Here is a 57,671-nt window from a genome sequence, read left to right on the forward strand (position 1 = left end):
GCAGAAGCTGACGCCCTCGGAAGTGGCGGTAGCAAAAGACCGGTTGTTACGCTATCAACAGGCCTGGGAACTGATTCGCCAGAGACATCGGGCACTTTAATCCCCGCTGGCCGACCGGTTTTTCAGCCAGGCACTGACCCGGCTGGCAACCCGCATCGCATCTTCAGCCCGGAGTGGTCGATTGAGGGCCACGGGCTGACGGTCGTAACCGGCCACGTCCGCGCGAGCAAACGCCGCCGCCCGCGCCTGGCCCTCTGCGCCGGAAGGCCCAGCGGAATCATGCAGATCCAGCACCGGCCATCCCTGTCCTCCGTTTCGCTCCTTCAACAACGAGGGCAAGGTAACGGCCTGCCGGGCCGGAAACCGGGGGGCCAGCCAGACCACCGCAGACACGGCAGCGGCGTCCGCCGCCCAGTCCGTGACATAGTCGGCAGACCAGCCAATGCCCAGCACGCCCACACGTTCATAGCCACGCTGCTGCAATACCGCTACCCCGGCGGACAGAATTGTACGAACCGAATTTCGAAAATCTGCGGTCAGGTCATCAAGAGGCGGTTCCTCAGCCACATCAATCATGACCGAATCCGGTGTATTCCCGCCCTGATCCGGGTTCTGTCCGGCGTCATCATCCAGGCCAGGCGCCATGACATCCATGCGATGTCGGCGTATCGCCTCCGGCGGCAGCCCGAGGCCAACCGTCATCACCGCAAGACCCCGCTCCGCCAGCGCCACCCGCAACGATCCCAGCACACCCTCGTCGGCCGTCTGGCCTTCGTCGGCCAGTATCAGCAAAGCCCCGGTTGCCGGCGTAACGTATTCGGGCAGGAACAACCCCAACGCCCGGCCTTCGTCGTCCAGATCGAGCCAGACAGCCTGCTCCGGGTAACGCCGTACCAGCGCCCATTCGCCCAAACCCGTTGAAAAGCCGGATCTTGACGCTGGATTAGCCTTGGTCGCGGGTTCCGCTTCCTCACCCCCCTTCGCCTCATCCTGGGCCACAGCGGCGTTCAGCCAGCCGCTGATCAAGAACAGACAAAGTAATCTGATTGCTTTCAACACCATGAGCCAATGCACCTATCCCGCTGCGAAAATCACCGGCAAACTGATAGACTAGCAGGGTTGCCCAGAGGCCGATAATTCACTACCCCGAGAGAGCCCCGATGAATTCATATCTGATTGCCCCATCCATCCTCTCCGCCGATTTCGCCCGTCTGGGAGAAGAAGTCGATAACGTTCTGGCTGCTGGTGCCGACGTGGTGCACTTCGATGTGATGGACAATCATTATGTCCCCAATCTCACCATCGGGCCCATGGTGTGCGAGGCCCTGCGCAAGCACGGCGTTACCGCCCCCATCGACGTGCACCTGATGGTGTCTCCGGTGGATGACCTGATCCGCATGTTTATTGACGCCGGCGCCAGCTACATCACCTTCCACCCGGAGGCCAGCAACCACATCGACCGTTCCCTGCAACTGATCCGCGACGGCGGCTGCAAGGCCGGGCTGGTGTTTAACCCCGCCACCCCGCTGAGCTACATGGACTACGTCATGGACAAGCTCGACATGGTGCTGCTGATGTCAGTGAACCCGGGCTTCGGTGGCCAGAAGTTTATCCCCGGCACCCTCGACAAGCTCAAGGAAGCCCGCAAGAAGATTGATGCCAGCAACTACAACATTCGCCTGGAAATCGATGGTGGCGTGAAAACCGACAACATCCGGGAAATTGCCGAGGCCGGCGCCGACACCTTCGTGGCCGGCTCTGCCATATTCAACACTCCCGATTACAAGGCCACCATCGACGCCATGCGAGAGGAACTTGAGCAGGCCCGCAAGGTGATCGGCGGATGAGCCTGAAAGGCCTGTTCAACGCCCGCTGGCCGGGAGTCGCCCTGTTTGATCTGGACGGCACGCTGGTAGACAGCGCACCGGATCTGGCCGCCGCCGTGGATCAGATGCTGGAGCACCTGGGGCGTAGCCCGGCAGGCCTGGACAAGGTGCGCACCTGGGTTGGCAACGGCGCCCAGGTTCTGGTGCGCCGGGCCCTGGCCGGAAAAACCGATTGGGAACCCGCCACCGCTAAAGATGAGGCGCTGTTCAACGACGCCCTGACCATTTTCTATCATGCCTACGGCCAGCTGAATGGCCGGCATTCCGAGGTATTTCCCGGCGTCCATGACTGCCTGGACCACCTGAGGCAACTGGGCTGCCGGATGGCCGTGGTCACTAACAAACCTGACCAGTTTGTTCAGCCCCTGCTGGAAAAAACCGGTCTGGATCAGTGGTTCGACCTCTCGGTCGGTGGCGATACCCTGCCAGTGAAAAAACCGGACCCGGCGCCCTTGCTGCACGCCATGGAAAAACTGGGCGGCACACGGGGCACCACGGTGATGATCGGGGACTCCAAAGCTGACGTCAATGCAGCCCTGGCAGCAGGCATCCCCTGCGTCGCCGTCAGGTATGGCTATAACTTTGGCGGCTCCGTTGACAGTCTCGGTGCAGATGCTGTTGTTGATTCGCTGGCCGAGCTTTTGTAATCTCGCAAGGACGTTTTATTTTGAACACATCAATTCGGGAGATTCCTGCCGTGCAGGGACTGAATCTGACTGCAGCGCGAGGCATCCTGACAACCCGCGCAACACGATGGTGGCGATGGCGCACCGGCTGAGCAAGCCCCGGGGCTGATGGCGCATGCCTGCTTGCCCGCACCACCGGTCACAGCGGTGTAACACCGTTCTGACAAAACGCAGATCAGATTTCAGGAAACCGAACCATGACACCCGAGCAATTCCACGAGCTCGCTGAAGCCGGCTATAACCGTATCCCTGTGTACCGCGAAGTTCTGGCGGATCTCGACACTCCCCTCAGCACCTATCTGAAACTGGCCAGCGGGCCATACTCCTACCTGTTCGAATCGGTACAGGGTGGCGAGAAATGGGGCCGATATTCAATCATTGGCTTACCCAGCCAGGAAGTGCTGAAAGTCTTCGACCACCGCATCGAAGTCAGCCGCAACGGCGAAGTGGTCGAACATGCAGAGGTCGATGACCCTCTGGCTTTCGTGGACGACTACCAGAAGCGCTTTAACGCCCCGGACCTGCCCGAACTGCCCCGGTTCAACGGTGGCCTGGTGGGCTATTTCGGCTACGACACCGTGCGCTACATCGAAAAGCGCCTGCGCCACAGCTGCCCGCCCGACCAGATCGGCACGCCGGATATTCTGTTGATGGTGTCCAATGAAATCGTGGTGTTCGACAACCTGCGCGGCAAGTTGCATCTGATTGTGCACGTGGACCCGTCTATTGAAGGCGCCTACGAAGCGGCACAACGCCGCATCGACGAGCTGGAAAGCCAACTGCACCGCCAGACCGCCAACGCCCCCCGCACACCGGAACATCTACGCGGCAAGGTGGTGGACGAGAGCGACTTTATTTCCGGCTTTACCCAGGACAGATTCGAAGCGGCGGTGGACAAGATCAAAGGCTACGTGCTGGATGGCGATGTCATGCAAACCGTCATTTCCCAGCGCATGTCGATTCCTTTCGAGGCACCACCCCTGAACCTCTACCGTTCGCTGCGCGTGCTCAACCCGTCACCGTATATGTACTTCCTGGATCTGGAAGACTTCCACATTGTCGGCTCATCTCCGGAAATCCTGGCGCGTGTGGAAGATGAGGAAGTCACCGTCCGGCCCATCGCCGGCACCCGCAAGCGTGGCGCCACCGATGCCGAGGACAAAGCCCTGGAAAAGGAACTCTTGGCCGACCCGAAAGAGATCGCCGAGCACCTGATGTTGATCGACCTGGGCCGCAACGACGCCGGCCGGGTGTCGGAAACCGGCACAGTGAAGCTGACCGACAAGATGATCGTGGAGCGCTATTCCCACGTGATGCACATTGTCTCTAACGTGACCGGTCGACTGAAAGAAAACACCAGCTGCCTGGACGTGCTGCGCGCCACCCTGCCCGCAGGCACCCTCAGCGGCGCGCCGAAAATCCGCGCCATGGAGATTATCGACGAGCTGGAACCGGTAAAGCGCGGCGTATACGGCGGTGCGGTCGGTTACCTGTCGTTCAACGGCAACATGGACACCGCCATCGCCATCCGCACCGCGGTCATCAAGGACAACACCCTGCACATCCAGGCCGGCGCCGGCGTGGTGGCAGACTCCATTCCCCGCCTCGAATGGAAAGAAACCATGAACAAGGGCCGCGCCATTTTCCGTGCCGTGGCCATGACCTACAACGACTACGACCATTGAGGCGGAGGAACAGATTATGTTGCTGATGATCGATAACTACGATTCCTTCACCTACAACGTGGTGCAGTACCTGGCTGAGCTGGGTGCCGACGTACAGGTATACCGGAACGACGAAATCACCATTGAACAAATCGAAGCTCTGAACCCCGAGCGACTGGTGATTTCCCCGGGCCCCTGCACGCCGAACGAGGCGGGGATCTCCATGGACGCCATTCGTCATTTCGCCGGAAAACTGCCTATCCTGGGTATCTGCCTGGGCCACCAGTCCATCGGCCAGGTATACGGCGGCGACGTCATCCGGGCAGGCAAGGTAATGCATGGCAAAGTGTCAGCGGTGTACCACAAGGATGCAGGTGTGTTTCGCGGCCTGAACAATCCCTTGCAGGCTACCCGTTACCACAGCCTGGTGATCGACAAGAACACTCTGCCCGATTGCCTGGAAGTGACCGCCTGGACCCGCAACGACGACGGCTCCGTTGAAGAAATCATGGGCGTACGCCACAAGACCCTGCCCATCGAAGGCGTGCAGTTCCACCCCGAGTCGATCATGACCGAACAGGGCCATGAACTGCTGCGCAACTTCCTGAGAACATAACAAGAGGCCGACGACCCCATGGACATGAAACAAGCACTGAACCGCATTGCCTCCAACCTGGACCTGTCCCGGGACGAAATGAAGGATGTGATGCGTATTGTGATGAACGGCGAAGCCACCGACGCCCAGATCGGCGCCTTCCTGATGGGCCTGCGCCTGAAGAGCGAAACCATCGACGAAATCACCGGCGCCACCGAAGTGATGCGTGAATTGGCCACCAAGGTCAGCATCAACGCCAGCCCGCTGGTGGATATCGTCGGCACCGGTGGCGATGGTGCCAATCTGTTCAACGTCTCCTCTGCCTCTTCCTTTGTGGTGGCCGCAGCCGGCGGCTTCGTCGCCAAGCACGGCAACCGGGGCGTATCGTCCAAGAGCGGCAGCGCCGACCTGATCGAAAAGGCCGGCATCAACCTGGACATGAAGCCGGAGGAAGTGGCCCGTTGCGTCGAACAGATCGGCGTCGGTTTCATGTTTGCGCCGGCCCACCACGGCGCCATGAAACACGCCATCGGCCCGCGCCGGGAGCTGGGTTGCCGGACGATCTTTAATATTCTTGGCCCGATGACCAATCCGGCCGGCGTCACTCGCCAGCTGATCGGCGTGTTCACCAGGGAACTGTGCCGCCCGATGGCAGAAGTCATGCAGCGCCTGGGCGCAAAACACATCATGGTGGTCTGCTCGAAGGATGGCCTGGATGAAATCAGTCTGGCCACGGTCACCCATGTTGCCGAACTGAAGGATGGCGAAATCACCGAATACGACCTGACGCCGGAAGACCTGGGCATCAAGAGCCAGTCGCTGGTGGGCCTGACGGTGGATTCCTCCGACGAATCCCTGAAGCTGATCAAGGCCGCTTTCGGTCGCAACCACGACGAGACCACCGAAAAAGCCCGCGACATGATCGCGCTGAACGCCGGCGCGGCCATTTATGTCGCCGGCCTGGCCAAGACCGCCAAAGAAGGCGTCGACATGGCACTGGATGCCATGGGTTCCGGTTTAGCGGCTGGCAAGATGTCGGAGCTGGCTGATTTTTCTCAGTGTTTCTAATTCCGGCCTATTTTTGATGGAGCCGGACGAGCTGGTGAGGGAGCCTTTCCAAAACACGCCCACGAGTACGTCCCTGTAGGGCTTGACTTCAGCCATCCATGGCTGAAGACAGTTTTGGAAAGGCTCCCTCACCAGCTCTCGCAAACTTTATACGGGCCAGCTATGACTGACAGACATTTGGATAAGACTCCCACCATCCTGCGTAAAATCGTTGATCGGAAATGGGGGGAAATTGATGAACGTAAGCCCAAGGTTTCGATTGCAGACCTGAAAGCCATGGCCGGCGATCAAGCTCCAGCGCGTGGATTCGCCAATGCCCTGCGCACCCGCATCGAAGCTCAGCGGCCAGCGGTCATCGCCGAGATCAAGAAGGCTTCACCCAGCAAAGGCATCCTGCGAGATCCCTTTGAACCGGAACGCATCGCCGAAAGCTACGAACAAGGCGGTGCGGCTTGCTTGTCAGTGCTCACCGACCAAGATTTCTTCCAGGGCCACGAAGACTACCTGAAAGCCGCCCGCGCGGCCTGCAGCCTGCCGGTGATCCGCAAGGACTTCATGGTGGCGCCCTATCAGGTGTATGAAAGCCGGGCCATTGGCGCCGACTGCATTCTGCTGATTGCCGCCTGCCTGACCAAAGACCAGATGCAGGAACTGGAGGGCATCGCCCACGAGATTGGCCTGGATGTGCTGGTGGAGGTGCATGATGGCGAGGAATTGGACGATGCGCTTACCCTGAGCACGCCGCTGGTAGGCATCAACAACCGCAATCTGCACAACTTTGAGGTGTCGCTGGACACCACCTTTGAACTGCACCACCGGATTGCCGAAAACCGACTGACCATTACCGAGAGCGGGATCATGACCCGTTCAGATGTTGAGGCCATGACCAGCCGGGGCATTTACGGGTTTCTGGTGGGTGAGTCGTTCATGCGCGCGCCAGATCCGGGTGAGAAACTGCAGGAGCTGTTCGGCTGATTCACAGGGTAAACGGGTGAGGCAAGTATGGACGCAGAGACCGGCAAGGATTCCGACAACCCGATACTGACCGGCCCCTTCTGGCCGGTTTTCTTCCGCTATGCCCTACCCTCAGTGGCGGGGTTGCTGGCACTGACCACCGCCAACATCGTTGACGGCATTTTCATTGGCAACTTCGCCGGCGCAGATGCCCTGGCGGCTCTGAACCTGCTGATTCCCTGGTTTACCCTGCTATTCGGCATGGCGCTCGCCCTGGCCATTGGTGGTACCGTTCGGGCTGGCCGCTATCTGGGCGAAGGCAGGACCGACGCCGCATCTGCCATCTTCAGCAAGTGCCTGATGGCTACTCTGGCCCTGGCTCTGACCGGAGCACTGGCGGGGCTGTTGTTCCATGATTCGATCTATCGTGTGCTCGGCGCCTCCCCGGACATTTACCCGCTGATGTCCGAGTATTTTCTGGTGATCATCTGGGTGCTGGTGGCCCAGTTGGTCACCATGGTGTTGTATTACTTCGTGCGAGTAGACGGCTTCCCTGGGCTGGCAACCACGGCTCTGGTAACAGGAGCCGCCGCCAATATCCTGCTGGACGCCCTGCTGGTGGGCTACCTGGATTACGGTTTGCGCGGCGCAGCCATCGCCACCGGCCTGGCCCAGGTGCTGCAGTTCGCGGTTCTGGCCTGTTACTTTCTCAAGCCGGAACGCAAGCTTCACTTCCAGCTTCAGCAAAAACACTGGCAGGAGATTCCCCAGGCGTTCGCCAATGGCGTTTCGGAGTGGATCAACGAACTCTCCGTGGGGCTGGTTATGCTGTTGATCAACTGGCTGTTGATGACCACTCAGGGCGTGGCGGGGGTAGCCGCCTTTACCGTGGTGAACTATCTGATCTTCCTGAGCCTGATGGTGTTCTATGGCATTTCAGACGCCATGCACGTGCTGATCAGCCACAACCTCGGGGCCGGCAATGCCGAACGTATCCGGCGCTTCATGGGCTGCGGGGCCACCGTCATTCTGAGCCTGGCACTGACGCTGGTGGTCACGGTGTGGCTGTTTGGAAATCAGGTGGTCCGCCTGTTTCTGGACACCACGGCAGACCCGGCCACCGCGGCCCTGGCAGACCGTTTTCTGACCATCCTGTGGCCGCTGTTTCTGGTCAACGGCATCAACGTGTTGCTGTCGGTCTACCTGACGGCCATGCACAAAGCCCTGCCTTCAGCCCTTGTCGCCTTTTCCAGAAGCCTGGTGCTGCCCGCACTGCTGCTGGTTGGCATTGCCCGCTTTGCGCCGGAATGGCCGCTACTGCTGGCACTGCCACTGGCGGAATGGCTCACCTTCGGCCTCGCAATAGCCCTGTTTTTACGCTTCCGGCCGCAGCGGGTGATCACCGTTCCCGGCTAATTGTAAAAAATGTAAAACCATTTCACCTGCAACAGATTCTCATTTAGATTTACTCCAAATTCAGGAATTTGGAGCGTCGACATGGGACCGTCTGCCCGGGCAATTGCCGAACAGGCAAGTTTTCAGGCTTTCCTGCATGGTTACCTTCAGGAAGTTGATCCCGGCGACTGGCAGTCCGCCAGCCAGCGCACCCAGGATCCGACAGGCCGGTTCTCGGGGCCTTGGGTATGCGAACTGACTCTGAACAGCCAGCGCTCCCGCCTGGCCATCGATATTGTCTACCGCTCCGCTCTGGGCCGACACCGCTACGGCAAGGTACGACAGTGGCTCAGCGGTCGTCATTGCTGGGCCGACATCGACCCTTTTCAGGCAATGTGTCTCTTGGCCCGTGAACTCTATGCGTTATCCGGCGGCATGGTGCCCGAACTCCGAAAACTCCGGGAACTGGAGTTCCTGCATCGGCTCACCGACAGCTACGGCGTCATGACCCGTTACGTCGAACACAGGCGCAACGATTCACGCCTTCTGGCCAACCGGTTTATCGATTCAGAGCAGTCTCTGTTGTTCGGACACACCGCCCATCCCACTCCCAAGAGCCGCCAGGGGATGTCGGAATGGCAGCAGCATGCCTACGCGCCGGAGCTGACCGGGCGCTTTCAGCTGCACTACTTTCTGGTTCATCGGGATTGCGTCCTGGAGGATTCTGATGGTCCTTTACCAGCCAGTGCCATGGCCGAATCTCTGTTGCAGGACAGTCAAGCCTCCCTGAACCTGCCGGACAACCATGCCCTGATCCCGGCCCATCCTCTGCAGGCTCAGTGGTTGATGACGCAGCCCGGGGTGCTGGACGCCATCGCCCAGGGGTTGATTCACCCCCTGGGTGCGCTTGGTCCGGAGTTTTCTGCGACGTCATCGGTACGCACTGTTTACTGCGAGCAAGCTGAATGGATGCTGAAGTTCTCCATTCCAGTCAAGGTGACCAACTCGCTGCGGGTCAACAAGGCCCACGAGCTGAAAGCGGGGGTGGTTATGTCCCGGCTGCTCCGGCAAACCGGTTTTGGTGAGGCCGAGCCCGGCTTCCGGATCCTTAAGGACCCGGCCTATCTGACCGTTATGCTACCCGGGCTGACCGAAAGCGGCTTTGAAGTGATTTTCCGGAACAACCCTTTCCCGCCGGGGCAGGACCAGGGGGTGATCAGCATTGCCGCCCTGACCCAGGATCCCCTGCCGGGCCGGAATTCCCGGTTACTGGATCTGATCGAGGGCCTGGCCTTGAACGAGAACCGCAGCCTGGCAGCCGTCAGCCGGGACTGGTTCCAGCAGTATCTATCATGCGCGATTGGCCCGGCACTGCGGCTTTATGATGAGCACGGCATTGCCCTGGAAGCCCATCAGCAGAACAGTCTGCTGGATGTCAGCGGGGGCTATCCACGCTGTTACTACTACCGGGACAATCAGGGTTACTACCTCTCGGAGAGCTTGCGCGGGCCACTCTCAGAGCAATGCACCGACCTGAAAGAAACCCCGGAGTTGTTCTACCGGGACGCCATGATCCGCGACAGGTTCTGCTACTACCTGATCGTAAATCAGCTGTTTTCGGTAATTGCCCGCTTTGGCATTGACGACCTGATACCGGAAACCCTGTTGATCCAGCAATTCCGACATTTTCTACATGCCGAGCACAGCCGGCTTGATGGCCCGGCACAGGCGCTCGTCAAGTCGTTACTGGAAGACAGCCGTCTACCCTACAAAGGCAATCTGCTGACCCGGGTCAACGATGTTGACGAGCTGAATGCAGAGCTGGAGATGGCAGTCTACACCAGTATTGCCAATCCACTCCGCGGCGATACCCGGGCAACACCGAAAGGCAGCACCGCCGCCCTGGCAGTCGAGGTAAGCCATGGTGTTGCCTGAACCGAGAGCCTTATCCAAAGCCCCCATGGCAGGACTGCAACCGGTGACCGCCCTGAGCGAGTTACCGGCCCAACGGGTGCTGCGGCAGCTGCTTGAAGCCCTGATGTTTGAAGGCCTGATTGCGTACCATCCGGGCGATCGCAACCGCACCGGATGGCAATGGCTGAGCTTCCAGGCTGGCAATCTGCACGGACGTTGCCGAGCCCGCATTCGGGGCTTTGGCCGACTGAGACTGGACACCAGTTCCCTGACCTTGGAGCGGAACCAGAAACCGGTGTCGCTCTCGGTGACCACGCTGGTTGCACAGCTTCCGGCAACGAACTCACACCAGCAATCTCTGTTAACGGAGCTGCTGGCCACGATCAGCAACAGTGAACGGCTGGACGCCCTGCGCAAGGCTCGTCATTCCGGAGACCGCCGGAACCTGCATGGCGAAGCTCTGGACAGCGCCCTGCACGAAGGCCACCCCTACCATCCCTGTTTCAAGAGCCGACTCGGATTCCAGGGCGATGATCTGGTGCACTATAGCCCGGAAACCAGCACCGGATTCAGGCTTCATTGGGTGGCAATTCCCCGACACAATCTGGATTCCCAGTTACCGTCTTCAGACATGGCTTTCTGGCAATCAGAACTGGGCCAGGAACAGGCTTATCTGCTACGGGCAGCATTCCACCGGGCGGGCGTTGACTGGCAACAATATGGCGCGCTGCCAACCCACCCATGGCACTGGCAGAAACTCAGCCAGGGTCCCGAGTCCGCCCGGCTTGAGGCACTGGGCATCAAATGCCTGGGGCCTCTGGGAGACCGTTACCATCCAGGACAGTCGCTCAGGTCTCTATTCAATGCCAGCCGGCCAGCGAAAGCCTGCGTCAAACTGCCTTTGGGCATTCACAATACCTCGTCACGCCGGCATCTGGAGCCCCATTCCGTGCCATCGGCTCCTGTCATCAGCCGTTGGCTCGAGTCCATTGTCGCCGGCGATCCACTGTTTGATACCAACTACCCGCTACGTCTGCTGCCCGAATATGCCAGCCTGGGCGTTGCCGCGCGCGAAGAGCAGGGAGCAAATAATTCGGAGCTTGCGGGGGAGCTGGCCGCCATCTGGCGCGCCAGCATCGGCTCCCGGCTTCATGAGGGTGAGCAGGCCATTCCCTTAAACGCCCTGTTCCAGTGGCAACCTGACGACATGCCCTTTATTCACCCCTGGGTGGAGCATTATGGTCTGGTCCCCTGGCTGGAGGCCACGCTCAAGGCTGTCATTCTGCCAGTCTGGCATATGCTCGCTGCCCACGGCGTCGGTCTTGAGGCTCATGCCCAGAACAGCCTTCTGGTGGCGCGCAGCGGCTGGCCCAGAGCACTGATGCTTCGGGATTTCCACGACAGCGTCGAGTACGCCCGGGACTATCTGCCCCAGACTACCCCCGAACCGAACTTCGGCCCCCGGCAGGCATTCTACGATCAGGCACCGGACAACCAGTATTACCGCATGAGCAACCCGGAGGCCCTGCGCGAGCTGGTGATGGATACCCTGTTTATCTTCAATCTCAGTGAGCTCGCGCTGGTCCTGGAAGAGGCCTACGGATTTAACGAGGCGCGGTTCTGGGATCGGGTCCGGACAATCCTGACCAACTACGCACGACAACACCCGGAGCAGAGGTCCCGCCTGGATCGCCTGGGATGGGATCAACCACACCCGCTCACCGAGTCGCTGCTGCGCAGCAAACTTCAGCCAGACAGCGAGCAGCCTCGCCACCGGGTGCCAAATCCCCTGGCCCCGGGCCCCAACGACACCCTGATGCCCTTCATTGATCACCATCACAAGAGGTTACCGTGACTGCACCTTTGTTCTATGTCGACAACATGCCTTACACGCAACCGGACTGCGACCAGATAGTCCAGTGCCTGGAGGAGCGCCCTGAATTTCAGGAGCCGGCCGGTTGCCGATTTGCGGTCTGCCTGCAGGACACCGCCCACTGGCTGGCCCTGTGCCTCTGGCTGAAACCCCTTGGCGCCAGTGTGCTGCCCATTCATTCCGGCACCCCCTATGCTGCGGCCCGAACCCTGGCCGAGAGCACGGGCTGCACCTACCTGCTGTTTGGCGAGCAACTCCAGGAAGTCACGCCCGAAGTCATTCGCGGGAAAGCGAAGACGACCTGCGCCGAAGGCGGAGAGCTGATTCAGCTCAGCTCCGGCACCACGGGCAACCCCAAAACCATCACACGGCCCTGGCACGACATAGAACGGGAGCTGGCCGCCTATGTTGCCCAGTTCACTGAGGCCCAGACCTTGACACCGGTGGTAGCCTGCCCGGTGACGCACTCCTATGGTCTGATCTGTGGTGTGCTGGCAGCCCTGCAACGGGGCATCGCCCCCCAGGTGGTCACCAACCTCAATCCACGCTCTATTCTTGCGCGGCTGCGCGCAGTACCCGAGCATCTGCTCTATGCCTCCCCGACCCTGGTCAGCTTGCTGATACGAATGCTGCCTGAAAAGCAGAGACTGCACAGCGTCATGCTGTCCGGGGCGCCCCTGCCCGCCCCCGTACTGGACCAGCTTCGAAACCGCTGCCTGCGCGTTTGCCAGCAATATGGCTGTTCAGAAGCCGGCTGCGTTGCGCTGAGCCCGGACGTGACCGAGCCTGGCCAACTCGGCCTGCCGTTACCGCATGTGTCAGTGCAGGCCGGGGGCTCCCCTGGGCAACCGGATGAAATCCTGATCACGGTTAAGGCCACCGGGCAGCGCATTCACAGCAGGGATCTGGGCTATTTCGACCAGCAGGGCCAGCTGCATTTCCTGGCCCGCTCCGATGACACCATCAACGTCGCCGGCATCAACGTCTATCCGGGGGCCGTAGAAGACGTGTTCCTTGGCTATCCCGGGATTCGAGAGGCGGTGGCCTTCAAGCAACCGGATGCCTTTGCCGGTGAGCGGGTTTGCCTGCGCTTTGTAGCAGACTCAGAAATAGACACCGACCAACTGCGGCAATGGAGCCGGGGCCAACTGTCACCGCACCAGGTGCCGTCACTGATCGAACAGGTGGAAAGCATCTGCCGGCTCCCGAACGGCAAGGTCAGTCGCCGGCTGTTAACTGAATCCCTCAACCCCAAAGACCTGCGGGAGGTGCCGGCATGAGTTCAGCCGCTGCCACCCGAGACGCCATTGAAACGGTGATTCGAAGCCATCTGCCCAACGCCCGGCTTTCGGCGTTCTCAGCGACTGCCCGCCTCAACGCCGATCTGGCAATTGACTCGATTATGCTGTTGCAACTAATCGTACACCTGGAACTGGAGCACGGCCTGCATATACCCGAAGAAGCGCTGCTGACCCATCAGCTCGAGACCGTTGAGGACCTGGAAGCGCTATTGGTCGCCGCAGGCAACCCGGAGGTTTCCCTGTGATCAAAGTGCACTGTTTTGTCAGCTGTGTCTGCGAGATCATCAAACGCACCCCCGGTGTGGACCACCGCCCCTTCTACTTTGGCGTGTGGGATGCGGACTTCTCGGTCAGTGAAGAGCAGGTTCTGTCCTACCACTCGCCCCATACCCGCCACGACCAGTTCCGGGAGTGGTACCGGCTACTGTACGGCGTCACCATTGAATCCTGGTATAACCACCAGCAATCGAAAGAGGCCAACATCGACCGGCTGATTGAACTGGTGGAAACGCGCCCTTCCGATCGTCAGGTCATGGTCATGCTGGACCTTTACCGACTTCCAGAACGGGAAAACAAATTCCACCAGAACCCGTTTCCCCACTACGTGATGTTGGAAGCCACGGAAGATCCGGAGCAGTGGTTCATGTCGGACCCGGATTTTCGCTGGGAGGGTGTGCTGCCCAAAGACCGGATTCTGGAATCGGTTCGCTCCCCGGCCGCTGCCGGTGGCTTCTGTTTCGATGGCCTGGACATCCGGCATACGCCCGCGGAGACAGTAGCCGCGTATTTCGCCCAGTGCATGAAAGCGGAGACCAATCCGTTTACCGATGCCTTGCGGCAGATTCTGCACGCCCATATCGGTCCTGATGCCAGGCAACCACTGGCAAACCTGCCCCGGGCATTCCGGGAGATTCCAGTGATGGCGATTCGCAAGTACGCCTACGAGCACGCCTTTGCCTGGCTGCTGGAGGATCAGGGCCGCACCGCCGAGGGCGATCCGTGGTTCGAAGCGCTGTGCGAGGACATTGACCGGCTGGTGAAAACCTACACCCAGATCCAGTACCGGGCGCTGAAACTGGTGATGTCCGGTAACGCTGCCCTGCTGTCCGGGGTCGAGCAGTTGCTGGACGAGCAGGATCAGCGAGAGTTCGCCATCAAGGACAGCCTGCAGGGCCTGTTTGCAGAATGGCAGCAGCAACACCCCGACCTCACGGTCAACATTCGCACGTCCGCCCTGGAGGTATCACCATGATTCGCTTCCACCTGTGCACCATCTCGTTCCGCCACCAGTTGGTGTCGTTACCGGAACTCGCTACCTGGGCTGGCGCCACCGGCTTTGACGGTATTGAACTCTGGGGCGTGCATGCCTGGCACCTGTTACAGCAGCCCGGACTGGATGGCCGCTGGCTGCAAAGCCAGGGACTGGCCATTCCCATGGTCAGCGACTACCTGCCGCTAGACGGTAGCGAGCAGGAGGCTATCCACTACACCCGCGAACTCTGCCGGCTGGCCCGACACTGGCAGGCCCCCAAACTGCGAACGTTTGCCGGCCATCAGGGCAGCGCCGAGCTCGACCAGAGACAGCGCCAGGCCCAGACCCGACGTCTGCAGACGCTGACCCGTTGCGTCGCAGATGAAGGCCTGACCCTGGTGGTGGAAACACACCCCGGCACCCTGGCCGATACGGTCGACTCCACGCTGACGTTGCTAACCGACGTGGATCACCCGGCCCTGGGTATCAACTTCGACGTCTTGCATGTCTGGGAAGCCGGAGCAGACCCAAAGCTGGCGCTGCAACAAATGGCGCCCTGGGTCAGACATTTTCACTTCAAGAATATCCGTCATCGGGATCAGCTCGGCGTATTTGCTCCGGCTAATGTCTACTCACCGGCCGGTTCCCGGCAGGGAATGGTGCCTGTGCTGGACGGTGCCTGTGACTACCGGCCGCTACTGGACACCCTGGCCGGCTGGCAACAGTCGCAAACCCATCCGGCCCCACTGGACATTTCCCTGGAGTGGTTCGGCCCGGACAGCTACCGGGTGCTATGCAGCGATCTTCACCAGTTGCGGCAAAACGTTCGCCAGAACCACGCGCAATCTCAGGCGCTGGCCGTCTGCCAGTGAACCTTATCCACCTCATCGCCGGCAAAGCGGATGAGGTGGGAAGCCACCACCTGGCCCAACTCCTCCAGCTCCGTTCCGGTGGGTGACTGGCAGCGCATCAGCAGCTCCCGGTTTGCGGCTTCGAGCCGGCATTCACCGATGGAGAAAGCCAGCCTGCCGTCGGTTGCGGTCCACTCAGCCTCAATCTTGTGGCGAAAGTGTTTGCAAAGGCGATTGATCAGGCGACCGGGATCGGTGGTGGCGACTCGGGCATTCATGGTTGGCATGGCAGACTCCTTACCTCAGTGGGTCAGTTAACACTGGCAGATAACGGACGATCCGCCAGCACAATGGGGTGCCCCCGGGAGCATTGTTCAATGCGGGCCTCGATACCATAGGTTCGGGCCAACAGTTCTGGCGTCAGCACCTGTGCCGGCGTGCCGAGCACAGCCTGGCCGCCGGGAGACAACACCAGAACCTGGTCGCAATAGCGCAGGGCCAGATTGAGATCATGGCTGGCCACCAGGGCAATCGAGCCGGTCCGGCTGGTGGCGTCACGCACCGCGTTGAGCACGTTGAGCTGCCAGTGCAGATCCAGAGCGCTGGTGGGCTCATCCAGCAGCATCAATGGCGTCTGACGTACCAGTACCTGAGCCAGCCCCACCATCTGGCGCTGACCACCAGACATTTCCGATAGCCGCCGAAGCGCCAGTTGCCGGATACCCAGGGTGTCGAAAACCTCTTCAATCGCCAGCTCGGTCTCTTCCCGGGACCAGTCACCGCGGGCGGAGCGACAGGCGCTGAATACGGTCTCATAGGCCACCAACGGAATGGCCTGGGGCAGTGGTTGCGGCAGGTAACCGACACGACGAATACGATGGTGGGCCGTCATCGCCGCAAGGTTTTCCCCGGCAAAGGTCATGGTGCCGGCAATCGGCAGCAGGCCAGCAATGGATTTCAGCAGCGTGGACTTGCCCACGGCGTTAGGGCCAACCACGGCGACCAGTGCGCCCGCGGGTATCTCCGGCAGAGTAAGCCCTGTGAACACGGATCGATTCCGGTAACCGGCGGTGACGGATTGCAGCTTCAGGGTCACAATGCGGCCCTCCTGCTACGGCCGATGATCAGGGTGATGAACAGCGGGATACCCACCAGGGCGGTCACAATCCCCACCGGTAATACCACTCCCGGTACCAGTAACTTGCTGGCGATAGATGACAACGACAGCAGGACGGCCCCGGCCAGGGCGCTGCCCGGCAACAGAAAGCGATGATCTTCACCCAGCATCAAACGAGCGATGTGGGGCGCCACCAGGCCAATAAACCCGATTTCGCCAACGAAACACATGGCCGCCGCGGTCAACAGGCTCACCCGCATCAGCACCACCAGGCGCATGCGCTCCACGCGGATACCCAGACTTCGGGCCTGCTCCTCACCACTGCGCAACAGGGTCATGGCCCAGGCATTACGAAGGGAAAACGGCAGGCACAGCGCAAGCACCAAGGCGACAATGGCCACTTTGTCCAGACTGGCCCGAGCCAGGCTACCCATGGTCCAGAACACAATCTGCTGAACCGACTCGGCATCGGCCATGAACTGGATCAGGCCCACCACTGCGTTGATGCCGAATAACAGGGCAATACCAAACAGCACCACCGCATGCACCGAGGCCCCCAGGGTGCGTGACAGTACCAGAATCAGCAGCGAGGCAGCTGCGGCAAATACAAACGCGGAAAGAGGCAACAATACATGGGCCGCCACCCCCAATACCGAGATATTGAAAGCAATCACCAGCGACGCCCCCAGGGTGGCAGCCGCACCGACGCCCAGGGTAAACGGGCTGGCCAGCGGATTATTCAATACCGTCTGCATCTCCGCCCCGGCAAGGCCAAGGCAAGCGCCGACCACCACCGCCATCAACGCGTAGGGCAGCCGGATATCTTCAATGATTACGCGGGTGCCGGCATCGATACCCTCAGGGTTGAGTAGTCCTCTGAACACATCCAGCAATCCCAACATCGACGGCCCGCTGGCAATATCCACCAGCAGTGCTGTCATCGCCGCGAGGGTCAACCCTCCCAGGCATAACACCCGGCGCCAGACAAAACGCCGATAGTCATCGGCCAGCGAGGACGCCCTGGTGTCAGACGATTTCAGTCCCGCATCTTGCCTATACTGCACGGGCGTCATTTCTGCGCCTCCCCGGCTGTCACCCAATAGACTCCGTCAAGCGGCACTGGCTGGAATCGCCGGTAGAATTCCGCCAGGGTCGCACCTGGATCCAGCTCACCAAACGCTGCCGGATGGAACCACCGGGCCAGAGCCTGGACCGCCACCACGTTCATGGGCGTGTTGTAGAAGTGGTGCCAGATAGCCATGGCCCGCCCCTCTCGAATGGGTTTTACCGCTCGCAGCCCCGGACGATCAGTGGCCCGGAGAAGGGATGCCCTGGCCGTCTGCTCATCAATACCGGCCCCTAGCATCACGTAAGCATGGTCGGTTTCGGACGCCTGATAGCGTCGGGAGCCAATAGCAGTGGCTACGTAACGCCGGGGTGGCTCACTGATCAGATATTCCAGATTGAGCACACCACTGACCCCGGGAACCCGGCCTTGCGCCACATTCTTACCGCCAGCAGCCTCGATGAAGTGCCCCATCATCCCCGCCACCATGGTCTCACAGCAGTTGTCATGCCGACCCAGACGACTGTGCAGGAACACGCTGGGCCAGTCGCTTCGCGGAATCTCGGCCACCACGCCGGTGACCCGGGCAAGCTGTTGCTGGTAGAACCGGTTGAAGACCTCGGCCTCATCCTGACGCCCGAGAACTTCGCCCAGAACAGCCATGCTCCTGGGTGTATTGACCAGAGGATCCTGCCGAAAATCGATAAACACCACTGCCACGCCCGCTCGCTGAAGGCTATCAATCAGTGCCCGGTTATGGGCGCCGGGACCGTGGCCCTCGAGACTGAAGATGGCCAGGTCAGCCCCCATGGCAAGCACACTTTCCAGACTGAAACTGTCAGCCGAGGTGTGCCCCACCCGGGGAATATCCGCCAGTGACGGGAAAGCTTTCAGATACTGCGCATAGCCGCCCGGATCCGTCATTTCGAAATCCGGTAACAGCCCCGCAAGACGGTCGGGCAGGTGCTCTCCCTCCAGTATGGCAAGCGCGGGAATGTAGCGACTCTCTCCCAGGATCACTCGCTCGACACGGTCCGGCAGCTTTACCGTCCGCCCTGCCAGATCGGTAACCGTGTCCGCCGCCAGGGAGAGCTCAGCCAGTAAACAGAAAACGCCGCCCATCAGGGCGGCTATGATTTGGTAACGCAACATCACGGGCCTCAGAACCGCATGGCCAGGCCAACACGGATGTCCCGCCCCGGCTCCGGCATGCCAACGATTCCCTCATAGTCCTCAATATGCTGGTAATCGGCATTGCTGGCATGAGCCAGGTACTGCTTGTCGCCGACGTTCTTGATGGTCAGACTCAGGCGCAGATCCTCATTGCCGGTGGGTAACCAGTGCAGAAACAGGTCGTGCACACCGTATCCGGGCTTGTCGATGGTGCCAACAGAGGTGTCCAGATTATCGATACCCTCAACAAACCGGCCCTGCCAGCCAAACTCCAGGTTTCGATCCCAGCGGTACGCCAGGTCGGCAATCCAGGTATCTCCCATGGTGTTACCCAGCAGATTGTGCTCGTACACCGTCAACGGCTGGCCATCCACTTCGGCATCGTTACTGTGGAAGCTCAGTCCGGCGGAAAGTGCCTGCCATTGGTAACCGGCCGAGATCAGGTAGCCGTCAGACTCGAGATCACCGATGTTCTTGTAGATGGATTCCCGGAACGGCAGCAACGGATCAGCAATGGCGTCCTTGATTTCAGAACGGTACACCTCGGCCGACAGCCGGAAAGTCTCGTAGCGGTAATCGAAACCGACCTCGGTATTCCGGGCTTTTTCGCCTTCCAGATCCGGATCGTTTTCAGAACCTTCCAGCTTGAAGGCGTCCTGAGTGGTTGGCCCCCGGAAGGCTTCGGCATAACCAGCTTTCAGGGTGAGACCGTCCACCACCTCCCAGGCCAGGTTGGCATTCGGGCTGACCTCGTCTTCACTGAAGCGCTGATCATCATTGTCCTTGAGCCGGTAGTCGTCATAACGGGCGCCGGCACTGAACAGCAGACGGCTGGTGAGCCATAGATCGCCCTGCAGGTAAACGCCCAGCACTTCACCGGTCTGTTGCTCGGCCCGCTTGTCCTCCTGATACCCCGCGTTCACCTTGTCCTCACGATAATCAACACCGTAGGTCAGGCTGTGCTCGCCAAAACGACTGGTATTACGAAGGTCGCCGCCGATGTTCCGGCTAAACCCGAAGTAACGGCCCCAGCGATCCTCAACGTTCTGTTCGATGTCAGACTCGGTGTGGTATACGGTTGCCTCAAGATCCACCAGGGCATTGCCTGCAGGAGCGTATCCGTAGTTGAGGGTAGTGGTGTCCCGTCGGCCATCCAGTTCGTAAAGGCGATTGAAACTACTGACAACCCATTGTGGACGCTGGGGCCGTTCCCCCTCATCGGTACGTACTTCATGACTGAGCTTGATAGTCTGATCGGCCGGCAACTGGCCCACCAGTTTCGCAAACCCCAGCTGCTGACGGGCATCACTGCCGGCAATACGGTCGCCACTGCCATCCTTGAACGGCTCGTGGTCACTCTGGCTGACAGACACCAGAGTGCTCCAGTTATCACTCAGCCGACCAAAGGCCGTGCCACTGGCCTTGTAGCCATCGGTGTTGGAGAAAGAGCCGAATTTAACCACGGCCCCGGCGCTTTCGCCTGGCCGCAACAAATCGTCCGGATCCTTGGTAACAAAGCGGATTGATCCGCCCAGGGCGCCTGCTCCTTCGGTGGCCCGGCCAGCCCCGGCATTGACTGCAACCTGCTTGAGCAACTCCGGCTCCACCGACAGTCGACCGGAGTGATGGAACAGTGCCCCAGCCTGGGTGGCACCATCCACGGATACGTTCAAGAGCGGGTCTTCAAAGCCTCGGACATAAACTTTCTGGGCGATGCTGTTGGACCCACCAACGCTCACGTCTGGCTGGCCCGCAAAGACGTCTTCCAGATCGTCCGCCTGGAAACGCTCTATGGTCTCTGCATCGATCACAGTATCGGCGTCCGCCTCACGGTCTGCGGTTACCTGAATAGGATCCAGGGAAACCGGCTGTGCATGAGCCAGAGGTGCTGCCATCAGCGCCAGCCAGAGGGTGTTGCGACGAAAGCGCCGGGGTTGTTTCATCGGTGAGGAATTTGCCATCACGACCGCACTCCATTATGCAAATGATTCGTATTTGGAGTGCATTCTCGATAACTTGTGTCGCGAAGTGAACCAGTTTTACATTTGTTACATCCGGACTGCAGGCAACCACAAATGCATCGCCAGACCACCGTTCCCCGCGAGATTACAGGCCCGGATTCGCCCCCCTATGGCATCCAGATGCCGGCTTGCCAGCGCTAACCCCAGGCCATGGCCAGACGGCACACTTTCCCGGATCCGTGTGGCACGGAAAAACGGCCGGAAGATCGCCTCCAGTTGCTCGGCCGGAACACCCGGCCCGTCGTCCTCCACCGACAGCCGGTACCCACCGGCTTCCTCCTGCAGCCGTATCATTACCGTGCCACCGGCCGGCGTATACTTGCAGGCATTACGGACCACATTTTCAATGGCCTGTGCCAACGCCCGATGACTGGTACCCCGAATCTCCGCCTGTTCCGGAAGCTCGGTCCTGATATTATGCTCCGGGTACTCGTAGCGGGCGTCTTCCGCAATGGTATCCACCAGATCGGTCAGATCCAGATCCTCCTGGTTGAGCTCCGGCTGCTCGTTCTCCAGCCAGGCCAGGGTCAGGGTGTCCTCCACCAGGGCGCGCATCAGATCGCACTCCCGCCGTATCCGGGGCAGGAAATGCTGGGTATCGATCCCTTCCTCTACGCAACTGATGGCCATATCAATCCGGGTCAGGGGCGTTCGCAGCTCATGGGAGAGATCGGAGATCAACCGGCGCTGGGACTGGATCAGATCGCCGATCCGCTCAGCCATCTGGTCAAAGGTCTCTGCCAGCGCCGTCAGTTCGTCATTTCTGTTACCTAGCAGAGCCCTGGCTCTGGCGCCCAGATTACCCTCACTGAACTGACGGGTTGCCAGTTCCAGCTGGCGAACGGGATTCATCAGGTGCCGGTAAATCACCAGACACAATGCCAGCAGCACCGTCAGTGGCAGGGCAGCTTTCAGGAATAGCCGCGCCTCCGGCAGGTAAGCGCCCGGCCGCATACGCTGAGGCAGGGTAATCAGGAAATGGGTATGGCCATCGGCGAAGGTAAGATCCATGATCGGGTTTTCGGTGAAATACAGATGGATCTTCCATTCCACGTTGCGTCCAAGCCGAAAACCCTCCTGAAACTGTGATGACAGTTCACTGCCAGCCAGCGGCTGTATCTCGGACCGAACCACCGCCGCCCAGGTGTTTTCGTCCTGTTGCAGTTGCTCCAGCCAACGGGCAAGGGCCTGTTCGTCGCCGGCCAGGTACAGACGCTCTGCTGTGTGCCCCCAGTCTTTCAGGGTCTCCTGATGCTTGCGGGCAATAAAACTCATCTGCTGTTCAGTAGTGGCCCCCAGAAAGGAGATTACCCAGAACAACACCAGCGTTCCCAGCGCCAGGGTGCCTGACAGCTTCCACCACAAACGACGATTCACTGGAAGCAATACCCCTTGCCGTGCACTGTCTGCAGTCGGTCACCGGCAACGCCGGCCTCCACCAACTTGCGACGCACCCGGCTCAGGTGCATGTCCAGGCTCCGATCGTAGCGACTGAACTCTTTCTCCAGCACCACCTGGTAGAGATAGGGTTTGCTCAACGCTTCGCTCTGATGCAACACCAGAGTCCAGAGCAGGCGAAACTGGATGGGAGTCAGCGAGACCGGATTACCCTGAAAGCTGACGGTCATGGCATGACGATCAAGCTTTAACTCACCGGCAGCCAGTGTGGCAGGGTCTGCGCGCTGATCGGTTTCGCCCAGGGTGCGTCGCAGCAACGCCTCAATTCGCAACAGCAATTCGGTGAAACTGAAAGGTTTTGGCACATAGTCATCAGCCCCCTGCTGATACCCCATAATGCGCTCTTGCTCGGCACCACAGGCGGTCAGCATCATGACCGGGGTCTGGCGGGTTTTACGGAGCTTCTCCAGGAATTCGAAGCCGTTCATGCGCGGCAGCAGCACATCCAGAAGAATCAGATCCAGCCGCTGCCCCATAGCGGTGATCAGTGCCTGATCGCCCTCGTAGCTCTGCACCACCTGGTAGCCTCGGGACGCCAGCAATCCGGACAGCTGATCACTGAGGGACTGATCGTCTTCGACAATCAGGATTTTCGGATTTCGGTCGGCCAGTGTCGCCATGGTTTGCCACCCATTGCCAAATGATAATGCATATCATATGCAACGGATGACGGTAGCTCAAGTGCAGGATTCACTCAGCGGGTGCGGCAAGCGCCTCCTGCAGCAAAGCCAACAGGTGAGCGGGCATGCCCTCGGCCAGCTTCAGAGCGGCACTGTGGCCACGGGGTGTCATTTTTCCCCAGGTCCGGCGCACAATGCGCAGCCATTTTTCTTTGTCGTAATCCGGGTTGTCTTCAAAGAATTGCGCAAAATAGCGCTCCAGAAACACCATACACGCCACATCTTCCAGCAACTGGGTGTCTTCGTCTTCCCGCAGTTTACGCTTGGTCAGAATGGTTTCGACCCGTTCGCACTCCGCTTTCGGGTAACCGCAAGCCGCCATGATCTCCGCTGCCCGGCGACCATGCATGCGGCCGCAGGCCTGACGCCATTGATAGTAATTCTTGCGGCCCTCACCATAGTCACTGCGGGGCATGGTCCAGCGCTCGATATGTTGGGCCCGACAGGCGATCTGCATGCGCTCGGAAGGTTCCGGCTCCAGTTCAAACAGCCAGCGGGTCATGTGCAGGCTGTAGGCGTATTCCCTGGGAAGGGATTCACCGCCTATTTCCTCACGGTTGGGATCCTGCTGGTTTGCCTGGTCGATGGCATTAATCGCACATTCCAGATTGGCACTGTTGCTCATCATTCAATCCTTCAAGTCGCACGGCTCGCTCCTGGCGCCCCCGTGTGAACAGGGCGCGCCGTTCCATCAGGCGATACTATCAGCCGGCCGGACTTCAGGTCACCGGCAAACTTCAGACCTGCGCCGAAGGCCGCGCCTTGATCCGGTCGAACCAGGCCTGCAGGTGTTCCTGTTCCGGCTTGATACGGATATTGACCACCCGGGCAAAGGCCACAGTGGTGAAAGCGTTGATGTCGGCGGCGGTAAACCGGTCACAGCACAGGTATTCCTTGCCCTCGAGCTGCTTGTTCAGGAAATGCATGAATTTCTCGACGCCCTGGCCGCACTCCTCCCCCCACTCCTTGATGGGGTTCATCCGGTCCTTGAAATAGCCGGTGGTGTGCTGAAAGCACATGCCGGTGGGCATCATGAAATAGAATTCGATCCAGCGCAGCCACTGCTCCACCAGGGCTTTCTCCAGCGGTGATTCACCCAACAGACTGGGCGTGTCCGGATAGCTTTCCTCAAAATAGCGGCAGATGGCCATGGTTTCGGCAATGGAGGTGCCGTCATCCAGTTCCAGCACCGGCACTTTCTTCATCGGATTGCGGGCAACAAAGTCCGGGCTCAGGTTCTCCCCTTTTTCAATATCCACCTGCACCAGTTCAACCTGGTCCAGCAAGCCTTTCTCGGCCAGGAACATGCGCACTCGGCGTGGGTTGGGGGCGGTTCGGGTTTCGAAGAGTTGCATCTTGTTATTGGCTCCGTTCACTCGTTGAATTGACGCCAATGAGCGTGACCGCAAAAAACAGTTGCGTCAAGCAACCGCTATTGACCAGGCAACCAATGTTCCATCTGCTGGATGATCCATCCGGGTTCATCCAGCGGCAAGTCGTGCCCGGCATCCGGATGCAGCCGAAGCGTCCAGCACCAGCGCCGTTCCAGTTCGGCGCTGCAATGCCAGTGCACAATACGGTCACCCTTGCTCGCCAGCAGCAGGGCGTCTGCCATGGGCCGCTGCGGCAAGGGCTGAAACCGGGCTGCCGCCCGCAACTGATTGAACGCCGTACGATAGTTGACAGGACGCTGGCGCTGGATGCTGTACCAGGCTTTGCACAAAGACAGTGGAATCTCTCGATTGGACGTCAGGCGCAGAATATCCCGCTCCCGGTGAAACAGCTCTCGACGGGCCAGTAGCTGAGTCACGCGCGGCCAGGCCAGCGGGCGCAAGCGTTTCCAGAACGGGCTGAAACCGGAACTGGTGTTGACCAGAACCAGGTGCTGCAGCTCCCCGGGTTCGGCATGCTGGGCCCAGTCAAGGGCCACCATACCGCCCATGGACAGCGCCAACAGGCTGAACGGCCTGGGTATATGATTGACCTGCTCACAGACGCGCCTGCGAATCTCAGGGATAGTGTCAGGAGAATCCTCGCGGAACAGTGTGCCGGTGCCCGGCAGATCAATGGTGTGGAACCGGTGTTCCGGAAAGGCCGAACGAAGCTGTGCCGGGAAGTCGCCCCAGTGGCCCTGCTCCCGGGTAAGGCCTCTCAGAAGGATCCAGTGCATGTCATCGGCTATCCCTGTACCAGTGCATAATGGCAGCTTCCCTCAGCATGGACTCTTCATCCGCCCCCGGCAACCAGTTCTCATGACTGGCAGCGGCGTTCAACAGGAAATCAATCCACGGCATGTGACTGCGCAACACCCTTTGGTGTCGGTGCGGAACCAGTGGGTTGAAGAAGCCTTCCAGCCGAAACAGCTGACGCGGGCGTTTACGAATCCAGCGCCAGGATCCCATTTCCAGGGTGAGCGGCAGAAAAACACCGTCGCTGGTTCGGTTAACCTGTTTGTAAAAGTAGTCCCATAGATCACCATGGGTCAGATAGTGGGCAGATTGCGGCTCAAACCGGTACGTGTGATTGGGGTAAGCCTGTTCCCAGATCAGTTTGAGCGCCATGACCGAGCCAATGCGGCGCATGGGCCGGCGGCGATAGGCGTAGGGAAACCAGATCTGATCCTGCCAGCCAAACCCGGAGTGGCAATCCAGCGCCAGACTGAATGGACGACCCGGGAGCAGTTCCCGGATCACCGACTCGAGGGCCAGGTTCTCGGCTTCCATCCCCTGTTCGGGATCACCGGTATACCAGGGCAAGCGTGGTGAAAGCCGCTGCCCTCCCAACAGGAAGGCACTGCGATCCTGGGCCGTGATCGGCGCATTACGCATCAGATCAACCCCGTTCGGATTGCTGCGCTGGTTCAGGTACATGCCGCCCGGGTTCAGCATGGGCAGAAGCGTGATGTGCACCCGCTCCAGAAGCGCCTGTACGCTGTCATCCCAGGCCAGGCGGGCCAAAAAAGAAGACAGCCACGCCATCACCACCTGCGTGCCGATACGCTCAAGCCCATGAACTCCGCCAATCAGCATAACAACGGGCGCATCCTTGCGGTCGGTGCCCAGGTCGACCCGATAGACCGGCAGTTCAAGGTCGCGAACGTTCACCCGGGACAGTACCGAACTGGAGACACCTTCCGGCGCCTCCGCCAGCAGCCGCTCGAGCTGGATCAGCTCCGGCAGGAAAGTGCGAAGCCTTCGTTTCTGGCCTCTGTCCCGGCGGGCTTGCTCCGCTGGTATCACAGCGTGGGGCGTCAATGCTTTCAGTTCGGTCATTTCAGGCTCTCTGGCAACGGCTGCTGACAGTGTGCGCCAGAAATGCTTCAGTCCGTTGACAGTGCCGAACCTGTTATTGCAAATAGTACGCAAGGGTATACTATGAAAATGCACCTTCGCAGATTACCGTGACCCAGTCCGCTCATGCCCAGATTCCCGTTGCTCATCCTGGCCCTGTTGATGGCCGCCTGCTCACCCGATGAGGCTACAGAACCAGGGCGGCATGAAGCCACGGAAAGCGCCACGCGTCAGCAACCTGCCCCCCACCCTGATCAACACCGGATCATTCTCGCCGCCGACCCCTGGTGCCCCCATAACTGCCGGGCTGGTGCGCCGGAGGAAGGTTATATGGTGGATATTGCGCGGGAGATTTTTGCCGCATCCGGCTTTGACGTTGAGTACAGAAACTATGGCTGGGCCCGTTCCCTGAGCCTGGCCCGGGAGAACCGGATTGATGGCGTTATCGGCGCCCTGAAAGGCGACGCCCCGGACTTTGTCTTTCCGGAGCGCCCCATGGGCACCGCCCGTATCGGCTTGTACACGCATCCGGAGAGTCAATGGCAATACCGGGGGCTGGAGTCGCTTAACGGAAAAACCCTGCTGGTGATCAACGGTTACTCCTACTCTCCGGAGCTGGATCGTTATATTACAGACTATACCGATGATCCCGAACGAGTGTGGGTCCTCTCCGGAGCAGCGCCCCTCGGGCGAGCCCTCAGACTACTGGCACAGGAACGTACCGATACCTTCGCCGAAGACCAGGCGGTCATGAGCTGGTTTTTGCGGGAGCATTCAGGATATCCACCTCCAAGACTGGCCGGGATCGCCCACCAGGCCCCCGTCTACATCGCCTTCTCGGCTGGCAACTCAAGATCGGAGGAACTGGCCAGACTACTGGATGCAGGTCTGGCCAGGCTGGCTGAAACTGGCCGTCTGGACGTGATCAAGGCGTCCTACGGGCTTTCCACCTCAGACTGAAAAGCCTTTATGGTATCGCCAGCGGGTGTTTGCAGCAGCAATTCACCATGCCGGCCGATCCGGCCATCCGTTACCTCTTCCAGCAGCTCCAGGAAACGCCTTTCCTGATTCATCAACGCCGGCGCACAGGCCATAATGGTGGTGGCCTGGAGACTGAAGGACAGCCCTTCTCCCGTCAGGTTATAACTTCCCATATAGCGATTACAGGAAGCCCGGCCAGCTACCCGGTTGTCCGCCAGAAACCTCAGGGTCATTCTGGAGCGGTCAATAATGCCGGCACCGGCAAGGTCTTCCACCACCCATTCGGCACCCCGGAACAGTCGCTGACGATCCCCGCCACAACCCTCAAACGTCTCATCGCCGAGTGTCAGACGCACCTGAGCCGGATACTGAGCACCGGCCATCTGGTCTTCACACAACTGATGAGCGATCCGCACTTCCATCCGCTCGTCACCCAGCGTGGCTTCATAGGCGCGACCATGACGATTGGCAAGAATCTCGTTCAGGCGGATATCTTCGGTGACTTGCTGGTCGTAAGGACGGGTCAGCCGCATCTGGCCATTCTCGATGACAACAGACCAGAACGGTTCCGTGCCTATCCCACGAAACGAGGATTCAATGGCGCCCGGCTCCAGGCACTCGGGAAGCGTCTCGCCACGCAGGCTCAGCGTTGCCCGCTCCCCCTTGCTCCAGAACCGGGTATCCGGGTCGCCGGGCGCGACAAACAAGGCGCCGGAGGCGCTCTCGGCCGGCTTGAGCAGAACCCGGCGATTCAGGTATTCCAGCCCTACCAGTTCGTCGTCACCGGAGCTGGTGACCGTAACTTCGAGCTGGCCACACTGGTAACGGCCAAACTCCGACAGGCCCGTTTTCGTCGGGTTGGAGACACAGGCACTGATCAGTGCACCCGCAAGAACCACGACAGACAGCGATACACCTTGTCGCAAAAACATGAACACATCCTCTGTTGTTCCAGACTACAAGTCGCCATTGTAGAGATTCCATCCTGGATTCACCACGATCGAGGCAAAGCGCTGAGGCAGAAGCGTATCTGTGTCACGTCATCGCCAAGGCGACCGGAACTACTCCTGTTCAGCGGCTGGCGAGGCCAGGATGGTAACGCCCTGCCCGGTCTCAAGCACCAGACGGCCATCTGCGGCGAACTGATACCCGTGAACGTCGCCCAGCAGTTTCAGAAACCGGTTTTCCTGCTGCATCAGGGTCTCGGGGCAGGCCATTCGCGTCGCGGCCATCTGGGAAAACACCAGTTCTTGACCCTGAATGTGCCAGCCTCCGTTGTAACGGTTGCAGGACGATGAGCCAAACACCCGCCCTTCATCGGTGAACCCGATGGTAACCTCACTACCCTCAAGCACCGGCTCACCATCAATCTCTTCCACCAACCACTCGCTACCGGCCAGCGACCCGGGCTTTCCACCCTCTTTCTCGGCATTGAGGGAGCAGCCCCAGAGCGACCCGGTAATCAGCAACATCGCCATGACATTCTTTGCAAGACTCATATAACCCCCTGATAGATAGTGAGATAACCATTACATTCTACGCCTGCCGTCTTGGGAATTCGCATACAGAAAGGTTAATCTTGAGTTACCAGACATCCGGAGCAACACCATGGCGATCAAACTCTATCAGTTCTGCATTTCGCACTACTGCGAAAAGGCGCGTTGGGCCCTGGACTACAAGGGCATCAACTATCAGACCGTCAACCTGCTCCCGGGCCAGCATGTAAACACCATTCGCAAACTGACCGGGGCCGAGTCGTCTGTACCGGTACTCGAACACGACGGCCAGATCATCCAGGGCTCCGGACATATCCTGGATTACCTCGACAAGGTCTTTCCAGACAAGCCCCTGTTGCCGGCGGATCCAGACCTTCAGGCCAGGGTTCTTGAATGGGAACAGAAGCTGGACGAACAGGCCGGCCCCGCTCTGCGCACCTGGGTGTACCACTATTTTCTGCAACGCCCGAAAATAGTGGTACCCATGCTGGCAGCGGGCACACCATTCTATAATCGTATCCTGCTCAGCCTGGCCTTCAGCCGGGTTGATGAGATCATGCGCAAGTGGATGAAGATCAATCAGAAAACCGCCGATACCTCACAGGCAACCCTCGAGGCTCTGGTTAAAGAACTGGCCGAGATCTATCAGCAACGTCCGTTCCTGGTAGGCGATCAGTTTACCCGCGCCGATCTCACTGCCTGCTCGCTGCTGGCGCCGTTGTTCCAGCCGCCCGAGTACCCGGTGCCATGGCCAAAGCCGGGCAGGGTTCCGAAGCCTGTGCAGGCCTGGCTATCCGAATGGCAGACTGCCATCGATCCCATCGCCGCGGTGTATCGCCAGAACCGGTGACGCTGGCCAGGCGGTGGCGGAATAGGCCAGCAACCCTGGCGCAATAGGACATCGCCTTTACCCGACGCTGTGCGATGATGACTCCCAACAAAAATAATTCGGGGAGCAGCCATGGTGTTGATCGACATGATGCGGACAGTGCTGGAAGACAGCGGGCTGATCAGCCTCTGGCAGTTCCTGGCCCCCTGGCTGGCTCTTGACGAACGACAGCTGATTTTCGTCATCGCCACCCCCGTGTTCATTGCAGTTACCTTGTGGGAATACCTGAAGATACGGCATGACCCACGGTTGATGAACGTGCCGGAGGCTATTCGCAACTTCGCCCTCGGTGCCGGCTACCAGGTTACGGAGCTACTTTTTGCCGGCCTGATCGCCTTTCCCGTCTACGCGCTCTGCTATCACTATCGCTTGCTGGAACTGGAGCTGAACTGGGCGACCGGATTTCTGACCTTTCTCGGCGTGGATTTCTGTTTCTACTGGATGCACCGTGCCAGCCACCGCATGCGCTGGTTCTGGGCCGCCCATGTAGTCCATCATTCGTCCGAACGCATGAATTTCTCCACCGCCATGCGCCAGAATGCCACCAACATTTTCAACGGCATGTGGATTTTCTATTTGCCCATGGCGCTGATCGGTTTCAACCCGGTGTGGATCGGCATCGCCTATGCTTTCTCCCTGGTGTACCAGTTTTTCGTGCATACCACGCTGGTGGGGCACCTGCCGGCCTGGGTCGAATTCCTTTTCAACACCCCGAGCCATCACCGGGTACACCATGGCCGCAATCCGGAATACATCGACCGCAATTACGGTGGCACACTGATTATCTGGGATCGCCTGTTCGGAACCTTTGTCCCGGAGAGCGACAGCAACCCACCGGAATACGGCATTACCCGGCAGATTCATTCCAATAACCTGATTGTGCTCTGGACCCACGAATATGTGGACATGTTCCGCGACATGGCCCGCCCCGGCAGCTTATTGTCCCGTCTTCAGCATTTATGGAATCCGCCGGAGTGGCAGCGCCCGGCACCTCAGAACAACAACAAGGATGCGGGCCGAAACCATGACCGAACACCCTCTGACGCTGAATACCCCTGATGGCCACACCATTGCCGGACGGCAATACCTGCCGGCACAGCCAGTTGCCATTCTGGTGATCAGCCATGGCATGGCGGAGCACGGTGATCGCTACCAGGAGCTGGCCCGCTGGCTCGGGGCTCACAACATTCTTGTCATCACCTATCACCACCGGGGTCATGGCCCCCACTGCCCGGCTGAACACCAGGGGCATTATGCAGACCAGGACGGATGGCAACGGGTGGTGGGCGATCTGGCGCAAGTGGTAGAGACTGCCCGCAAGCAGCATCCAGGCCTGCCAGTAAATCTGCTCGGCCACAGCATGGGCTCGTTCATCGCTCAGAGTTATGCCCAGCAATACGGCGACCGTATCAACGCCCTGATCCTCAGTGCCACCAACCGCATCCACCGGCCCCAACTGCTGGCCTCGCGGCTACTGGTTAACCTGATTGCCGGCGTCCGTGGCCGGCGCCATCGCAGCCGGCTCATCGGCAAGATGACCTTTGGCCAGTTCAATCGTGCTTTCCGGCCCAACCGTACCGGCAGCGACTGGCTGAGCCGTGACCCCGACCAGGTAGATCACTACGAAGCTGATCCTTCCTGTGGTTTCGATTGCACCGTGGGGCTCTGGCAGGACTTCATTGGCGGTATGCTGAGCATCCGGCCGGCAACCTGGAACCGGGATCTGCCGGTGCATTTGCTGTCCGGCACCGCCGATGCCGTGGGCGAGATGGGGAAAGGCGTCCGCCAGCATTTTCAGACCATCCGGGAGTCGGGCATCGAGCAGGTAACGCTGCGGTTGTTCGACGGCGGGCGCCATGAGATGCTCAATGAAACCAATCGCATGGAAGTGTGGCAATACGTGCTAACCTTATGCCGTATTCAGTCGCCCGCTCGGTCGGAGGCCGGCGATCTGCTACTGGCCCAGTCACTACCATAAGGAATCGCTATGAGCCGCCGTACCTGCTGGCGTTTTTTCCGTTTGCTGGCAATCTGGCTGCTTCTGCCCCTGAGCAACGCCCATGCGGGGAATCTGACCCTCGCCGTCGCTGCCAATTTCACCGATACCACCGCCAGTCTGGTGGAGACATTCGAGGCCTCAACCGGTCACCAGGTCACCGCCAGCTTCGGCTCCACGGGCAAACTCTACGCCCAGATTCGCAACGGTGCTCCGTTTGATGTGTTCATGGCTGCCGATGCCCAACGCCCCCAGTTGCTGGAATCCGAGGGGATGGCCGTTCCCGGTTCGCGTTTCACCTATGCCAGAGGCAAGCTGGTGCTCTGGAGCCCTGAGACCGCGGCCTTTATCTCTCCCATCGCCTACCTGAATGAACAGCCGTTCTCGCGGCTGGCGATCGCGAATCCCAAAACTGCCCCTTATGGCCTGGCCGCACAGCAGGTCCTGGAACACCTGGAACTCTGGTCACCTCTGCAACCCAAACTGGTCCGTGGCGACTCCATCGCCCAGACCTTCCAGTTCATTGCCAGCGGCAATGCCCAGGCCGGGCTGGTGGCGCTGGCTCAGGTCAAAGCCTGGCCAGATCAGGACGGAACACTCTGGCGAATTCCTCAAAGCTATTACGCCCCCATCAACCAGCAGGCGATTCTGTTGAAGCGTGGTGCCGACAATACTGCCGCCAGAGATTGGCTTGCCTTCCTGCAATCCCCTGACGCTGTTGCGATTATTCAGGGCTACGGATACGACACGGCGGACTGATGCTGGAAACCTATTGGCAGCCGGTCTGGCTGACCCTGAAGCTGGCCTCACTGACAACCCTGGTACTGCTGCTGGTGGGAACCCCCATCGCCTGGTGGCTGGCGCGATCCCGGCACTGGCTGCGCCAGCCCATCGCTGCTGTCGTCGCCTTGCCACTGGTCCTGCCGCCCACGGTGCTCGGATTCTATCTTCTCCTACTGCTTGGCCCGAATGGCTGGGTCGGCCAACTGACAGAACGTCTTGGCCTTGGTTTACTACCGTTCACCTTTGAGGGCCTGGTAGTGGCCTCGGTTATCTATTCCCTGCCCTTTACCGTGCAACCCCTGCAGAATGCTTTCGAAAGTATCCGTGAAGGCTTTCTGGAGACCGCCGCCACCCTCCGGGCCGGGCCCTGGGACCGGTTTTTCTTTGTGGTGATTCCGCTGGCCCGCAACGGCTTCATCACCGCCAGCGTGTTGACCTTCGCCCATACAATCGGCGAGTTCGGCGTCATCCTGATGATTGGCGGCAATATCCCGGGCGAGACCAAAGTGCTGTCGGTGGCCATCTACGATCACGTGGAATCCCTGGAGTACACCCAGGCCCACTGGTTGGCTGCGGGCATGGTGGCGTTTTCCTTCATCGTCCTGGTGACCCTGTACGTCCTCAATGGCAGGGCCCGGGCAGGGGCACTGCGATGAATCCCACAGCCATCGAGGCACGTTTTATCTGCCGCTTTCCCGGATTTGAACTGGATGTCGACCTGAAGCTACCCGGCAACGGGATTACCGCTTTATTCGGTCACTCCGGATGCGGCAAAACCACGCTGCTCCGCTGCATCGCCGGGCTGCAGCAGGCTCACGGACAGCTTTCCGTATTGGGCACGCCCTGGCAGAAAGACAACCTGTTCAGACCGGTTCATCAGAGGCCTCTGGCCTATGTGTTCCAGGAAACGCATCTTTTTCCCCACCTGTCAGTACGCCGAAACCTGACGTTCGGGCAGCGCCGGGTTCCGGCACAGGACCGCCAGATCCGATTTGACGATGCCGTCTCCTGGCTCGGGCTGGCCCACCTTCTGGAGCGTATGCCTGCCAGACTGTCCGGGGGCGAACGACAACGGGTTGCCATTGCCCGGGCCATTCTCACCAGCCCGCGACTGCTGCTGATGGATGAACCTCTGTCGGCACTGGATCAGAGCTCAAAGCAGGAGATACTGCCCTACCTTGAGCGGCTGCGCGACCATCTGGCCATTCCGATGATCTACGTTTCCCACTCCACCAGCGAAGTGGCGCGCCTGGCCAACCACATTGTAATGATGGACAACGGGCATGTTATCGCACAGGGACCGCTGCAAGAGACTCTGGCCCGTGTGGACCAGCCGTTTCGGCTGGAGGAAGACGCAGGCGTACTGGTTCAGGCAACACTGGATGCGCTGGATGAGCCATGGCATCTCGCCCGTTTCAGCTTTGATGGTGGCAGCTTGTGGCTACGACAGGATCCGCGCTTCCGGCACGGTGACCAGGCCCGCATACAGGTACTGGCAAGAGATGTGAGTATCGCGTTGACGGAGCATCGCGACCAGAGTATCCAGAATTTGCTGCCGGCGCGGGTGGACCACGTCGAGACTGACGTCACCCCCGGCACCACCCTGGTGCGCCTGCTGGCTGGCAATACTCCGTTTCTGTCCCGGCTCACCAGCCGCTCCGCGGCCCAGCTGGCACTCACACCTGGCCAGCCGGTGTGGCTCCAGATCAAATCGGTTGCCCTGGTGGACTGAACGACTTCTGGCCCCTTTGGCCACAGAGTGTGACCAGTGATATCGCTACTCTGGCGTTTAAACACACTATGCCGGGAGCGGACTGATGCCGACCAAACATGAACACTGGGTGACCAGTGGAGACCTTCTTCTCTACGCCGTTGCGGAGGGCAACCCGGAAGCAACGCCCATTGTTCTGGTACACGGCTACCCCGACAACCACAGTGTCTGGGACAAGGTCACGGCCACACTCAGCCAGGAGTATCTGGTGATTCGTTACGATGTCCGCGGTGCTGGCCGCTCCGACAAGCCAGCCCGGACCTGGGACTATCGCCTGTCGTTGCTGGCAAAAGATCTGCAAGCAGTCGTCAACGCCATTATCCCCGACCGGCCATTTCATCTGGTTGCCCACGACTGGGGCTCCATTCAGAGCTGGGAATCGGTCACCGACCCCGACCTCCAGCAGCGTATTCGGTCCTACACGTCCATTTCCGGCCCCTGCCTGGATCATGTCGGCTTCTGGATTCGCAATCAGATCGGCTCACCAGCAAACGGCGGTACTACCAAGGTACTGCGGCAGCTGGCGAGTTCCTGGTACGTATTTCTGTTCCAGCTGCCGCTACTTCCGGAAATAATCTGGAAAGCCGGGCTGGACAGAATCTGGCCCGACTACCTCAAGAAACAGGAACAGGTCGCTGACGCCCGCTTCAGCCCCTTGCAGAAGGCAGACGGGCAATATGGCGTAAAACTCTACCGGGCAAACTTTCTGCCCAGACTGCTACGCCCCAGGCCACGGCACACCCGCTGCCCCGTTCAGGTGATCATTCCTACCCGGGATGCCTACGTTGGCCGTCAACTCACCGAATGCCTGGTGCAATGGACCGGTAAACTCACGCTGCAGGAACTGGATGCCCCGCACTGGGCGCCACTGACCGAGCCCGACGCCATCTGTCAGTCTGTATCAACCTTTGTTGGAAATAACGCTTAGCGGACCTCAAAGCCCCTGATGACAACGGTCACAAAAACAACAAGGGCGCCCCGAAGGCGCCCTTGTTACTGCAAGCCTCGATCGAACGATCAGGCTTTCTTGCGGCGGAATGCCAGGCCAGTCAGACCCAGACCCAGCAGGGCCAGGGTACCGGGCTCCGGCACAGAAACCGGAGGCTGCTCGGTAATTTCCTGTACCTTGGTGTCAACAAACGATGCGGTGAACGAATCTGCGTTAGTACCACCGGAACGGAGAATGTTCAGGTTCCAGGCGGCACCGCCGGAATTCAGGGCCAGATCGACGTAGTCGCTGCCAGTGGTTCCGTAACCACTACCGATGTTGCCAGCGCCTTCACACTTGGTGAAACCACCGGAACCATCGGCCTGGAAACCGTTATCATCGCTGTCGATACCAATGGCATTGGTAGAGGACGCATCACAACCAAAGCTGTTGTTTACTACCACGTTCAGCAGCGCGTTCTTCCCGAACAATCCTGACAACAGGCTCTCCTTGTTCAGGGCAGCATTCGTGTTGTCACGATCCTCGTCGGTAACCAGCACAAAGTTAACCGCGGCATCCGCGCGATAGCTCAGATTATTCAGTGCCCAGTCCAGCGCACTCCAGCCGTCTTCCGTGCCACCGTTGGTAACCAGCGTCGACGTTGCAGCAGCAAAATCGGTGGAACTACCCCACTCCTGAGTGCCCGCAGTAACGGCATCCATATCATGGGCATGGGGATCGAGATGGTTGCTGAATGACGAACCACCGAAACCAACCAGCGAATACCGGTTGCTTACCGAAGAGCCAACGCCCTCACCGACCAGACCACTCTCAAGGCTTGCAATCATATTGCTGAGCCAGGCGTGCTCTCCACCCATGGAGCCGGATTCATCGACCAGAAACACAACATCTGCCGTAATCGGCGCGGCAACAGAAGCGGAACTCATCAGGGCGGCTGCGGCCAGGCCAGCAGTGCCGGCAATCCATTTTCTTTTCATGGTTAAACTCCTTTTTGTGAGTCAATGTGTGACTCAACCTTCCCTGCGCGATTCCTGCCAGAATTGAAAAGATCTTTAATTTTCAGTTTGTTATAAAACACTCAGTTAATGTGCCTGAACACAACTGTAAAGTGCTTCGACACCATCAAAGCTGAGAAGGTAACGGAGCGGGAAATGGCGAATATACCGACGGAGATACCGAGAAAGACCGGTGCCCGTCAAAAGCAGAGCACCGTTTTATGCAGCGATTACAGGGAGGGAGAGAGCAATCAACGGGTACCGTAAACCACCATGGTCTTACCCTTGACCCGCACCAGACCTTGATCTTCAAGAGTTTTCAGAACCCGACCGACCATCTCCCGGGAGCAACCAACAATGCGTCCAATTTCCTGACGGGTAATCTTGATCTGCATGCCGTCCGGGTGAGTCATGGCATCCGGCTCTTTGCACAGATCCAGCAGTGTTCTGGCAACCCGGCCAGTGACATCAAGGAACGCCAGGTCCCCTACCTTGCGGGTAGTCTGGCGCAGGCGCGAGGCCATCTGTTCACCAATAAAGTACAACACCCGCGGATCCTGCTGAGCGATTTCCCGGAACTTGGTGTAGCTGATTTCTGCCACTTCGCACTCAGTCTTGGCCTTGACCCAGGCACTCCGGGAATCCATGTTGTCGAACAGCCCCATCTCGCCGAAGAAATCACCGGCATTAAGGTACGCCATGATCATTTCACGACCATCGTCGTCTTCAATAATGACAGTGACCGAGCCCTTGACGATGTAGAACAGGGAATCGCTTTTATCACCCGCATAGATGATGGTGCTTTTGGCTGGGTAACGCCGGCGATGGCATTGGGAAAGGAAGTAATCCAGGTGTTTGGTCTTCTGCTCAACCGGCTTGACAATGGTAGCCATAATGCGAGACATGCCTCCTCAGAGTCTGGCGATTCCTGATCGTTTTTATATCCCCGCCTGTCCGTGCGGGTTAGGGGTTTTACTGATATGCCACGCAACTTATAACAAGAAGGTAACTTCTGGGCAACTCAAAAGCGGATACAGGATGTATCTGAAGGCAATACCGCTTTGGTCGCAACCACATCATGCCGCAGGGAGCTAACTGTGCTAGCATCCTGCCCATTCATTCAGGCACCAGGGGTAACTCCGATGAAAGCAACCGTCGACTGGACCGGCAATGCCAGCTTCAAAGCAACCAGTGGCAGTGGCCACAGTGTTCAACTGGACGGCCCCCCGGATCACGGTGGCGAGAATCTGGGTCCGCGCCCAATGGAGTTGCTGCTGATGGGCGTGGGCGGCTGCTCCTCCTTCGATGTGATGAGCATCCTGAAGAAAAGCCGCCAGGACGTGACCGCCTGTCACTGTGAGCTTGATGCGGAGCGCGCTGATGAGGTGCCGGCTGTGTTCACCCGCATTCATCTTCATTTTGTGGTTAGCGGAAACAACCTGAAGGAAAAGCAGGTGGAGCGCGCAGTCAGCCTGTCTGCCGACAAGTACTGTTCAGCCTCGATCATGCTGGGCAAAGCCGGTGTCGAGATCACGCACAGCTTCGAAATCCAGGCCGCCAGCTAGAACGGCAGGGCAGATTCCGGCCAGCGCCCTGCAACCGCGGCTTTTCGTTATAAAAAATGTCATTGCAAATACTATTCAATGACACCTGCGGTATGCATAATACGCAACTTTCTCCGCCGGTCTGCGCAAAAGGTGAACAGTTCCATTCACCCGGTCAGTAGTCGGTGGCGGCCTCGGCAGGGAGAGTTCCTCTCCCTGTGATCATTCATCTCCATTTCCCGGAGGGGCTGAGCATGGAAACCAAACTCCAGCTGCACGGTTTCAACAACCTGACCAAATCCCTGAGCTTCAACATCTACGACATCTGTTACGCGCAGACCGAAGAACAACGCGAAGCCTATATTGATTACATCGACGAGATGTACAACGCCGAGCGTCTGACCCAGATTCTGACCGACGTGGTCAAGATCATCGGTGCCAATGTTCTCAACATTGCCCGCCAGGATTACGAGCCTCATGGTGCGTCCGTCACCATGCTGATCGCCGAGCACGAACTGTCCGACAGCGAAGCCAATAACGAAGAGTCCCCTGGTCCGCTGCCGGATACCATTGTGGCGCATCTGGACAAGAGCCACGTGACGGTGCACACCTATCCGGAAAGCCATCCCCATGACGGCGTGAGCACCTTCCGGGCCGATATCGACGTGTCCACCTGCGGTCTGATTTCACCGCTGAAGGTACTGAACTACCTGATTCACAGCTTCGACTCGGATGTGGTTACCGTTGACTACCGTGTACGCGGTTTCACCCGTGACGTGGACGGTACCAAGCATTACATCGATCACGACATCAACTCGATCCAGAACTACCTGACCGAGGATACCCAGAACGCGTATCAGATGATCGACGTCAACGTGTATCAGGAAAACCTGTTCCACACCAAGATGATGCTCAAGGAGTTCAATCTGGACAACTATGTGTTCGGAGTGAACGCCGGCGATCTGGACCCGGCAGAAGCCCAGTCCATCGAGGATCGCCTGCGCCGGGAAATGCTGGAAATCTTCTACTCCCGCAACGTGGAATAATCGCTCCGGAGGTGACGACGGGGTTCCCGTCGTCACCTTTTGATGCCTTCGTCAGTTTTTTTGACTTCCCCCGCCAGAATTCTGCGTTTTCATCCCTTCCACCATCCCGGTTAAATAGCCCCATGACTAACCGAGAGGAGGACGGGATCATGCTTCGCTCCCTGAAACAAACCATTCCCGCACTGGCCACATCCGATGGCGCCGGGGTTCGCATCAAACGCTCATTGGGTCAGCGCCAATCCGTGCGCATGGATCCATTCCTGATGCTGGATGAATTCGGTTCTGACCAGCCCCAGGACTATATTGCCGGCTTTCCGGCCCATCCGCACCGGGGCTTTGAAACCATCACCTATATGATTGAAGGCCACATGCTGCATGAGGACCACCTGGGGAATCGCGGCAACCTCCGCAACGGTGGGGTGCAATGGATGACCGCAGGCCGGGGCATCGTGCACTCGGAGATGCCGCAACAGGAATCCGGGGGCATGCGGGGATTCCAACTCTGGCTCAACCTGCCGGCCGCTGAAAAAATGAAGCCCGCCGGCTACCGGGACATTCAGCCTGAAGAGATTCCGATAGCACGTCAGCCGGGTGTTTCCGTCCGGGTAATTGCCGGTGAACTGGAAATCGGTGGCGGTGCCGTCACCGGCGCAGTCACCGGCGGCAGCACGGAGCCCGTGTATGCCGACGTCCATCTGGAGCCCGGAGCGAGAGTCTCCTTACCGGTACCTCAGGCGCTCAATGCTCTGGTCTACCTGTACGAAGGCGTCGCAAGTCTGGTGAGCGAAGACCGGAACCAGACTCTGGTACCATCCTCGGCAAACATTCTGGACCAGGGGGATGAAGTTCTGATTGAAGGCGGAGAGGCCGGCGCAAAACTGCTGCTGATTGCCGGCCGCCCCATCGGCGAGCCAGTTGTCCAGTATGGTCCCTTTGTGATGAACACAACGGCCGAGATTGAGCAGGCGCTGGCCGACTACCGCGATGGCACCCTGACAGCCTGATCAGGCAAAAGTTCTACCAGCCATCAGGCTCTGGACCATGGGCCGGATAATCAGATCCATGGCCAGGGCCATTTTCGGCCCAGGGATCACCAGAGTGTCGTGGCGGGACAGACTGCTTTGGGGGATGGCCTGCAGTAACCAGGGAAAATCCACTTCCGCCGTTTCCCTGAAATGAATGACCACCATGCTTTCGTCCTCACTGGGCACATCCCGGGCAACGAACGGGTTGGACGTGTCCACCAGCGGAATTCGCTGGAAGTTGATGTGGGTATGAGAGAACTGCGGCACGATGTCGTGCACGTAATCGTCCATCCGATTGATGATCGTCTGAACCACGGCATCCTGGCTGTAGCCGCGCTGATGAGTATCCCGATGGATTTTCTGGATCCACTCCAGATTGACAATGGGTACCACACCAATCAGCAAGTCAACGTACTGGGCAATGTTGTAGTTGTCGCTCACCACCCCGCCATGGAGCCCCTCGTAGAACAGGGCATCGGTATCCGCAGGTAACGGGCCCCAGGGGGTGAAGGTGCCAGGTTTGTGGCCTTCGGCCACCAGGTCGCGGTCTTCGTCATGAACGTACTGCCGGTAACGGCCATTGCCGGTATGGCTGTAGTCATAGAACAGAGCTTCCAGCCTATCAATATGATTGGCTGCCAGGGCAAAATGGTTGCGTTCACCAAACTGCCCTTTAGCGGCGAGTCGTGCCATTTGCTCCCGGGTATACCGATGAAAGCTGTCGCCACTGACCATAGCGGCAGCAATACCCTCACTGGCAAACATGCGGTTGAAGATCTGCCCGGTTGTGGTGGTGCCCGCCCCGGAAGACCCGGTAACGGCGATAATCGGATGGCGTCTGGACATAAAAAGCTCAGGTTCCCGGATGTGCGTCAGACAAGGCTGGTCAGCAGTCGGGGCTTCTCGACCACAAACCCTTGAGCGTAATCCACGCCCAGTTGTCTCAGCATATCCAGAACCTCACGGGATTCAACCTGAGAGGCAATCACTTCCCGCTCCATGTAGTGAGCCATATCAACCATGGACCTGACCATGGCCTGGTCCGTCTGGTTGACTGCCAACTGACCGGTAAAGGCACTGTCGATCTTGATCAGATCTACCGGCAACGATCGCATGAACTGGAAGGAACTGGGGCCACTACCAAAGTTACCCAGGCAGAACCGGCAGCCGAGCTCTTTCATTTCCAGCATGAAATCCGCCACCGATTGCAGGTCATGAATGGCAGAGGCTTCCGTCAGCTCGAACCAGAGACGCTCAATAGGCGCATCCTTCTCACTGAGCTTTTCGTAAATGAATTCCAGCAGTGACTGGTCGTTCAACGAATAGCCGGAGAGATTTATGCACACACCGCCTACATGGCGCGGATCCGGTGACTGATCCCTCAGCCAATCCAGCATGTGCCCCACGACCCAGCGATCCACCGCCTGCATACGGTCATAGCGCTCGGCCATGCGAACGAAATCCTGGCCGGTAATCAGCTGCCCGCTGTCGTCGTACATACTGATCAGAATTTCATACTGCGCCCCCATGCGGGTGCTGCCGTGCAGAGGGATGATCTTCTGGCAACGCAGCAGCATGCGTTCTTCATCCGGGTTGCTCAGGCCAGCCACACGGGCTGCAATCTGCTCTTGCCGGGCCTGGTCGTCTGCGTCGAGAGTGTATATAGAGAAACGGCCAGGGCCCTTGTCACGGGCAGAATTGAGCGCCTGTTCGGCGGCTTTCAGCCATTTTTCGGCGCTGATCAACGCGGGCAGTTCCGGCGCTAGACCAACATTGGCATTTAACGTGTAACACCGTCCGCCATACTCGAAGGGCTCATCTGCAATGGCTTCCAGGAGCGCCTTGGCAATTTCCGGCCCCTGTTCTTCAGGCACCAGCATGGCAAATTCATTGCCTCCGGGACGAGCCACCGGCATGCCATCGCCCACATGCCGACAGATGACCTCCGCCACCCGTTTCAGGGTTTCATCTCCGGCCTGGTAGCCCGCCGTATCATTCAGCAATCGGAACCCGCGCAGATCCAGTTGCAATAAAGTCCGGCTATCTTCCCGGCGGGCAAGTTGCTGTTCCAGCATACGCTCGAATTCCCGACGGTTAAGCAGCCGGGTCAGTTCATCATGGGTGGATGCCCAGGACAGCTGGTCATAGACGTTGCGAACCATGCGGTCGATGCTCTCATCTACCAGCGGTCGATCATACTGATTATCCGGTACGATGATGCCTTTGCGCATTTGTCTGGCCAGAGCTTCCAGCTCCAGCTCAACCACCCGCATACCCTGGTGATTAACGAATACAAACCGGCTGAAACCACGGGCAATCCACACCAGGCGGATATACTGGGGATCTTCCGCCTTGGTTTGATCCCGCAGCCAGTCACCGGTGCGCAATTGCTGGGCCCGGTTGATCCAGCGTTGCAGGCTGCGCTGTTCCCGCTCACTGAGCACCTGTTTGTCCGGGCGGACACCACTGACCGCAGGCATTTCAACCATTTCCGGCGCCTTGTCGGGCCGACGCACCAGGAACTGCTTCAACTCATCCCGGATCTGGGAGGACGGCATATGGTTGCTGGAGATCGACGCCAGACCATCCTGAATCAGCCGCAACAGTTCGGGCAGGTTAATGCTGCTGTCCGGGTCCTCGGCAAAGGCCATCAGCGAATCGATCACTGCCAGGTAGTCCTGCCATAACTGACTGTCTGGTCCCTGGCGAATCCAGGTCAGCGACAATAAATCCCGCCAGCCACCGTCGAGCAGGCTGACCAGGGCCCTGGGAACCTTGCGGCCAGCCAGTTTGCTTTCCAGCGCGCTGGCTACGGCAGTTTTGGATTCGGCAACCTTCTGGGCACCCTCTGCGGCAGCCGTCACACGCTCAACGTTGCGGCGATACACGAGGTTCTGCCGGTCAATCAGCGTGTCCAGCTCACCTACGGTTTGCTCAAACACACCGGTATCCTGTTCAAACTCGGTAGCAATGCGGTGAATCAGCTCATCCACCCGGCGCTGCACCACCGGGTTCAGCCGGCCACCCTTCACGCCCAGTTGTGCCAGGCGATTCATCACACCACGAACCGGGCTGTCCTGGTCCTCAAAGAATTCGGGATCACGCATCACAACTTTCAGCACCGGCACTTCCAGCTGACGCATTCGGCTCTGGGCGTAGTCACTGAGTTTGGGGCTATCGACCACGCTCCGGAAAAACCGATCGACAACGTCCAGAGTGTCCTGCTGCTCAGTATTGAGCCGGGTGTCACCGGTTTCACGTATCTTTTCAACCACCCGGTCCCGCAAGGGCACGGCCGGCTCTTCCGGAGCCGCAGCGCGTAGCTGCAGCTCCTGCAATTCCCGGTGCAGTTCACCCTGAGACAGCGGACGAGCATTGGCCGGAAACGGCTCTGGCGTCGCCTCTCCATTCTCCACACGACTGGCCTGCAGTGTTGTCAGCAGATTCCTCACCGTAGCAAAAGCAGTCTGGGCTGCCCTGGCATACCCCCGGAACTCTCCAGCTACCCGGTTTTTCAGCCCGCGGGCCGTTTGCCCGGGTTTGCTTTCCGGCGCCTCAGGCTGCGGCTTTTCCAGAGGTGTTTCAGGCTCCGGCTTCAGCACCTCGGCCGGCGGCTCCTTCCTGGCCGGCGCCTGTTCGCTCAGATAACGGGACAGGTCCAGATCCGGCAACACACCATGCCGGATCAGGATATTGTTCAACTCCCGATACAACGGCTCCAGCTGTTTGATCACCGTCTGCTCAAACGTCTTCAGGCAGACCTTTTCAACGTCCCGGCTGACTTTCAGTTGGGCAAGCGCGTTATGGAAGGCTTCGCACACGAGGGCGGGACCGAGGGGATTATGATGGCCGGTGCGATTGGCGATACCTAACTTGTCCAGCCTCAGCTTGAGCTGCAGCAGGTCGCCACGGTATTGGGTATCAGCACGGGTAACCATCACCCGAATTGCCAGCCAGTCCTCAAACTCGTTTTTGTCTACCACCGACAACACTGAACCGGGCGCGCCTTTGGGCTCCGGTTTTAAGGGCGACTCCAGACTGCGGCTCATGTAATGCCAGAGCACCCGCTGGCGCCCCTGAATCTGGCCGGATGCATCCATCAACTCATTGGCAAGCTGATCATTGGGGGCTTTCTGGGCTGTAACACGCAGGGCATCCACCGTCTGCACAAAACAGGCATCCATCAGTGGTTCAATAAACCGCGTAACCGTTTTGGCACACTGATGAAGCACAAACTGAACCCGCTCACTGGGGGCGCGAAGGGATGACCGGGACTGATCACCGGAGCTGCCACACAACTGCAGCATGGCGTTGAAGGCATCGGAATCGGGGCGGGTAAAATGCACGCCCATGGCACCGTCAATACGCCGCACCGGGCTGACATGAAGCTCGTATCGACGATTGCCCTCAAGACCGCGGAACCGAACCACCAGCTCGGTAACGCTGCCGCCGGCAAAGGCCCGCTCGATTTTGCCGGAGGTTTCACCCGAATAACGAATGAACATGCCTTCGGCACAGAAATCTGCAATCTGGCAGGGCCACGCCTCACCATTGCCGGCATCTATCTGAGCGGCAAGTTTTATCGGCTGTCGGGGGCTGCTGCGACGCTCTCTCGGATCCATGAACTACCTGACCAGTTGCAAAGCCGGCATGTTGCCGGATGCGAAAATCCGGCCAACGTCCCTGAGTGGGTGTAGGTTCGAGCTGTTATGATAAGGCCTATGGCGGTCGGTTAAAAATCTGTAACAGCCGTCGGCGAATAAGGAATTGTACAGCCTCATACCCACAACATCATAATATGATGATTCATGAGACAGCTTAGTCAGATCTATCTCTTTTTGCTACTGGTAACACCCCTGAGTGGCTGTACGACCATTGGCTACTATAGCCAGGCCATCGGCGGCCATGTGTCCCTGATGATGAAGGCCAGGCCCATCCACCAGGTGATCACGGCACCGGAAACCGACCCGGAACTTCGTCGACAGCTTGAGCTGGCAGCGCAGGCGCGGGCGTTTGCGGCTCAGGAACTGGCCTTGCCCGTGGACGACGTCTTCAGTGAATACGTAGCGCTGGGCCGCCCATGGGTGGTAGTGAATCTGGTCGCCGTGCCGGAGTTTTCCCTTACCCCCCACCAGTGGTGTTATCCGTTTGTGGGCTGCCAGTCCTATCGCGGGTACTTCCGCCTGGCCGATGCCCGGCAGGAACAGACGGCCTTCCATGAGCGCGATTACGATACCTTTATCGGCGCTGTTACCGCCTACTCCACCCTGGGCTGGTTCGATGATCCACTGCATACCGGGTTCACCTCCCTGGCGGATGACCGCATGGTCGCCCTGATGTTCCACGAGCTGGCCCACCGAGTTCTCTATATCAACGGTGATACCGCCTTTAACGAAAGTTTTGCCACCGCCGTGGAGCTGGAGGGGCTTCGGCTCTGGCTTCAGCAGCAAGGGGCACCGGAGGGTTTTGAGCGTGCCCTGGCGCGACTGCAGCACCGGCAACAGACGCTGGCACTGGTCGACGCCACCAGCGAACAGCTGCAGCAGCTTTATGCCAGCCAGAACCAGATGGACAAATCCATGCTGCGTGCGCACAAGGCCCAACTGCTCGATGAGCTGGCCCGGAATTACGCCAACCTGGCCGGGCAATACGAAGATCCGGGGCCGTTTGGCCCGCCGCCGGTGCAGCTTAACAACGCACAGCTGGCATTGTTCCGGCAATATAATCAGCATGTTCCCGCCTTCCGACAGATGCTGAAAGAGCTGAACTACCGCTTCCACGATTTTTACCGGGCTGTCGAGGAGCTTTCCCGACAGCCGGCGGACAGTCGATCTGCGCAGTTGAAATTGCTGTCAGAGCGGTTTGTAGAAAACCTTTGAATTGCGCTGGGTGTTGTATGAGGCCAGCTTTGGCCCCGGCAGATCCTGCACGGCGGTGGGTACGAAACCGCGTTCCCGGAACCAGTGTTCGGTTTGGGTAGTCAGCACAAACAGTTTGTGGACACCCTGGCCCCGGGCCAGCTTTTCAACCATGGCGAGAATCTCGTCACCACGGCCGGCGCGTCGGTAGGAGGGGTCGACCGCAAAACAGGACAACTCTCCGGAGCCCTCCTCCGGATAATGGTATAGCGCGGCGCAGCCGACAATGGTGCCGTCCCGCTCCGCCACCACAAACCGGTCAATTTCGGTTTCCAGCATTTCCCGGGAGCGGCGAACCAGCACGCCCTGCTCTTCCAGCGGCTGAATCAGCTCCAGAATGCCCCCGATATCTTCTACCCGCGCCTGGCGAATCTGTTCGTAGTTATCACCGCTGACAAGGGTGCCGGAACCATCGCGGGTAAACAGCTCCTCCAGCAGGGCGCCGTCTTCGACATAACTGATGATGTGGGCACGCCGAACGCCTTTGACACAGGCATCGCAGGCGGCCTTGAGCAGGGCCGCGTCGTGACCGGTGACGGCATTGTCGTTCAGGCGTTCGGACGCCTGACGGGCGGACAACTCACGTATCAGGCTGCCATCTTCTTCAAGCAGGCCTTCGTCGTCGATGAAGACAATCAGCTTCTCCGCCTGCAGCGCCGCGGCCACCTGGCTGCCAACATCCTCATAGGAAAGGTTGAAGGCATCACCTGTGGGCGAATAGCCCATTGGCGGCAGCAAAACAATATGCCCCAGCTCCAGCAATTGCTCGATGCCTCGGGTATCAACACGGCGGACGCGGCCGGTATAGCCAAAATCAATGCCATCCAGCACGCCAACGGGTTTGGCGGTGACGTAGTTGCCGCTGCTGACCCGAATCCGGGCGTTATGCATGGGTGAGTTCACCAACCCCATGGAGAGCTGGCTTTCCAGGTAGGCCCTGAGCCCGCCAATGGCTTCCATAACCATCGGCAGATGGTTATCGGGGGTGATGCGCAAGCCCCGTGCGAAGGAGGATTCCAGGCCGGCATCATCCAGTCGCGACTGAATCTGGGGGCGGCCACCGAACGCCACCACCAACTTGACGCCAAGGCTGCCGAGCAAAGCGATGTCGTGGATGATGTTGATAAAATTGCGGTGCTCGATGGCATCCCCGGGCATGGTCAGGACGACGGTTCGGCCGCGATGGGCGTTGATGTACGGAGAGGAATGGCGGAATCCGTGCAGCCAGTCGTTTGATTTCAAACCTTTATTCCTTATACCCTGATAATGCTTGCCAAGAATGGAGAATGCCGGGACGGTTTTCCGCCCGCCTTACCGTTAGTCTACTCAAAGACAGAACCTTTTGATCAATCCCTTGAGGATATCCACCGTCGGCTGCAACTGGGACAGTTCAAGAAACTCGTCCGGCTGGTGCGCCTGGTCGATCGACCCTGGCCCCATCACCAGGGTCTCCAACCCCAGCTGCTGCAGCCAGGGTGCCTCCGTGGCAAAAGCAACGGCGTGTGCCGTGTGGCCCGTGAGTTTCTCACAGGCTTTGACCAGAGCGGCGTCGGCCGGGGTTTCAAACGGCGGTACGCCGTCAAACAGGGGGGCAAACGTGAGTTTGAGTTCCCGCCGCTCGGCCAGAGGCTGCATCCGGTCAAGAATCGCCTGGCGCAGGGTCTCCATGTTCATGCCCGGCAGCGGACGCAGGTCGAAGTGCAATTCGCATTGGGCGCAGATGCGATTGGGATTGTCACCACCGTGGATACAGCCCAGGTTCAGGGTGGGCACCTGTACCTCGAAGTTGGGATTGCGGTACTTTTCCTGCCATTCGCTGCGCAGGGCCAGAAGTTCGCCGAGCGCCTCGTGCATGCCTTCCAGCGCGTTGCGGCCCAGGGCCGGGTTGGAGGAATGGCCCGATTGCCCGTCAAACCGCAACCGTTCCATCATGATGCCCTTGTGCATGCGCACTGGTTTGAGATTGGTGGGCTCGCCGATCACCGCGTAACGGGCTTTCGGTTTGCCGGCTTCTGCCAGTGCCCGGGCGCCATTCATCGAGCTTTCTTCGTCAGCAGTAGCCAGGATAATCAGCGGCTGCTGCAAGGGCTCGCCGGCAAAGGCTCTGGCGGCTTCAATGGCCAGCGGGAAAAAGCCCTTCATGTCGCAGGTGCCCAGACCGTACCAGCGGTTGTCCTTTTCCGTGAGACTGAACGGATCACTTTGCCAGCGTTTGTCGTCAAACGGTACGGTGTCGGTATGGCCTGAGAGTACCAGTCCACCCGGACCGCTACCCAGAGTGGCGATCAGATTGAACTTGCCGGGCATGCCCGGCACTTCCATGATCTCGACGGTAAACCCCAGGGGTTCGAGCCACTCTGCCAGCAGGCGGACCACACCTTCGTTACTGTGATCCCACTCCGGCGAGGCACTGCTGATGGATGGCAATGAAATCAGCCGGGCCAGCATTTCCCTGATACCCGGCACCCCTGTGCTTGCGCTTGCGGTCACTTATTGCCTCCCGTCCCGGCGCTATTCCGGGCGGCCCCGGCGCCAGACTTCAAATTGTGTAATGGCACGAATCAGAATGGGGTACGCCACTTCACCCCCGGCCACAGTGCGGGCGATTTCCATATCCCGCTCGCCAACGCTGACCAGCCGCCCCTCAACCTGATTTTCATTCGAGAGCGTAACCCTTACGCGCCGGCCAAGCCAGATATTGGCGTTCTCAACACTGTCAGGGTACCACTGCTCGGAATCCGGGTCTTCCGGTGGTACCACAGGCTCCATTGCCTGCGCAGGCAATGCTGGGTCCACCCGTTGCATTTCGGTCAGGTACACATCCGGCACGGTGGCACCGTTATAGGATACGCGCAGGCTGACGGTGTTTTCCGAATCGGTACGTACGGGCAGCCCGAAGGTTTCCGAGCCAGGTGCAAGCATCATGGTCACCTCGCCCCCTTCGGTCAGCCATTGCCGATACAGTGCCAGCAATTGCGGGCTGGCTTCCAGGCCACGAGCCTGCAGCCCCTTCTCCAATGCGGCGACACCCCGCCCAGCCCAGTCGCTGACCTCCAGCCCGGTCTCGCGGGCACAATAGGCAGAGAGGCGGCGCATCAGACCCGCGTCACGAACGGTCAGTTGCAGTGGCCCGGCCCCCATGGAGGCCGGGTCGGCCAGATTGCCCAGGGTCAGTCTGGCGTCTGGCCAAACCAGCTCCAGGCTTCCGGTTTCACGGGTATTCAGTTCAAAACGCAGGGCATCGGGGGTCTGCTCCAGCAACATGTCGCCCCGGATATCAGGAATCCCCATACGCATCAAATCCCCACTGCCCAGTTGCTGCCTTGGGTCCGGCGCACAGGACAGATTGGCTAGCGGGGCCTGGGCAGTTTCATCCGGCGCCGCCGTCACCCAGTTCCGGAACATGGTAGGTTCCAGCGTGATGCTGGCGCGCTCAACGGACAGCCGCCAACTGGCCGGCAAGCTGTCCGGGCTCATCAGTGTGGTCAACAGAGCGATTGGAGAGCCGGTTTCCAGTTCAATCAGGTCCATCTGCAATGGCTGAGTAAGCTGGAAGTCCTCCCAGTGCGCCTGCCGGAGGATGACCCGGCCATCCACAGAGGAGCTGATGCTCCCCCGCTCGAGTACACCGGATTCCGATAGTACCGTGCGCGCCTCTGCCAGACGCTGGTCCGTCAGCCACCAGACGCCAGCTTTAAAGCCGGCGAAGGCCACTATTCCTGTGATAACGAGAAATGACAGCAGGCGTTTCATCCGGTAACTCCCGGCCAGAAGTATCAGTTACGGGAAATCAGCGTACCGACACCCTCGTCGGTGAAGATTTCCAGCAGGCAGGCGTGGGCCACACGTCCGTCGATGATGTGGGAGGTGCGCACGCCGTTTTCCACCGCACTCAGGGCACAGCGGATTTTTGGCAACATACCGCCATGGATGGTGCCGTCTTCAATCAGATCGTTCACCTGCTGGGCGGTCAGGCCGGTCAGCACTTTGTCTTCCTTGCTCTTGAGGCCGGAGACATTGGTCAGCAGGATCAGCTTTTCCGCCTTCATGGCTTCTGCCACCTTGCCGGCTACCAGGTCCGCATTGATGTTGTAGGAAGCGCCATCCGGCCCGACACCGATGGGCGCGATAACCGGGATCACGTTGCTGCGGGTCAGCATGTCGATAACATCCACGTTGACGCTTGCCACCTCGCCAACATGGCCAATATCGATGATTTCAGGCCGCTCCAGCTCCGGCGAGCGATTGACCACTTCCAGCTTCCGGGCCCGGATCAGATTGGCATCCTTACCGGTCAGGCCCACCGCGGTGCCCCCGTGGGCATTGATCAGGGAAACGATTTCTTTGTTCACCTGGCCGCCGAGCACCATTTCGACCACGTCCATGGTCTCCGCATCGGTAACCCGCATGCCGTTAACAAAGCGGGACTGGATATTCAGGCGTTCCAGCAGCTCTCCGATCTGGGGGCCGCCGCCGTGAACCACGATAGGGTTGATCCCCACCAGCTTCATCAGCACCACGTCCCGGGCGAAACTGCTTTTCAGGTCTTCGTTCTCCATGGCGTTGCCGCCGTATTTGATCACGACCGTCTTGCCGGTAAACCGTTGGATATAGGGCAGGCCCCGGCTCAGTACCGAGGCCACCTGCATTGCTGTTTCACGATCCAGCGCCATGATGTTGTGTTAATCCTTACGACAGTAATGGGTTTCAGAATTCCGCCACCAGGTCTGGTGCCGCTTTCTGCAGTTGCTCCCGGAACACGGATTTGATCCGCTCCAGTGCCTGTTCGGTTTCGGCTTCGAAGCGCAGAACCAGAACCGGCGTGGTATTGGACGCACGGCATAGCCCCCAGCCATCGGCATAATCTACCCGAATGCCATCAATGGTACTGATATTGCCGTCACCAAAATCCGCCTGCTGACCTAGCCGTTCAATGATGGCGAACTTGTCGCTCTCGGTCACCTCGACATTCAGCTCAGGGGTACTGATATCCTCGGGGAAGTCTTCAAAGACTTCATCGGAGTGACGATCCTCAATACCCAGGATTTCCAGCAGCCGGGCAGCCGAGTAAAGGCCATCGTCAAAGCCGTACCAGCGTTCGCCGAAGAAAATGTGTCCGCTCATTTCGCCCGCCAGCAGGGCGCCGGTTTCCTTCATTTTCGCTTTCATCAGGGAATGGCCGGTTTTCCACATGATCGGGCGCCCTCCAGCTTCCGAGATCACGCTGGCCAGCCGGCGGCTGCACTTCACGTCATAGAGCACATCCGCGCCGGGGTTGCGGGACACCACATCCCTGGCAAAGAGCATCAGCAGGCGATCCGGCCAGATGATCTTGCCGGTATTGGTAACCACGCCCAGACGATCACCATCGCCATCAAAGGCCAGCCCGATATCGGCGCCGGTCTCCTTAACCTTGGCAATCAGGTCCTGCAGGTTCGCGGGTTTGCCGGGGTCCGGGTGATGATTAGGGAAATCACCGTCCACTTCACAATACAGTGGTGTGACTTCACAGCCCAGTTCCTCAACCAGCATGGGGCCCAGCTCTCCGGCAATGCCGTTACCGGCATCCACCACCACTTTCAACGGCGCCGCCACAGCAATATCACCGACGATACGGTCCAGATAGGCGCGGCGCACGTCGTCCCGGGATTGCTCACCCTGCCCTCTGGCAAGGTCGGCGGTCTGGATGCGCTGGTACAGCTTCTGGATAGCTTCACCAGACAGGGTCTCTCCGCCCAGCATGATCTTCAGGCCGTTATAGTTGGCTGGATTATGGCTACCGGTCACCATAACGCCAGAACCGGTCTGCAGGTGATGGGTTGCAAAGTACAGCACCGGCGTAGGTATGGCCCCCAGGTGAATGATGTTACAACCAGTCGCCATGATGCCGCGCCCCAAGGCATCAGCCAGTTCCGGACTGGAGTGCCGGCCATCGTAGCCAATACAGATATCTGTGACACCACGCTCGGTCGCTTCCGAGCCGATCGCGCGACCAATGACTTCAACCACCTCTGCCGAAAGGGTCTGACCAACGATGCCCCGGATGTCATAGGCGCGGAAGATTTCCGGGTTGACCTGAACCGCAGGCACCTCGGCCTCAGCCACTTCAGGAATGTCCTCGTCGAACAGGGAATCCTCGGAGCCACCAAAGCCGAGCACATCCTCGTCACCATCGAGCATGTCAATGTCCGGCATGTCCTTGTCCTGAAAGAGTGGTTCATCCTCCGCCGTCGCTGCCTTGCGGCGGGCAGGAGTCGCTTTGGGCGCAGCCGACTCCGCGGCCTTGGCCACCCGCTTCTCAACCATCTGGGACAGACGGAACAGCACTTCTCCGGTGGACGCCACCATATCCCAGCGCAGAGCCGGCAGTTTCATCCGCTCGCCTCCGAACACCTTGTGGGCCCACTGAATGAGCGCGGTCACATCCTGACGTATTCCACGCTGAGCGTTGCCAAGAAGCATCCAGACCAGAACAGCCGCCACCAGCGCAGGCACCCCCACCAGAATCGCCAGGAGAATGGTGCTTACCGGCGCCACCGGTGCCGAGGCCGGTTGGTAACGGACGGACCAGTCCGGGTTGATCAGGGTGCGAGACAGCTCAGGGCCGCTGCCGTTACCGGCGCTGGCCACCGTTCGTGAAGCGCCGGACACGGATTGGACCAGTGACAGCTGGCCCCCGAGTTGCGGGTTGCTCACGGCCAGCATTGGCCGTATGTGGGAGGCTTCAAAAACCGCCAGCACGCTACCAACCACGGCATTGCTTGTGGGATGACGCACTGCCGCGGCAAATTGCAGATACCACTGATTGTCGCGGGGAAAGGCGTCCGGCAACAGGTTCTGTCCATTTTCTGCCCGCCGGGCCAGTTCCAGGCCCGCAAATCCCAGCAGGGTATCGCCGTTACCGGTCCGGGGCACTTCCCGGTAAGGGAAGACAAACACCTGAGCGGAACCGGGCAGCGCCGTTTGCAATTGTCCGGCGAGATTGGCCAGATCAGACCGCTCGGCCAGAGCAAGGGCAGCGTAACGCTGGTTCGCCACCGCCCGAACCTGTTCCTGCAGCGCCGTCAGTGACTGATTCAGGCGCCGTTGCGCACTGTCCACTTCCATGGCGCTGGCCGCCTCATAGCGGGCCTCCCCCGCGGGCACCACCACCAGAAAATGGGCCAGCACCACCGCGACCACGCCGGCCACCAGTACCACCAGCGATTGATTCAACCCAACCGATCCGAGTTTCTTTAAACCGGAGCCAGCCGCTTCTTTTGACGTTTTGGACGGTTTCTGTTTCTTTCCGGGTTTCTTGTCCGGCTGCTCATCACCGGAAGACGCGTTGGTTTTTTTCTTGGCGAATTTCATAATGCATCCCGCAGTTATTTTCTTTCCCGGATAGGTCTGTATCCGCTGAGTATAGACGCCGGCCAGTTATCTCGCTGCCAGGTAAAGATGCCCGACTCAGTGGCTCCCAGTGGAGCCAAAGCCACCCTCACCCCGGTCACTGGCATCAAATTCGGTCACAATATCGAAATCCGCCTGTACCACAGGCACCAGCACCATCTGGGCAATACGTTCGCCCACCTCGATGGTGAATGGCGTCTGGCCCCGGTTCCAGCAGGACACCATCAACTCGCCCTGGTAGTCAGAATCGATCAACCCCACCAGATTTCCGAGCACGATCCCATGCTTGTGTCCGAGTCCGCTCCGGGGCAGGATCATGGCAGCCAACCCCCGGTCAGCAATATGCACAGACAGGCCGGTGGGAATCAGGTGGGTCTCACCCGGCATAACGGTCTTGGCTTCCTTTAATGCCGCCCGGAGATCAAGGCCTGCAGAGCCTTCCGTAGCGTATTCGGGAAACGGAATCGCGGTACCAATGCGATCATCCAGAACCCGTACCTCAAACTTTCTTTTACTCATGCCTGTTCAATCCTGTTGCTGTGGTCTGCAATCAACGCCACCAGACGGGCAGCGATCGCCTGTTTGCTGTCCGGCCCGATGGATTCCGAACCCGCAGGCCAGAACACCGTAACCGCATTTCGATCGCTGCTGAAGCCGAGCCCGGGCACGGACACATCGTTGGCGATAATCATGTTGAGTTTCTTGCGCTGCATCTTGTCGGTCGCATAGCGCGCCACGTCCGTGGTCTCAGCGGCAAAGCCAACCGTAAACGGCGCATCGGCCCGGGCCGCGATGGTCGCCAGGGTATCGGGGTTACGGACCAGCGCCAGGCTCATGTTGTCGTTGGTTTTCTTGATTTTCTCGCTGGCGAACACCTCGGGCCGGTAATCTGCCACCGCGGCCGTGGCGATAAAGATATCGCAGCCTTCATCGACCGCCTTGCTGGCGGCTTCCAGCATCTCCTGAGCGGTGCTGACAGGCCGGACATCAACCCCCGCTGGGGCCGACAGACTGACAGGTCCACTGACAAGCACCACCTCGGCTCCGGCGGCAACGGCTGCACCGGCCAGGGCATAGCCCATCTTGCCCGAGCTGTGATTGGTAATGTAGCGCACCGGATCGATCGGCTCCCGGGTTGGCCCGGCCGTGATCACCAACCGTTTGCCAGACAGCGGCCCGGTAGTTTCAACCACACCCTCTCCGTTTACCAGACGAGCCAGACGTTCCGGCTCAAGCATGCGCCCAGGACCGGTATCACCGCAGGCCTGTTCGCCCTGGCCCGGTCCCCAGACGGTAATCTGCGGGTCTTCCGTCAACAGCGCCAGATTCCGCTGGGTACGGAAGTTCTTCCACATGGCCTGGTTCATTGCGGGGGCCAACGCTATCGGCGCTTCGGTGGCGCAACAGACCGTGGTCAACAGGTCATCGGCCAGCCCATGGGCCAGACGGGCCATAAAATCCGCAGACGCCGGCGCTACCACAACCTGATCGGCCCACTTGGCCAGCTCGATGTGCCCCATGCCAGCCTCGGCTTCCGGGTCAAGCAGCGAGGAGCGCACCGGTTCGCCGCTCAGAGCCTGATAGGTCAGCGGCGCAACAAATGCCTCCGCCCCCCGGGTCATAACAACCCGGACTTCGTGCCCCGCTTTTTTCAGCAGTCGAACCAGCTCCGCACTTTTATAGGCGGCGATACCACCGGTTATTCCCAACAATATTCGCTTGGCGGTCATGCGGGCTCCGTAATCCCGTAAAATGAAAGAGTTATAAGATAGCATGCCGAGCGCAGACGGGCAGCCTGCTAGAACCCCTGTTCGTTTACCAAATGTTACCTTTTGGAGTAACCTTTGTAATTTCGAGAACCCGGTGCAGGACGCACTCCCCGAAACCAGCAAGGAAGCAAACATGCCACCCAGCCATTGGCCCGCCGATGAGCGGCCCCGTGAGCGATTGCTCACTCACGGCCCTGAATCATTGTCAGATGCCGAACTCCTGGCCATTTTCCTGCGTACCGGTACCACCGGCATGCCGGTGATGGCCCTGGCCCGACACCTGATCACCGAATTTTCCGGACTGCGCGGCCTGATGACCGCTTCCCGCCGACAATTCTGCGAGGTCAAAGGCCTGGGCACCGCCAAATATGCCCAGGTGCAGGCTGCCATGGAAATGGCGAGGCGAGTGATGGACGAGCCGCTGCGCCAGGGCGACCCGCTGCGCTCACCGGAAGATACCCGGCGCTTTCTCACCAGCCGCCTGGGCACTTATCCTCATGAAGTGTTCGCCGGCCTGTTCCTGGACAACCGTCACCGGGTCATCCAGTACCGGGAGCTGTTCCGGGGAACGATAGACGGCGCAGCGGTTTACCCCCGGGAGGTGGTGCGCCAGGCTCTGGAGGACAATGCCGCCGCAGTCATCTTTGCCCACAACCATCCGTCAGGCGTGGCCGAGCCAAGCCAGGCTGACATTTCCCTGACCCGCCGGCTGAAAGAGGCCCTGGGACTGGTCGATATCAGGGTTCTTGACCATATGGTTATCGGCCACGGTGAGGTAATATCCCTTGCTGAACGAGGATTGATGTAGCCCCGTGAAGGATGCCGCCCCGAAACTGGCCAAATTCCCAACAATTTTTTGCGTTGGTCGGCCAGTTCTGGTATAAAAGCGTCCCTTTCTGGCGGCGTCTGGCGAGCAGCGTTCTGTTTCAGAAGCGCAAACCGGCAGCAGGTATGGCTCCGGAGCAACCAGAGACGCATTAAAAACGAATTCGTATTGATAGAGACCATTGCTCAGGTCGGAGGCAAGTATGTCCAGAGTTTGTCAGGTTACCGGTAAGCGTCCGGTTACCGGTAACAACGTTTCCCACGCGATGAACCACACTCGTCGTCGTTTTCTGCCGAATCTGCAGAACCACCGTTTCTGGGTTGAGTCCGAGAAGCGTTTCGTGAAGCTGCGCGTTTCCACCAAGGGCATGCGCATCATCGACAAAAAAGGCATTGACGCTGTGCTGGCCGATCTTCGTGCCCGCGGCGAGAAAGTTTAAGGAGCCGCATCATGCGCGAGAAAATCAAGCTGGTATCTTCAGCAGGCACTGGTCACTTCTACACGACCAAAAAGAACAAGCGTAACACCCCGGAAAAAATCGAGATCAAAAAGTACGATCCGGTTGTCCGTAAGCACGTTGCGTACAAGGAAGCCAAGATCAAGTAATTGATCCTGCCTCTACTAAAAACCCGGCATCTGCCGGGTTTTTTATTGCCTGGACGCATCAGACAAGACTCAGAATGTTTCCAGATAGCCTTTGGGCAGCGCCACATCCATGGCAATGGGAAGGTGGTCGGAAACCGGATAGCTCACCACTTCAGAGCGCCGGATTTCCAGAGAGGGACTGACAAGAATATGGTCAAGCGCCTTTTCCGGGCGCCAGCTCGGGAAGCTGTGCGCGGTATCGGGCAGCGGAATCAGATCGGTTTCTTTCAGCGGTGTTCGTGTCAGCAACTGCTCTGCATGGGCATTCATGTCCCCCATCAGCACCACATGCCGATAGCTCGCAATCTGCTCGCGGATAAATCCAAGCTGCTTCTGCTGGGCCGACTTGCTGAGAGAAAGATGCATCAGCACCAGTACCAGCGGGTCTTCCTCATCCCCGTAGCGCGCAATGATGGCGCCACGTCCGGGAATCAGTCCCGGCAACTTGTGTTCAGTGACATCCAGCGGGCGGAAACGGCTCAACAGACCATTACTGTGCTGGGCAATCTGGCCGAGGTTACGATTTAATTGCTGATACCAGTAAGGAATCCCGGCCGCCTCGGCCAGGTATTGCACCTGATTGATGTAACCACTGCGGAGACTGCCGCCATCACACTCCTGCAGGGCAACCACATCATACTGGCTGAGCAGGGTGGCAATCCGATCCAGGTTTTCGTAGCGCCGGCGATTGGGCAGAAAATGCTGCCAGCTGCGGGTCAGGTAATGGTGATAGGACGAAGTGTTGATACCAACCTGAATATTGAAAGTCAGTAGCCGGATGTGCCTGTGAGCTTCAAACTCCGGCACATGCTCGCTCCCGGAACAAGTGCCCCGGGAGCTTTCCTGGTTTCTGAGTATACCGTTCAGCTGGTTACGGATTCGCTTGTACATTATCAGCCGCTTCTCCGGTCAGCCCATCCAGCGCCCGGCGAACCGCATGGCGCCTTACTCAGACCCGCTGCGCTCTTTTTCCGCCAGATACTCGACCACCTTCAGGGTGTTTTCGTGACTACCCGCCATGGAGGCACTTACCACGTACTTGCCATCAACCAGCATAGTCGGTGTACCGGTAATGCGCGCGCCACGAATCTTGGCCTGGGCTTGCTGCACTCTGGCACGCACCCCGAAACTGTTGTAGTTTTCCAGAAACTTCTCGGCGTTCACGCCATACCCGGCAACAAAGTCAGCCAGAGCTTCCGGGGTATTGAGGGGACGGCGCTCTCCGGCCAGGGCATCGAACAGCGCGTCATGCACCTTGTCCAGCTCGCCCATCGCCTCAAGGGCATAGAATGCGTAGGCATGCGGCTCCCAGCTGCGACCCAGTGCCGCTGGCAGCTTCACATAGTTGATGTAGTCCGGAGCCTCCGCTTCCCAGGCTTCAGCCAGCGGCTTGAAGTTGTAA

The 57,671-nt window shown here is 59.2% G+C and carries 56 protein-coding genes (2 of these 56 running past the window's edge); 29 read left to right on the plus strand and 27 right to left on the minus strand.

Annotated features, from left to right (window positions below):
- A protein-coding gene (locus tag C7436_RS10435) for a DnaJ domain-containing protein (protein ID WP_121207772.1) crosses the window boundary here: on the plus strand, positions 1–100 show its 3' portion. 656 nt of this gene lie to the left of the window's left edge; the window shows 100 of its 756 coding nt (coding positions 657–756); its start codon lies beyond the left edge, outside the window; its stop codon occupies positions 98–100.
- On the opposite strand, the gene C7436_RS10440 is transcribed toward C7436_RS10435, so the two are convergent.
- The gene (locus C7436_RS10440) at positions 97–1,062 is read right to left on the minus strand and encodes a DUF3530 family protein (protein WP_121207773.1); all 966 of its coding nucleotides are present in this window, start codon (positions 1,060–1,062) and stop codon (positions 97–99) included. The genes C7436_RS10435 and C7436_RS10440 overlap by 4 nt on opposite strands.
- Before the next feature lie 98 nt (positions 1,063–1,160).
- On the opposite strand from C7436_RS10440, the gene rpe reads away from it, so the two are divergent.
- From rpe to C7436_RS10505, 13 genes are all read left to right on the plus strand, one after another.
- Positions 1,161–1,847 carry a ribulose-phosphate 3-epimerase gene (rpe, locus tag C7436_RS10445; RefSeq protein ID WP_022993148.1) on the plus strand — a complete coding sequence of 229 codons (687 nt, stop codon included), beginning with the start codon at positions 1,161–1,163 and terminating at the stop codon, positions 1,845–1,847.
- Positions 1,844–2,533: a phosphoglycolate phosphatase gene (locus C7436_RS10450; RefSeq protein ID WP_121207774.1), complete on the plus strand. Its 690-nt coding sequence runs from the start codon at positions 1,844–1,846 to the stop codon at positions 2,531–2,533. Before rpe ends, C7436_RS10450 begins: the two co-directional genes overlap by 4 nt.
- A 236-nt stretch (positions 2,534–2,769) precedes the next feature.
- Positions 2,770–4,257 carry an anthranilate synthase component I gene (trpE, locus tag C7436_RS10455; RefSeq protein WP_121207775.1) on the plus strand — a complete coding sequence of 496 codons (1,488 nt, stop codon included), beginning with the start codon at positions 2,770–2,772 and terminating at the stop codon, positions 4,255–4,257.
- Positions 4,258–4,273: 16 nt separating this feature from the next.
- A complete protein-coding gene (locus tag C7436_RS10460) occupies positions 4,274–4,852 on the plus strand; it encodes an aminodeoxychorismate/anthranilate synthase component II (protein WP_011786929.1) in 579 nt (192 codons plus the stop codon).
- Between the two features lie 18 nt (positions 4,853–4,870).
- Positions 4,871–5,899: an anthranilate phosphoribosyltransferase gene (trpD, locus tag C7436_RS10465; protein ID WP_121207776.1), complete on the plus strand. Its 1,029-nt coding sequence runs from the start codon at positions 4,871–4,873 to the stop codon at positions 5,897–5,899.
- A gap of 162 nt (positions 5,900–6,061) precedes the next feature.
- Positions 6,062–6,874: an indole-3-glycerol phosphate synthase TrpC gene (gene trpC / locus C7436_RS10470; protein ID WP_014422793.1), complete on the plus strand. Its 813-nt coding sequence runs from the start codon at positions 6,062–6,064 to the stop codon at positions 6,872–6,874.
- 27 nt (positions 6,875–6,901) lie between these two features.
- Positions 6,902–8,269 carry an MATE family efflux transporter gene (locus tag C7436_RS10475; RefSeq protein WP_121207777.1) on the plus strand — a complete coding sequence of 456 codons (1,368 nt, stop codon included), beginning with the start codon at positions 6,902–6,904 and terminating at the stop codon, positions 8,267–8,269.
- A gap of 81 nt (positions 8,270–8,350) precedes the next feature.
- Positions 8,351–10,183 (plus strand): IucA/IucC family protein, encoded by a 1,833-nt coding sequence (locus C7436_RS10480; RefSeq protein WP_121207778.1) that lies wholly within the window; start codon positions 8,351–8,353, stop codon positions 10,181–10,183.
- A gap of 25 nt (positions 10,184–10,208) precedes the next feature.
- A complete protein-coding gene (locus C7436_RS10485) occupies positions 10,209–12,017 on the plus strand; it encodes an IucA/IucC family protein (RefSeq protein WP_228198099.1) in 1,809 nt (602 codons plus the stop codon).
- A complete protein-coding gene (locus tag C7436_RS10490) occupies positions 12,014–13,315 on the plus strand; it encodes an AMP-binding protein (RefSeq protein WP_121207780.1) in 1,302 nt (433 codons plus the stop codon). Before C7436_RS10485 ends, C7436_RS10490 begins: the two co-directional genes overlap by 4 nt.
- On the plus strand, positions 13,312–13,581 hold the full coding sequence (locus C7436_RS10495) for a phosphopantetheine-binding protein (protein ID WP_121207781.1): 270 nt from the start codon (positions 13,312–13,314) through the stop codon (positions 13,579–13,581). Before C7436_RS10490 ends, C7436_RS10495 begins: the two co-directional genes overlap by 4 nt.
- Positions 13,578–14,588 (plus strand): DUF6005 family protein, encoded by a 1,011-nt coding sequence (locus C7436_RS10500; protein WP_121207782.1) that lies wholly within the window; start codon positions 13,578–13,580, stop codon positions 14,586–14,588. The genes C7436_RS10495 and C7436_RS10500 overlap by 4 nt, the downstream gene beginning before the upstream one ends.
- A complete protein-coding gene (locus tag C7436_RS10505; RefSeq protein ID WP_121207783.1) occupies positions 14,585–15,460 on the plus strand; it encodes a sugar phosphate isomerase/epimerase family protein in 876 nt (291 codons plus the stop codon). The genes C7436_RS10500 and C7436_RS10505 overlap by 4 nt, the downstream gene beginning before the upstream one ends.
- On the opposite strand, the gene C7436_RS10510 is transcribed toward C7436_RS10505, so the two are convergent.
- From C7436_RS10510 to C7436_RS10560, 11 genes are all read right to left on the minus strand, one after another.
- Positions 15,436–15,726 carry a DUF2218 domain-containing protein gene (locus C7436_RS10510; protein ID WP_121207784.1) on the minus strand — a complete coding sequence of 97 codons (291 nt, stop codon included), beginning with the start codon at positions 15,724–15,726 and terminating at the stop codon, positions 15,436–15,438. The genes C7436_RS10505 and C7436_RS10510 overlap by 25 nt on opposite strands.
- Before the next feature lie 23 nt (positions 15,727–15,749).
- Positions 15,750–16,535 (minus strand): ABC transporter ATP-binding protein, encoded by a 786-nt coding sequence (locus C7436_RS10515; protein ID WP_121207785.1) that lies wholly within the window; start codon positions 16,533–16,535, stop codon positions 15,750–15,752.
- Positions 16,532–17,629 (minus strand): FecCD family ABC transporter permease, encoded by a 1,098-nt coding sequence (locus tag C7436_RS10520; protein WP_121207786.1) that lies wholly within the window; start codon positions 17,627–17,629, stop codon positions 16,532–16,534. Before C7436_RS10520 ends, C7436_RS10515 begins: the two co-directional genes overlap by 4 nt.
- The gene (locus C7436_RS10525; protein WP_121207787.1) at positions 17,626–18,774 is read right to left on the minus strand and encodes a TroA family protein; all 1,149 of its coding nucleotides are present in this window, start codon (positions 18,772–18,774) and stop codon (positions 17,626–17,628) included. The genes C7436_RS10520 and C7436_RS10525 overlap by 4 nt, the downstream gene beginning before the upstream one ends.
- A gap of 8 nt (positions 18,775–18,782) precedes the next feature.
- Entirely contained in the window at positions 18,783–20,756 is a 1,974-nt protein-coding gene (locus tag C7436_RS10530; protein WP_121207788.1) for a TonB-dependent receptor domain-containing protein, read from the minus strand.
- 87 nt (positions 20,757–20,843) lie between these two features.
- On the minus strand, positions 20,844–22,193 hold the full coding sequence (locus tag C7436_RS10535; protein ID WP_121207789.1) for a sensor histidine kinase: 1,350 nt from the start codon (positions 22,191–22,193) through the stop codon (positions 20,844–20,846).
- Positions 22,190–22,894, minus strand: coding sequence for a response regulator transcription factor (locus tag C7436_RS10540; RefSeq protein WP_121207790.1), 705 nt, complete (start codon positions 22,892–22,894; stop codon positions 22,190–22,192). The genes C7436_RS10535 and C7436_RS10540 overlap by 4 nt, the downstream gene beginning before the upstream one ends.
- A gap of 70 nt (positions 22,895–22,964) precedes the next feature.
- Positions 22,965–23,582, minus strand: a complete 618-nt coding sequence (locus C7436_RS10545; RefSeq protein ID WP_011786946.1) for a DUF4202 domain-containing protein — start codon at positions 23,580–23,582, stop codon at positions 22,965–22,967.
- A 109-nt stretch (positions 23,583–23,691) separates the two neighbouring features.
- On the minus strand, positions 23,692–24,309 hold the full coding sequence (locus C7436_RS10550) for a glutathione S-transferase family protein (RefSeq protein WP_121207792.1): 618 nt from the start codon (positions 24,307–24,309) through the stop codon (positions 23,692–23,694).
- Positions 24,310–24,386: 77 nt separating this feature from the next.
- Complete coding sequence (locus tag C7436_RS10555) at positions 24,387–25,124, minus strand: alpha/beta fold hydrolase (RefSeq protein WP_121207793.1); 738 nt, start codon at positions 25,122–25,124, stop codon at positions 24,387–24,389.
- A gap of 1 nt (position 25,125) precedes the next feature.
- Positions 25,126–26,226, minus strand: coding sequence for a M14 family zinc carboxypeptidase (locus C7436_RS10560; RefSeq protein WP_121207794.1), 1,101 nt, complete (start codon positions 26,224–26,226; stop codon positions 25,126–25,128).
- Between the two features lie 144 nt (positions 26,227–26,370).
- On the opposite strand from C7436_RS10560, the gene C7436_RS10565 reads away from it, so the two are divergent.
- Positions 26,371–27,204: a substrate-binding periplasmic protein gene (locus C7436_RS10565; protein WP_121207795.1), complete on the plus strand. Its 834-nt coding sequence runs from the start codon at positions 26,371–26,373 to the stop codon at positions 27,202–27,204.
- Here C7436_RS10565 and C7436_RS10570 read toward each other — a convergent pair.
- A complete protein-coding gene (locus tag C7436_RS10570; RefSeq protein ID WP_121207796.1) occupies positions 27,180–28,157 on the minus strand; it encodes an META domain-containing protein in 978 nt (325 codons plus the stop codon). The genes C7436_RS10565 and C7436_RS10570 overlap by 25 nt on opposite strands.
- Positions 28,158–28,286: 129 nt before the next feature.
- Complete coding sequence (locus C7436_RS10575; protein ID WP_121207797.1) at positions 28,287–28,724, minus strand: META domain-containing protein; 438 nt, start codon at positions 28,722–28,724, stop codon at positions 28,287–28,289.
- A gap of 109 nt (positions 28,725–28,833) precedes the next feature.
- Here C7436_RS10575 and C7436_RS10580 point away from each other — a divergent pair, with 109 nt between their 5' ends.
- The 7 genes from C7436_RS10580 to C7436_RS10610 all read left to right on the plus strand — a co-directional run bounded on the left by C7436_RS10580 (position 28,834) and on the right by C7436_RS10610 (position 35,088).
- Positions 28,834–29,571 (plus strand): glutathione S-transferase family protein, encoded by a 738-nt coding sequence (locus C7436_RS10580; protein WP_023009512.1) that lies wholly within the window; start codon positions 28,834–28,836, stop codon positions 29,569–29,571.
- Between the two features lie 111 nt (positions 29,572–29,682).
- Complete coding sequence (locus C7436_RS10585; RefSeq protein ID WP_041656521.1) at positions 29,683–30,669, plus strand: sterol desaturase family protein; 987 nt, start codon at positions 29,683–29,685, stop codon at positions 30,667–30,669.
- Complete coding sequence (locus tag C7436_RS10590) at positions 30,635–31,588, plus strand: alpha/beta hydrolase (protein ID WP_121207921.1); 954 nt, start codon at positions 30,635–30,637, stop codon at positions 31,586–31,588. The genes C7436_RS10585 and C7436_RS10590 overlap by 35 nt, the downstream gene beginning before the upstream one ends.
- A gap of 9 nt (positions 31,589–31,597) precedes the next feature.
- Complete coding sequence (gene modA / locus C7436_RS10595; RefSeq protein ID WP_121207798.1) at positions 31,598–32,365, plus strand: molybdate ABC transporter substrate-binding protein; 768 nt, start codon at positions 31,598–31,600, stop codon at positions 32,363–32,365.
- Positions 32,365–33,045: a molybdate ABC transporter permease subunit gene (gene modB / locus C7436_RS10600; protein ID WP_022993172.1), complete on the plus strand. Its 681-nt coding sequence runs from the start codon at positions 32,365–32,367 to the stop codon at positions 33,043–33,045. The genes modA and modB overlap by 1 nt, the downstream gene beginning before the upstream one ends.
- Positions 33,042–34,121, plus strand: a complete 1,080-nt coding sequence (modC, locus tag C7436_RS10605; RefSeq protein WP_121207799.1) for a molybdenum ABC transporter ATP-binding protein — start codon at positions 33,042–33,044, stop codon at positions 34,119–34,121. Before modB ends, modC begins: the two co-directional genes overlap by 4 nt.
- An 85-nt stretch (positions 34,122–34,206) precedes the next feature.
- Entirely contained in the window at positions 34,207–35,088 is an 882-nt protein-coding gene (locus C7436_RS10610; protein WP_121207800.1) for an alpha/beta fold hydrolase, read from the plus strand.
- Between the two features lie 89 nt (positions 35,089–35,177).
- On the opposite strand, the gene C7436_RS10615 is transcribed toward C7436_RS10610, so the two are convergent.
- On the minus strand, positions 35,178–36,086 hold the full coding sequence (locus tag C7436_RS10615; protein WP_011786959.1) for a vWA domain-containing protein: 909 nt from the start codon (positions 36,084–36,086) through the stop codon (positions 35,178–35,180).
- A 269-nt stretch (positions 36,087–36,355) separates the two neighbouring features.
- Positions 36,356–36,997 (minus strand): cAMP-activated global transcriptional regulator CRP, encoded by a 642-nt coding sequence (crp, locus tag C7436_RS10620; RefSeq protein ID WP_007153756.1) that lies wholly within the window; start codon positions 36,995–36,997, stop codon positions 36,356–36,358.
- 249 nt (positions 36,998–37,246) lie between these two features.
- Here crp and C7436_RS10625 point away from each other — a divergent pair, with 249 nt between their 5' ends.
- The 3 genes from C7436_RS10625 to C7436_RS10635 all read left to right on the plus strand — a co-directional run bounded on the left by C7436_RS10625 (position 37,247) and on the right by C7436_RS10635 (position 39,698).
- On the plus strand, positions 37,247–37,669 hold the full coding sequence (locus C7436_RS10625; RefSeq protein ID WP_011786961.1) for an OsmC family protein: 423 nt from the start codon (positions 37,247–37,249) through the stop codon (positions 37,667–37,669).
- 233 nt (positions 37,670–37,902) lie between these two features.
- Positions 37,903–38,694 (plus strand): adenosylmethionine decarboxylase, encoded by a 792-nt coding sequence (speD, locus tag C7436_RS10630; RefSeq protein ID WP_011786962.1) that lies wholly within the window; start codon positions 37,903–37,905, stop codon positions 38,692–38,694.
- Between the two features lie 149 nt (positions 38,695–38,843).
- Entirely contained in the window at positions 38,844–39,698 is an 855-nt protein-coding gene (locus C7436_RS10635; RefSeq protein ID WP_121207801.1) for a pirin family protein, read from the plus strand.
- On the opposite strand, the gene C7436_RS10640 is transcribed toward C7436_RS10635, so the two are convergent.
- Positions 39,699–40,565: a phosphoribulokinase gene (locus C7436_RS10640; protein WP_121207802.1), complete on the minus strand. Its 867-nt coding sequence runs from the start codon at positions 40,563–40,565 to the stop codon at positions 39,699–39,701.
- 26 nt (positions 40,566–40,591) lie between these two features.
- The gene (locus C7436_RS10645) at positions 40,592–44,341 is read right to left on the minus strand and encodes a DUF1631 family protein (RefSeq protein ID WP_121207803.1); all 3,750 of its coding nucleotides are present in this window, start codon (positions 44,339–44,341) and stop codon (positions 40,592–40,594) included.
- 186 nt (positions 44,342–44,527) lie between these two features.
- Between C7436_RS10645 and C7436_RS10650 the strand changes: the two genes are divergently transcribed.
- The gene (locus tag C7436_RS10650) at positions 44,528–45,598 is read left to right on the plus strand and encodes an aminopeptidase (RefSeq protein WP_121207804.1); all 1,071 of its coding nucleotides are present in this window, start codon (positions 44,528–44,530) and stop codon (positions 45,596–45,598) included.
- Here the strand turns inward: C7436_RS10650 and argA are convergent.
- From argA to coaBC, 7 genes are all read right to left on the minus strand, one after another.
- Positions 45,572–46,879 (minus strand): amino-acid N-acetyltransferase, encoded by a 1,308-nt coding sequence (gene argA, locus C7436_RS10655; protein ID WP_023012053.1) that lies wholly within the window; start codon positions 46,877–46,879, stop codon positions 45,572–45,574. The two genes, C7436_RS10650 and argA, sit on opposite strands and share 27 nt — an antisense overlap.
- Before the next feature lie 84 nt (positions 46,880–46,963).
- Positions 46,964–48,127, minus strand: coding sequence for an acetylornithine deacetylase (gene argE, locus C7436_RS10660; RefSeq protein WP_014422828.1), 1,164 nt, complete (start codon positions 48,125–48,127; stop codon positions 46,964–46,966).
- Between the two features lie 21 nt (positions 48,128–48,148).
- On the minus strand, positions 48,149–49,390 hold the full coding sequence (locus C7436_RS10665) for an acetylornithine deacetylase (protein WP_121207805.1): 1,242 nt from the start codon (positions 49,388–49,390) through the stop codon (positions 48,149–48,151).
- 23 nt (positions 49,391–49,413) lie between these two features.
- Positions 49,414–50,310 (minus strand): acetylglutamate kinase, encoded by an 897-nt coding sequence (gene argB, locus C7436_RS10670; RefSeq protein WP_014422830.1) that lies wholly within the window; start codon positions 50,308–50,310, stop codon positions 49,414–49,416.
- Between the two features lie 34 nt (positions 50,311–50,344).
- Positions 50,345–52,990 (minus strand): phosphomannomutase/phosphoglucomutase, encoded by a 2,646-nt coding sequence (locus C7436_RS19050; protein WP_121207806.1) that lies wholly within the window; start codon positions 52,988–52,990, stop codon positions 50,345–50,347.
- Between the two features lie 96 nt (positions 52,991–53,086).
- The gene (gene dut / locus C7436_RS10680; RefSeq protein WP_121207807.1) at positions 53,087–53,548 is read right to left on the minus strand and encodes a dUTP diphosphatase; all 462 of its coding nucleotides are present in this window, start codon (positions 53,546–53,548) and stop codon (positions 53,087–53,089) included.
- Entirely contained in the window at positions 53,545–54,759 is a 1,215-nt protein-coding gene (coaBC, locus tag C7436_RS10685) for a bifunctional phosphopantothenoylcysteine decarboxylase/phosphopantothenate--cysteine ligase CoaBC (RefSeq protein WP_121207808.1), read from the minus strand. Before coaBC ends, dut begins: the two co-directional genes overlap by 4 nt.
- A gap of 172 nt (positions 54,760–54,931) precedes the next feature.
- Between coaBC and radC the strand changes: the two genes are divergently transcribed.
- The 3 genes from radC to rpmG all read left to right on the plus strand — a co-directional run bounded on the left by radC (position 54,932) and on the right by rpmG (position 56,230).
- Positions 54,932–55,606 carry a RadC family protein gene (gene radC / locus C7436_RS10690; RefSeq protein WP_014422834.1) on the plus strand — a complete coding sequence of 225 codons (675 nt, stop codon included), beginning with the start codon at positions 54,932–54,934 and terminating at the stop codon, positions 55,604–55,606.
- 220 nt (positions 55,607–55,826) lie between these two features.
- Positions 55,827–56,063: a 50S ribosomal protein L28 gene (gene rpmB / locus C7436_RS10695; protein WP_011786975.1), complete on the plus strand. Its 237-nt coding sequence runs from the start codon at positions 55,827–55,829 to the stop codon at positions 56,061–56,063.
- An 11-nt stretch (positions 56,064–56,074) separates the two neighbouring features.
- A complete protein-coding gene (gene rpmG / locus C7436_RS10700; protein WP_008173465.1) occupies positions 56,075–56,230 on the plus strand; it encodes a 50S ribosomal protein L33 in 156 nt (51 codons plus the stop codon).
- 69 nt (positions 56,231–56,299) lie between these two features.
- Here rpmG and C7436_RS10705 read toward each other — a convergent pair whose 3' ends face one another.
- Together C7436_RS10705 and C7436_RS10710 are read right to left on the minus strand one after the other, a co-directional pair.
- Complete coding sequence (locus C7436_RS10705) at positions 56,300–57,160, minus strand: endonuclease/exonuclease/phosphatase family protein (protein WP_011786976.1); 861 nt, start codon at positions 57,158–57,160, stop codon at positions 56,300–56,302.
- Between the two features lie 54 nt (positions 57,161–57,214).
- Positions 57,215–57,671: the 3' portion of a thiol:disulfide interchange protein DsbA/DsbL gene (locus C7436_RS10710; protein WP_011786977.1), read on the minus strand. 182 nt of this gene lie beyond the right edge of the window; 457 of the gene's 639 nt are visible here — the last part of the coding sequence; the start codon falls outside the window, past its right edge — the gene reads right to left on this strand; its stop codon occupies positions 57,215–57,217.

The sequence above is a fragment of the Marinobacter nauticus genome (assembly GCF_003634635.1).
In the GTDB taxonomy this organism is placed as follows: domain Bacteria; phylum Pseudomonadota; class Gammaproteobacteria; order Pseudomonadales; family Oleiphilaceae; genus Marinobacter; species Marinobacter nauticus.

Bases quoted from the DNA above. Each gene is read 5' to 3' on its own strand.
- C7436_RS10505 (WP_121207783.1), top strand. From the start codon at position 14,585: ATGATTCGCTTCCACCTGTGCACCATCTCGTTCCGCCACCAGTTGGTG.
- C7436_RS10585 (WP_041656521.1), top strand. From the start codon at position 29,683: ATGGTGTTGATCGACATGATGCGGACAGTGCTGGAAGACAGCGGGCTG.
- C7436_RS10635 (WP_121207801.1), top strand. From the start codon at position 38,844: ATGCTTCGCTCCCTGAAACAAACCATTCCCGCACTGGCCACATCCGAT.
- C7436_RS10610 (WP_121207800.1), top strand. From the start codon at position 34,207: ATGCCGACCAAACATGAACACTGGGTGACCAGTGGAGACCTTCTTCTC.
- C7436_RS10560 (WP_121207794.1), bottom strand. From the start codon at position 26,226: ATGACCGAACTGAAAGCATTGACGCCCCACGCTGTGATACCAGCGGAG.
- rpmG (WP_008173465.1), top strand. From the start codon at position 56,075: ATGCGCGAGAAAATCAAGCTGGTATCTTCAGCAGGCACTGGTCACTTC.
- trpD (WP_121207776.1), top strand. From the start codon at position 4,871: ATGGACATGAAACAAGCACTGAACCGCATTGCCTCCAACCTGGACCTG.
- speD (WP_011786962.1), top strand. From the start codon at position 37,903: ATGGAAACCAAACTCCAGCTGCACGGTTTCAACAACCTGACCAAATCC.
- C7436_RS10665 (WP_121207805.1), bottom strand. From the start codon at position 49,390: ATGAAACGCCTGCTGTCATTTCTCGTTATCACAGGAATAGTGGCCTTC.
- coaBC (WP_121207808.1), bottom strand. From the start codon at position 54,759: ATGACCGCCAAGCGAATATTGTTGGGAATAACCGGTGGTATCGCCGCC.
- rpmB (WP_011786975.1), top strand. From the start codon at position 55,827: ATGTCCAGAGTTTGTCAGGTTACCGGTAAGCGTCCGGTTACCGGTAAC.
- C7436_RS10450 (WP_121207774.1), top strand. From the start codon at position 1,844: ATGAGCCTGAAAGGCCTGTTCAACGCCCGCTGGCCGGGAGTCGCCCTG.
- C7436_RS10525 (WP_121207787.1), bottom strand. From the start codon at position 18,774: ATGTTGCGTTACCAAATCATAGCCGCCCTGATGGGCGGCGTTTTCTGT.
- modA (WP_121207798.1), top strand. From the start codon at position 31,598: ATGAGCCGCCGTACCTGCTGGCGTTTTTTCCGTTTGCTGGCAATCTGG.
- radC (WP_014422834.1), top strand. From the start codon at position 54,932: ATGCCACCCAGCCATTGGCCCGCCGATGAGCGGCCCCGTGAGCGATTG.
- C7436_RS10590 (WP_121207921.1), top strand. From the start codon at position 30,635: ATGACCGAACACCCTCTGACGCTGAATACCCCTGATGGCCACACCATT.
- C7436_RS10520 (WP_121207786.1), bottom strand. From the start codon at position 17,629: ATGACGCCCGTGCAGTATAGGCAAGATGCGGGACTGAAATCGTCTGAC.
- C7436_RS19050 (WP_121207806.1), bottom strand. From the start codon at position 52,990: ATGAAATTCGCCAAGAAAAAAACCAACGCGTCTTCCGGTGATGAGCAG.
- C7436_RS10645 (WP_121207803.1), bottom strand. From the start codon at position 44,341: ATGGATCCGAGAGAGCGTCGCAGCAGCCCCCGACAGCCGATAAAACTT.
- C7436_RS10540 (WP_121207790.1), bottom strand. From the start codon at position 22,894: ATGGCGACACTGGCCGACCGAAATCCGAAAATCCTGATTGTCGAAGAC.
- C7436_RS10495 (WP_121207781.1), top strand. From the start codon at position 13,312: ATGAGTTCAGCCGCTGCCACCCGAGACGCCATTGAAACGGTGATTCGA.
- C7436_RS10580 (WP_023009512.1), top strand. From the start codon at position 28,834: ATGGCGATCAAACTCTATCAGTTCTGCATTTCGCACTACTGCGAAAAG.
- C7436_RS10460 (WP_011786929.1), top strand. From the start codon at position 4,274: ATGTTGCTGATGATCGATAACTACGATTCCTTCACCTACAACGTGGTG.
- crp (WP_007153756.1), bottom strand. From the start codon at position 36,997: ATGGCTACCATTGTCAAGCCGGTTGAGCAGAAGACCAAACACCTGGAT.
- C7436_RS10555 (WP_121207793.1), bottom strand. From the start codon at position 25,124: ATGCACTGGATCCTTCTGAGAGGCCTTACCCGGGAGCAGGGCCACTGG.
- trpC (WP_014422793.1), top strand. From the start codon at position 6,062: ATGACTGACAGACATTTGGATAAGACTCCCACCATCCTGCGTAAAATC.
- C7436_RS10475 (WP_121207777.1), top strand. From the start codon at position 6,902: ATGGACGCAGAGACCGGCAAGGATTCCGACAACCCGATACTGACCGGC.
- C7436_RS10615 (WP_011786959.1), bottom strand. From the start codon at position 36,086: ATGAAAAGAAAATGGATTGCCGGCACTGCTGGCCTGGCCGCAGCCGCC.
- C7436_RS10545 (WP_011786946.1), bottom strand. From the start codon at position 23,582: ATGATGAGCAACAGTGCCAATCTGGAATGTGCGATTAATGCCATCGAC.
- C7436_RS10570 (WP_121207796.1), bottom strand. From the start codon at position 28,157: ATGTTTTTGCGACAAGGTGTATCGCTGTCTGTCGTGGTTCTTGCGGGT.
- C7436_RS10530 (WP_121207788.1), bottom strand. From the start codon at position 20,756: ATGGCAAATTCCTCACCGATGAAACAACCCCGGCGCTTTCGTCGCAAC.
- C7436_RS10650 (WP_121207804.1), top strand. From the start codon at position 44,528: ATGAGACAGCTTAGTCAGATCTATCTCTTTTTGCTACTGGTAACACCC.
- trpE (WP_121207775.1), top strand. From the start codon at position 2,770: ATGACACCCGAGCAATTCCACGAGCTCGCTGAAGCCGGCTATAACCGT.
- C7436_RS10705 (WP_011786976.1), bottom strand. From the start codon at position 57,160: ATGTACAAGCGAATCCGTAACCAGCTGAACGGTATACTCAGAAACCAG.
- C7436_RS10440 (WP_121207773.1), bottom strand. From the start codon at position 1,062: ATGGTGTTGAAAGCAATCAGATTACTTTGTCTGTTCTTGATCAGCGGC.
- C7436_RS10625 (WP_011786961.1), top strand. From the start codon at position 37,247: ATGAAAGCAACCGTCGACTGGACCGGCAATGCCAGCTTCAAAGCAACC.
- modC (WP_121207799.1), top strand. From the start codon at position 33,042: ATGAATCCCACAGCCATCGAGGCACGTTTTATCTGCCGCTTTCCCGGA.
- C7436_RS10510 (WP_121207784.1), bottom strand. From the start codon at position 15,726: ATGCCAACCATGAATGCCCGAGTCGCCACCACCGATCCCGGTCGCCTG.
- C7436_RS10565 (WP_121207795.1), top strand. From the start codon at position 26,371: ATGCCCAGATTCCCGTTGCTCATCCTGGCCCTGTTGATGGCCGCCTGC.
- C7436_RS10480 (WP_121207778.1), top strand. From the start codon at position 8,351: ATGGGACCGTCTGCCCGGGCAATTGCCGAACAGGCAAGTTTTCAGGCT.
- argB (WP_014422830.1), bottom strand. From the start codon at position 50,310: ATGGCGCTGGATCGTGAAACAGCAATGCAGGTGGCCTCGGTACTGAGC.
- C7436_RS10550 (WP_121207792.1), bottom strand. From the start codon at position 24,309: ATGCAACTCTTCGAAACCCGAACCGCCCCCAACCCACGCCGAGTGCGC.
- dut (WP_121207807.1), bottom strand. From the start codon at position 53,548: ATGAGTAAAAGAAAGTTTGAGGTACGGGTTCTGGATGATCGCATTGGT.
- modB (WP_022993172.1), top strand. From the start codon at position 32,365: ATGCTGGAAACCTATTGGCAGCCGGTCTGGCTGACCCTGAAGCTGGCC.
- rpe (WP_022993148.1), top strand. From the start codon at position 1,161: ATGAATTCATATCTGATTGCCCCATCCATCCTCTCCGCCGATTTCGCC.
- C7436_RS10575 (WP_121207797.1), bottom strand. From the start codon at position 28,724: ATGAGTCTTGCAAAGAATGTCATGGCGATGTTGCTGATTACCGGGTCG.
- C7436_RS10640 (WP_121207802.1), bottom strand. From the start codon at position 40,565: ATGTCCAGACGCCATCCGATTATCGCCGTTACCGGGTCTTCCGGGGCG.
- C7436_RS10485 (WP_228198099.1), top strand. From the start codon at position 10,209: ATGGCAGGACTGCAACCGGTGACCGCCCTGAGCGAGTTACCGGCCCAA.